54 protein-coding genes and 1 tRNA gene (1 of these 55 running past the window's edge) are annotated in these 56,216 nt (G+C 70.6%); 28 read left to right on the forward strand and 27 right to left on the reverse strand.

Annotated features, from left to right (window positions below; translation table 11 throughout):
• Positions 1-326: 326 nt before the first annotated feature.
• From ACW9TB_RS03995 to ACW9TB_RS04040, 10 genes are all read right to left on the reverse strand, one after another.
• Positions 327-1,214: a single-stranded DNA-binding protein gene (locus ACW9TB_RS03995; RefSeq protein WP_472746535.1), complete on the reverse strand. Its 888-nt coding sequence runs from the start codon at positions 1,212-1,214 to the stop codon at positions 327-329.
• A gap of 249 nt (positions 1,215-1,463) precedes the next feature.
• Complete coding sequence (locus ACW9TB_RS04000) at positions 1,464-3,104, reverse strand: GTP-binding protein (protein ID WP_472746536.1); 1,641 nt, start codon at positions 3,102-3,104, stop codon at positions 1,464-1,466.
• Positions 3,101-6,055: a GTPase gene (locus ACW9TB_RS04005; protein WP_472746537.1), complete on the reverse strand. Its 2,955-nt coding sequence runs from the start codon at positions 6,053-6,055 to the stop codon at positions 3,101-3,103. Before ACW9TB_RS04005 ends, ACW9TB_RS04000 begins: the two co-directional genes overlap by 4 nt.
• Before the next feature lie 752 nt (positions 6,056-6,807).
• Complete coding sequence (cobA, locus tag ACW9TB_RS04010) at positions 6,808-8,040, reverse strand: uroporphyrinogen-III C-methyltransferase (RefSeq protein ID WP_472746538.1); 1,233 nt, start codon at positions 8,038-8,040, stop codon at positions 6,808-6,810.
• A gap of 153 nt (positions 8,041-8,193) precedes the next feature.
• Positions 8,194-9,276 carry a nicotinate-nucleotide--dimethylbenzimidazole phosphoribosyltransferase gene (gene cobT, locus ACW9TB_RS04015; RefSeq protein ID WP_472746539.1) on the reverse strand — a complete coding sequence of 361 codons (1,083 nt, stop codon included), beginning with the start codon at positions 9,274-9,276 and terminating at the stop codon, positions 8,194-8,196.
• Positions 9,277-9,353: 77 nt separating this feature from the next.
• Complete coding sequence (locus tag ACW9TB_RS04020) at positions 9,354-10,181, reverse strand: sirohydrochlorin chelatase (RefSeq protein WP_472746540.1); 828 nt, start codon at positions 10,179-10,181, stop codon at positions 9,354-9,356.
• A gap of 341 nt (positions 10,182-10,522) precedes the next feature.
• On the reverse strand, positions 10,523-11,065 hold the full coding sequence (locus ACW9TB_RS04025) for a GNAT family N-acetyltransferase (protein ID WP_472746541.1): 543 nt from the start codon (positions 11,063-11,065) through the stop codon (positions 10,523-10,525).
• 153 nt (positions 11,066-11,218) lie between these two features.
• Complete coding sequence (locus ACW9TB_RS04030; RefSeq protein ID WP_472746542.1) at positions 11,219-11,890, reverse strand: LutC/YkgG family protein; 672 nt, start codon at positions 11,888-11,890, stop codon at positions 11,219-11,221.
• Positions 11,887-13,293 carry a lactate utilization protein B gene (locus ACW9TB_RS04035; protein WP_472746543.1) on the reverse strand — a complete coding sequence of 469 codons (1,407 nt, stop codon included), beginning with the start codon at positions 13,291-13,293 and terminating at the stop codon, positions 11,887-11,889. Before ACW9TB_RS04035 ends, ACW9TB_RS04030 begins: the two co-directional genes overlap by 4 nt.
• A 49-nt stretch (positions 13,294-13,342) precedes the next feature.
• Positions 13,343-14,122 carry a (Fe-S)-binding protein gene (locus ACW9TB_RS04040; protein WP_472746544.1) on the reverse strand — a complete coding sequence of 260 codons (780 nt, stop codon included), beginning with the start codon at positions 14,120-14,122 and terminating at the stop codon, positions 13,343-13,345.
• 70 nt (positions 14,123-14,192) lie between these two features.
• Between ACW9TB_RS04040 and ACW9TB_RS04045 the strand changes: the two genes are divergently transcribed.
• Positions 14,193-14,948, forward strand: a complete 756-nt coding sequence (locus ACW9TB_RS04045; RefSeq protein WP_472746545.1) for a FadR/GntR family transcriptional regulator — start codon at positions 14,193-14,195, stop codon at positions 14,946-14,948.
• Here the strand turns inward: ACW9TB_RS04045 and ACW9TB_RS04050 are convergent.
• A complete protein-coding gene (locus ACW9TB_RS04050; protein WP_472746546.1) occupies positions 14,877-16,370 on the reverse strand; it encodes a sulfatase family protein in 1,494 nt (497 codons plus the stop codon). The two genes, ACW9TB_RS04045 and ACW9TB_RS04050, sit on opposite strands and share 72 nt — an antisense overlap.
• A 120-nt stretch (positions 16,371-16,490) precedes the next feature.
• On the opposite strand from ACW9TB_RS04050, the gene ACW9TB_RS04055 reads away from it, so the two are divergent.
• The 3 genes from ACW9TB_RS04055 to ACW9TB_RS04065 all read left to right on the forward strand — a co-directional run bounded on the left by ACW9TB_RS04055 (position 16,491) and on the right by ACW9TB_RS04065 (position 19,098).
• Positions 16,491-17,510 carry an LLM class F420-dependent oxidoreductase gene (locus tag ACW9TB_RS04055; RefSeq protein WP_472746547.1) on the forward strand — a complete coding sequence of 340 codons (1,020 nt, stop codon included), beginning with the start codon at positions 16,491-16,493 and terminating at the stop codon, positions 17,508-17,510.
• 65 nt (positions 17,511-17,575) lie between these two features.
• Positions 17,576-18,226 (forward strand): response regulator, encoded by a 651-nt coding sequence (locus ACW9TB_RS04060; RefSeq protein WP_472746548.1) that lies wholly within the window; start codon positions 17,576-17,578, stop codon positions 18,224-18,226.
• Between the two features lie 83 nt (positions 18,227-18,309).
• Positions 18,310-19,098, forward strand: coding sequence for a DUF4328 domain-containing protein (locus ACW9TB_RS04065; RefSeq protein WP_472746549.1), 789 nt, complete (start codon positions 18,310-18,312; stop codon positions 19,096-19,098).
• Between the two features lie 166 nt (positions 19,099-19,264).
• On the opposite strand, the gene ACW9TB_RS04070 is transcribed toward ACW9TB_RS04065, so the two are convergent.
• Complete coding sequence (locus ACW9TB_RS04070) at positions 19,265-19,531, reverse strand: DUF6504 family protein (protein WP_472746550.1); 267 nt, start codon at positions 19,529-19,531, stop codon at positions 19,265-19,267.
• A 72-nt stretch (positions 19,532-19,603) separates the two neighbouring features.
• On the reverse strand, positions 19,604-20,359 hold the full coding sequence (locus tag ACW9TB_RS04075; protein WP_472746551.1) for a GntR family transcriptional regulator: 756 nt from the start codon (positions 20,357-20,359) through the stop codon (positions 19,604-19,606).
• Between the two features lie 401 nt (positions 20,360-20,760).
• On the opposite strand from ACW9TB_RS04075, the gene ACW9TB_RS04080 reads away from it, so the two are divergent.
• From ACW9TB_RS04080 to ACW9TB_RS04110, 7 genes are all read left to right on the forward strand, one after another.
• A complete protein-coding gene (locus tag ACW9TB_RS04080; RefSeq protein WP_472746552.1) occupies positions 20,761-21,930 on the forward strand; it encodes an ABC transporter substrate-binding protein in 1,170 nt (389 codons plus the stop codon).
• Positions 21,927-22,805, forward strand: a complete 879-nt coding sequence (locus tag ACW9TB_RS04085) for an ABC transporter permease (RefSeq protein ID WP_472746553.1) — start codon at positions 21,927-21,929, stop codon at positions 22,803-22,805. The genes ACW9TB_RS04080 and ACW9TB_RS04085 overlap by 4 nt, the downstream gene beginning before the upstream one ends.
• Entirely contained in the window at positions 22,793-23,647 is an 855-nt protein-coding gene (locus ACW9TB_RS04090; protein WP_472746554.1) for an ABC transporter permease, read from the forward strand. Before ACW9TB_RS04085 ends, ACW9TB_RS04090 begins: the two co-directional genes overlap by 13 nt.
• The gene (locus tag ACW9TB_RS04095) at positions 23,644-24,774 is read left to right on the forward strand and encodes an ABC transporter ATP-binding protein (protein WP_472746555.1); all 1,131 of its coding nucleotides are present in this window, start codon (positions 23,644-23,646) and stop codon (positions 24,772-24,774) included. The genes ACW9TB_RS04090 and ACW9TB_RS04095 overlap by 4 nt, the downstream gene beginning before the upstream one ends.
• Positions 24,764-25,444, forward strand: coding sequence for an HAD family hydrolase (locus ACW9TB_RS04100; protein WP_472746556.1), 681 nt, complete (start codon positions 24,764-24,766; stop codon positions 25,442-25,444). Before ACW9TB_RS04095 ends, ACW9TB_RS04100 begins: the two co-directional genes overlap by 11 nt.
• Before the next feature lie 37 nt (positions 25,445-25,481).
• Positions 25,482-27,356: a serine/threonine-protein kinase gene (locus ACW9TB_RS04105; RefSeq protein WP_472746557.1), complete on the forward strand. Its 1,875-nt coding sequence runs from the start codon at positions 25,482-25,484 to the stop codon at positions 27,354-27,356.
• A 65-nt stretch (positions 27,357-27,421) separates the two neighbouring features.
• Positions 27,422-28,384, forward strand: a complete 963-nt coding sequence (locus ACW9TB_RS04110; protein WP_472746558.1) for a quinone oxidoreductase family protein — start codon at positions 27,422-27,424, stop codon at positions 28,382-28,384.
• A gap of 10 nt (positions 28,385-28,394) precedes the next feature.
• On the opposite strand, the gene ACW9TB_RS04115 is transcribed toward ACW9TB_RS04110, so the two are convergent.
• Genes ACW9TB_RS04115 through ACW9TB_RS04125 form a run of 3 tightly spaced genes read right to left on the reverse strand, consistent with a single transcriptional unit; the run spans position 28,395 to position 31,178 of the window.
• A complete protein-coding gene (locus tag ACW9TB_RS04115) occupies positions 28,395-29,477 on the reverse strand; it encodes a PucR family transcriptional regulator (protein WP_472746559.1) in 1,083 nt (360 codons plus the stop codon).
• Positions 29,477-30,280 (reverse strand): ABC transporter permease subunit, encoded by an 804-nt coding sequence (locus ACW9TB_RS04120; RefSeq protein WP_472746560.1) that lies wholly within the window; start codon positions 30,278-30,280, stop codon positions 29,477-29,479. Before ACW9TB_RS04120 ends, ACW9TB_RS04115 begins: the two co-directional genes overlap by 1 nt.
• Positions 30,249-31,178, reverse strand: a complete 930-nt coding sequence (locus tag ACW9TB_RS04125; protein ID WP_472746561.1) for an ABC transporter ATP-binding protein — start codon at positions 31,176-31,178, stop codon at positions 30,249-30,251. The genes ACW9TB_RS04120 and ACW9TB_RS04125 overlap by 32 nt, the downstream gene beginning before the upstream one ends.
• Positions 31,179-31,307: 129 nt before the next feature.
• Between ACW9TB_RS04125 and ACW9TB_RS04130 the strand changes: the two genes are divergently transcribed.
• Both ACW9TB_RS04130 and ACW9TB_RS04135 read left to right on the forward strand, forming a co-directional pair.
• A complete protein-coding gene (locus ACW9TB_RS04130; RefSeq protein WP_472746562.1) occupies positions 31,308-32,141 on the forward strand; it encodes a patatin-like phospholipase family protein in 834 nt (277 codons plus the stop codon).
• A gap of 116 nt (positions 32,142-32,257) precedes the next feature.
• Complete coding sequence (locus ACW9TB_RS04135; protein WP_472746563.1) at positions 32,258-33,292, forward strand: 1-acyl-sn-glycerol-3-phosphate acyltransferase; 1,035 nt, start codon at positions 32,258-32,260, stop codon at positions 33,290-33,292.
• Between the two features lie 109 nt (positions 33,293-33,401).
• Here ACW9TB_RS04135 and ACW9TB_RS04140 read toward each other — a convergent pair whose 3' ends face one another.
• Positions 33,402-34,181: a GbsR/MarR family transcriptional regulator gene (locus ACW9TB_RS04140; RefSeq protein ID WP_472746564.1), complete on the reverse strand. Its 780-nt coding sequence runs from the start codon at positions 34,179-34,181 to the stop codon at positions 33,402-33,404.
• 341 nt (positions 34,182-34,522) lie between these two features.
• On the opposite strand from ACW9TB_RS04140, the gene ACW9TB_RS04145 reads away from it, so the two are divergent.
• Positions 34,523-35,752, forward strand: a complete 1,230-nt coding sequence (locus ACW9TB_RS04145; RefSeq protein WP_472746565.1) for a serine hydrolase domain-containing protein — start codon at positions 34,523-34,525, stop codon at positions 35,750-35,752.
• 61 nt (positions 35,753-35,813) lie between these two features.
• Here ACW9TB_RS04145 and ACW9TB_RS04150 read toward each other — a convergent pair whose 3' ends face one another.
• The 4 genes from ACW9TB_RS04150 to ACW9TB_RS04165 all read right to left on the reverse strand — a co-directional run bounded on the left by ACW9TB_RS04150 (position 35,814) and on the right by ACW9TB_RS04165 (position 40,169).
• Positions 35,814-36,032 carry an SHOCT domain-containing protein gene (locus ACW9TB_RS04150; protein ID WP_472746566.1) on the reverse strand — a complete coding sequence of 73 codons (219 nt, stop codon included), beginning with the start codon at positions 36,030-36,032 and terminating at the stop codon, positions 35,814-35,816.
• 245 nt (positions 36,033-36,277) lie between these two features.
• Positions 36,278-37,801, reverse strand: a complete 1,524-nt coding sequence (locus ACW9TB_RS04155; RefSeq protein WP_472746567.1) for a cobyric acid synthase — start codon at positions 37,799-37,801, stop codon at positions 36,278-36,280.
• A 612-nt stretch (positions 37,802-38,413) separates the two neighbouring features.
• Positions 38,414-39,379 (reverse strand): cobalamin biosynthesis protein, encoded by a 966-nt coding sequence (locus tag ACW9TB_RS04160; RefSeq protein ID WP_472746568.1) that lies wholly within the window; start codon positions 39,377-39,379, stop codon positions 38,414-38,416.
• The gene (locus ACW9TB_RS04165; RefSeq protein WP_472746569.1) at positions 39,363-40,169 is read right to left on the reverse strand and encodes a phosphotransferase; all 807 of its coding nucleotides are present in this window, start codon (positions 40,167-40,169) and stop codon (positions 39,363-39,365) included. Before ACW9TB_RS04165 ends, ACW9TB_RS04160 begins: the two co-directional genes overlap by 17 nt.
• 465 nt (positions 40,170-40,634) lie before the next feature.
• Here ACW9TB_RS04165 and ACW9TB_RS04170 point away from each other — a divergent pair.
• The 5 genes from ACW9TB_RS04170 to ACW9TB_RS04190 all read left to right on the forward strand — a co-directional run bounded on the left by ACW9TB_RS04170 (position 40,635) and on the right by ACW9TB_RS04190 (position 44,314).
• Positions 40,635-40,708 (forward strand) — tRNA-Arg (locus ACW9TB_RS04170).
• Positions 40,709-40,991: 283 nt separating this feature from the next.
• Complete coding sequence (locus tag ACW9TB_RS04175) at positions 40,992-41,252, forward strand: hypothetical protein (protein WP_472746570.1); 261 nt, start codon at positions 40,992-40,994, stop codon at positions 41,250-41,252.
• 237 nt (positions 41,253-41,489) lie between these two features.
• Positions 41,490-41,852 (forward strand): hypothetical protein, encoded by a 363-nt coding sequence (locus ACW9TB_RS04180; protein WP_472746571.1) that lies wholly within the window; start codon positions 41,490-41,492, stop codon positions 41,850-41,852.
• Between the two features lie 168 nt (positions 41,853-42,020).
• Positions 42,021-42,371: an Imm8 family immunity protein gene (locus ACW9TB_RS04185; RefSeq protein WP_472746572.1), complete on the forward strand. Its 351-nt coding sequence runs from the start codon at positions 42,021-42,023 to the stop codon at positions 42,369-42,371.
• A gap of 1,352 nt (positions 42,372-43,723) precedes the next feature.
• Complete coding sequence (locus ACW9TB_RS04190; RefSeq protein WP_472746573.1) at positions 43,724-44,314, forward strand: hypothetical protein; 591 nt, start codon at positions 43,724-43,726, stop codon at positions 44,312-44,314.
• Between the two features lie 306 nt (positions 44,315-44,620).
• Here the strand turns inward: ACW9TB_RS04190 and ACW9TB_RS04195 are convergent, their stop codons facing one another.
• Complete coding sequence (locus tag ACW9TB_RS04195; RefSeq protein WP_472746574.1) at positions 44,621-44,890, reverse strand: hypothetical protein; 270 nt, start codon at positions 44,888-44,890, stop codon at positions 44,621-44,623.
• 194 nt (positions 44,891-45,084) lie between these two features.
• On the opposite strand from ACW9TB_RS04195, the gene ACW9TB_RS04200 reads away from it, so the two are divergent.
• Complete coding sequence (locus tag ACW9TB_RS04200) at positions 45,085-45,543, forward strand: VOC family protein (protein WP_472746575.1); 459 nt, start codon at positions 45,085-45,087, stop codon at positions 45,541-45,543.
• A 58-nt stretch (positions 45,544-45,601) separates the two neighbouring features.
• Here ACW9TB_RS04200 and ACW9TB_RS04205 read toward each other — a convergent pair whose 3' ends face one another.
• A complete protein-coding gene (locus ACW9TB_RS04205; RefSeq protein WP_472746576.1) occupies positions 45,602-45,787 on the reverse strand; it encodes a hypothetical protein in 186 nt (61 codons plus the stop codon).
• Between the two features lie 289 nt (positions 45,788-46,076).
• Here ACW9TB_RS04205 and ACW9TB_RS04210 point away from each other — a divergent pair, with 289 nt between their 5' ends.
• The 7 genes from ACW9TB_RS04210 to ACW9TB_RS04240 all read left to right on the forward strand — a co-directional run bounded on the left by ACW9TB_RS04210 (position 46,077) and on the right by ACW9TB_RS04240 (position 50,534).
• Positions 46,077-46,214: a hypothetical protein gene (locus ACW9TB_RS04210; protein ID WP_472746577.1), complete on the forward strand. Its 138-nt coding sequence runs from the start codon at positions 46,077-46,079 to the stop codon at positions 46,212-46,214.
• Positions 46,215-46,445: 231 nt separating this feature from the next.
• Positions 46,446-46,691, forward strand: coding sequence for a hypothetical protein (locus ACW9TB_RS04215; RefSeq protein WP_472746578.1), 246 nt, complete (start codon positions 46,446-46,448; stop codon positions 46,689-46,691).
• A gap of 307 nt (positions 46,692-46,998) precedes the next feature.
• Positions 46,999-47,595: an RDD family protein gene (locus ACW9TB_RS04220; RefSeq protein WP_472746579.1), complete on the forward strand. Its 597-nt coding sequence runs from the start codon at positions 46,999-47,001 to the stop codon at positions 47,593-47,595.
• A gap of 278 nt (positions 47,596-47,873) precedes the next feature.
• Complete coding sequence (locus ACW9TB_RS04225; RefSeq protein ID WP_472746580.1) at positions 47,874-48,794, forward strand: TIGR03620 family F420-dependent LLM class oxidoreductase; 921 nt, start codon at positions 47,874-47,876, stop codon at positions 48,792-48,794.
• Positions 48,795-48,965: 171 nt separating this feature from the next.
• On the forward strand, positions 48,966-49,253 hold the full coding sequence (locus ACW9TB_RS04230; RefSeq protein ID WP_472746581.1) for a hypothetical protein: 288 nt from the start codon (positions 48,966-48,968) through the stop codon (positions 49,251-49,253).
• Positions 49,254-49,518: 265 nt separating this feature from the next.
• Entirely contained in the window at positions 49,519-50,142 is a 624-nt protein-coding gene (locus ACW9TB_RS04235; protein WP_472746582.1) for a histidine phosphatase family protein, read from the forward strand.
• Positions 50,143-50,198: 56 nt separating this feature from the next.
• The gene (locus ACW9TB_RS04240) at positions 50,199-50,534 is read left to right on the forward strand and encodes an SCO4225 family membrane protein (protein ID WP_472746583.1); all 336 of its coding nucleotides are present in this window, start codon (positions 50,199-50,201) and stop codon (positions 50,532-50,534) included.
• A gap of 57 nt (positions 50,535-50,591) precedes the next feature.
• Here the strand turns inward: ACW9TB_RS04240 and ACW9TB_RS04245 are convergent, their stop codons facing one another.
• Together ACW9TB_RS04245 and ACW9TB_RS04250 are read right to left on the reverse strand one after the other, a co-directional pair.
• The gene (locus ACW9TB_RS04245; RefSeq protein ID WP_472746584.1) at positions 50,592-52,409 is read right to left on the reverse strand and encodes an adenylyl cyclase; all 1,818 of its coding nucleotides are present in this window, start codon (positions 52,407-52,409) and stop codon (positions 50,592-50,594) included.
• 278 nt (positions 52,410-52,687) lie between these two features.
• Positions 52,688-52,933: a hypothetical protein gene (locus ACW9TB_RS04250; RefSeq protein ID WP_472746585.1), complete on the reverse strand. Its 246-nt coding sequence runs from the start codon at positions 52,931-52,933 to the stop codon at positions 52,688-52,690.
• Between the two features lie 55 nt (positions 52,934-52,988).
• On the opposite strand from ACW9TB_RS04250, the gene ACW9TB_RS04255 reads away from it, so the two are divergent.
• Complete coding sequence (locus tag ACW9TB_RS04255) at positions 52,989-53,507, forward strand: nuclear transport factor 2 family protein (protein ID WP_472746586.1); 519 nt, start codon at positions 52,989-52,991, stop codon at positions 53,505-53,507.
• 233 nt (positions 53,508-53,740) lie between these two features.
• Here ACW9TB_RS04255 and ACW9TB_RS04260 read toward each other — a convergent pair whose 3' ends face one another.
• Positions 53,741-55,999 (reverse strand): family 2 encapsulin nanocompartment cargo protein terpene cyclase, encoded by a 2,259-nt coding sequence (locus tag ACW9TB_RS04260; RefSeq protein WP_472746587.1) that lies wholly within the window; start codon positions 55,997-55,999, stop codon positions 53,741-53,743.
• Positions 56,000-56,212: 213 nt separating this feature from the next.
• On the reverse strand, positions 56,213-56,216 hold the 3' portion of the coding sequence (locus tag ACW9TB_RS04265; RefSeq protein ID WP_472746588.1) for a hypothetical protein. Its footprint extends 209 nt past the window's final position; only the last 4 of its 213 coding nucleotides appear in the window; its start codon lies beyond the right edge, outside the window — the gene reads right to left on this strand; it ends in the stop codon at positions 56,213-56,215.

Genomic DNA, 56,216 nt, shown 5'->3' on the forward strand with positions numbered 1-56,216 from the left:
TGCCCCCGTCCTCCTGTCGCGCCTTTCCCGGCTTCCCCGTCCCGCTTTCCCTGGGCTCTTCGTCTCGCCTCCTCCGGGCCCCTTGTCTCGCCTTCCTCGATCTCCGATCTCCTGTCTCGCTTTCCCCGGGTCTCTGTCTCGCCTTCCTTCGGAGACCCTCCCCCCACGCGGCTTCCTCCGGCCTGCCTTCCTTCGACGTGGCTTCCTCCGACGCGCCTTCCTGCGACGTGCCTTCTCTCCGGCTCGCGGACGCCTGCCCGCGCTCCGGCCGTGAGCCCTTGGCCCGCCGGGAGGCCCGCCGCCCGGACCTCCCGGCGGGAAGCGGCTCAGGCCGCCACGGGCTCCCTGGTCGGCCAGGGCGTCTCATCGGCCGCCCCCGGGTGGATCTTCACCACATCCGGCCCGTCGGCGGCCGTCTCCTTCCTCGCGCCCGAATTCCTCGTCCCCATCCCGTCTCGCCGCCTCGCCGTCGCGCTTCTCGCCGCCCTCACCCTCTTGACCACGGCCTCCCCCTCAGCCACTTCCTCCCCGGCGGGATCGTGATCCTCTCCGGTGGGCTCGTGATCCGCCCCATGCGACGGGACCTCGACGGCGTCCCAGGGATGGGTGGTGTCTCCGGAACCGACGGTGTCCGGACAATCGACGGTCTCCGAGCGATCGGTGGTGTTCGTGGGGGTCACACCGTCCTCGAACGCCTCACGCGGCGCGGGCGTCTCGGCGAATCCTGCCCTCAGCGGGGACAGGGTGCCGAAAGCCCCGGCCTCCACGGGGGTGCCGCCGCTCATGGCCCAGTCGGAGGTCTCGCGGTCAAGCTCGATCCGCTCCGCGCTGCCGAGGGCCGCGACCGGCCCGCTGCGCTGCGGCTTGGTGAAGCTCCCGAGCCCCCAGCGCAGGTCGTGACCGAGCGAGTTGGCCTCGACCTCGGGCATGAACCGGCGCTCCCCCTCGTGGGCGAACTCGCGGATCCGCAGCCGCCCCTGGACCACGACCGGGTGGCCCACATGGACCGACTGGGCGACGTTGTCGGCGAGCCCGCGAAAGCAGCGGACGCCGAAGTAGGTCGTCTCGCCGTTGCGCCACTGCTGGTTCTCCCGATCGAAGTAACGGCTCGTCGAGGCGACCTTGAGCGAGGTCACCCGGGAGCCGTCGGGGAAGGTGTGCTGGCGCGGCGGGGCCGCGACGTTACCGGTCAGCGTGACGTAGATGTCGTTCATCGTGCCTCCCAAAAGAGCCGGCCGAGTGCCGGCGGCGTGAAAGACACGATGGCCCGGCCCGCCCCCCGCACGGGCTACCGAATCACGTTCTGGGGAAAAGTCCGGGACACGGGAGAAGGCTGTGGACAACCCCACCAAAAGGCAAGCCGGTTCGTACGGGAAAACGGGATCGGAGCAGCGTTTCCGGACACTCCGAAGGACGCTGCCCCAGAAACAGCTGCCCGGGAACACAGGCCCCGGAGCGAAGAGTCAGCCCCGCAGGCCCCGCATGGCCGAGTAGAACTCGTTATAACGGGTCAGCTCCCGCTCCACCGGCTCGATCACCATGCTCTCGGCGACCCCGGCGACCCTGCGACGCATCTCGCGCTCCAGCGCGTCACGCTCGTTGCCCGCGCCGAGCACGACGAAGTTGCGGCTGGCCGTCGCGGTGAGCGCCCCGAGCCCCAGGACGGAAAAGATCATCAACCCGACCCACGGCAGCGAGGCGGCGTCGCCGAACACCTCCAGCCCCTCCGGCGGGTCCCCCGAGCCGAACACGCCATAGGTGAGAGCCGTACCGACCCAGGCCAGGCCCGCGACGAAGAGCAGGACCAGAAGGTACTGCCAGGCCAGAAGCAGCCGCCACCAGCCGGGAACCCTGTCCAGGCGCGGCGCGACCTCCGACAGCTCCTCGGAGAGCACCTCGGGCAGCTGCGCGGAACGGGAACGCGCGGCGTCCCTGATCCCGTTCTGCCACGCCTCGTGCATGCCCGAGGTCAGGCCGTCGGCGAGTGCCTGCACGGCGGTGTCCACCTCGGCGGGCTGCGCGCTGACCGAGCCGCCGGTCAGGCCGTGGATCTCGTCTCGCAGGTCGCCCAGGCGCAGGCTGTTCAGCGGGTCGGGACGGAGTTTTCCGGCCCAGCGGGTGTAGGGCCAGCCGACCCACTCGCCGGACCGCGCGGCGTACACGTTCTCCATCGCCTCACCGACGGCGGGGACGCCGACCGCGTCACAGAGGGCGTCGGTGAGACCGATCCTGCGGGCGTCGTCGATGGAGGAGGGCGGGGCGGAGGCGCCGTCGGCGGGCGCGACCTTCGCGAGACGGAGCGTCAACCGGCCGAGGTCGGCCTCCAGCCGCTGGGTCGCGGCCCTGCGCTGGGAGACCGTCTCGGCGAGAACGGCCTTGAGGTCGTCGACGCCCCTGCCCGTGATCGCCGAGGTGGTGACGATCACGGGGCGCTCGACCCCCTCGCGACGGAGCAGGGAGTCCAGGTCCGCGACGCACTCGGCGAGTTCTTCCTGGTCGAGCCGGTCCGCCTGGTTGAGCACGAAGATCGTCGCCGCCTCGTGCCCGGCCAGATCGGTCACGTAGCGCCGGTGCGTGGAGGCGTCGGCGTACTTCTGCGGGTCGAGCACCCACACGACGAGGTCGGCGACCTGGATCAGCCGGTCGGCCTCTGTGTCGGTCAGCGCCCGGATGGAGTCGTGGTCGGGCAGGTCGAGCAGGATCAGCCCGTGGAGCTGGCTCTCGCCCCGGTCCAGGGCGCTGGCCCGCGCGAAGCGGTGCCGCCACTGGATCTGCAGCCAGTCGAGCAGCGGGCCCGCGCCGTCCAGACCCCAGACGCAGGCGTGCGTACGGGCCGTGGTCGGGCGGCGCACCCCCGTCGGTGACAGTTCCAGGCCGGAGATCGAGTTGAACAGTGTCGACTTGCCGCTGCCCGTACCTCCCGCGAGCGCAACCACGGTGTGGTCGGAGGAGAGCTTGAGCCTGTCACCGGCGCGCAGCAGCAGCTGACCCGACTCGGCGAGGAGCTTGGGCTCGACCCTGCCCGGCCCCAGCTCCACGATCCGAGCCAGCGCGGCGAGCCGGCTGCCGAGACCCTGGCCTGACTGGGTGGTGCCAACACTCATCGGGCGACCTCAAGGTTGTACGTTGCCTGGTAAAGGCGGGTGGCGGCGGATTCGTCAGGTATGCCCGCACCGTCGAGAGCCTGGGCGTACCGCGCCATCTCGTCGTCGAAGAGCATGTCGATCCGGGCTCGGAGATCGCTCCGGGCCTTCACGCCGATGTTGCGCAGCGACTCCGCGCCGAGCAGCGCGTGCACCAGCCGCTGCGGTAGCGCCCCGGTGCCGTTCTGCGCGTCCGAGGAGCCGTAACCGAGCAGCCCGATGGTCAGGATCAGCGAGAGGGACTCGACGTCGAAGGAGATCACCCTGGCCACCGACCGCTTGGTCACCCCCTCGGTGCGTATCAGCTCGATGATGTGCTCCTGCCAGGCCGCGATGGTCCGGCCGGTCCTGCGCAGCAGCTCGTCGGACGCGCGGCCGAGGCCGGGTGCCGCCGCCAGGGCCTCCTGCGCGCCCGGACGGTTCAGCCAGCGCGAGGTGGCCTCCTCCGCGGCCCGCTGCGCCGCCGAGACGACCACCGACTCCAGCCCCGCCCGCAGCGCGGACTTCAGGGCACTGAGCCGCTCGGGCGCCTGCTGGCCCGCCTTGCCGCCGAAGCGGCCCGGCTTGCGCAGGTGGAGGGTACGCATGAGGTCGCCGGACCCGGCGAAGTCCTGCCAGCGGGCGAGCACCTCGCCCCGGAGCAGCGAGCCGTCGCCGGTGCTCTTGTCGATGTCGGCCAGCGCGCGGGCGTAGGCGCCGTCCACGTCGCCGCGAAGATCCCTCCGGAAGGCGACCTGGATCTCCAGTTGCTTGGCCAGCGCGGGGACACGGGTGCGGAAGCTGTTCAGCACCCCGTCCAGGGTCGCCCGTACGGCCTGCGCGCGGCGCCGGTCGTCGACAGACAGCTCCGTCAGCCAGAGGCGCAGCTCGCTCACCTCGTTGTCGGGGAGCATCCCGTCGGTGACCTTGCTCTCGTTGATGACGAAGCGGTCGACCTCGCCGAGACCGTACTCGGTGAGCATCCTGACGAAGTGCTTGGAGATGACCTCCCGGGACCTGGGCGGCACGCGGGAAAGCACGATGGCCAGCCGGGCCCCGCGCTCCTTGGCCAGGCGGAGCAGCCGCCAGGCCGGGGCGTCGGCGTACCGGGCGGCGGTGGTGACGAAGATCCACAGATCGGCCGCGTCGAGCATGCGGTGGGCGATCTCGTGGTGCTCCTCGACGACCGAGTCGATGTCGGGGGTGTCGAGCAGGGCCACGCCGGGCGGGAGGCGCTCGGTGGAGACGAGCACGAGACCCCCGGAGGCGGCCTCGGGATCGGGCTCGCTGAGCCGCCGGAGGCTGCCGAGCAGATCACCCTTGGCGAACCACTCGTGGTCGTCGGGGTGGCAGGCCAGGACGGGCGTACCGGTCGTCGGGCGGCGTACGCCGGTCGCGCTGACCTTGGCGTTGGCCAGGGTGTTGAGAAGTGTGGACTTGCCCGCGCCGGTGGAGCCCGCGACCACGACGAGCGCGGGCGCGGTGCTCGTGTGGACACGAGGGATCACGTAGTCGTCGAGCTGGGCCAGGATCTCGCTCTGGACCCGTCTGGCCTCCTCCGCGCCGGGGAGGTCCAGGCCGAAGCTGAGGTCGGTGACCCCGGTGCGTACGGCGGTGAGCGCGCTGCTCAGAGCCTCGGAGACGGCCTCGGGAAGCGGGGTCTCCCGCGTCCGGCCGACCGGCGCCCCCGCGTCGTCCTCGGTTTCGGCCTCGATCTCGGTCTCGGCCTCCGCGTCGGTGGTTCCGGTCTCGTCCTCGGTGTTCTCGCCCCGCGTCTCGTCGGCAGTCGCGGAGGGCTCGGTGTCGGTCGCGGTCCGGCCGCCGGTCTCAGCGATACCGGCGTCGCTCCCGGCCTCCTCGCCGGTCTCAACGGCCTGCGAGGCCGCGTCACCGGTCTCGGCGTCGTCGGTCTCGGCGGGTTCGTCCTCGACCTCGTCCTGGGACGCGAGATCGCCACGGCCGTCGCTCCGGACACCGTCGGCGCCCTCGGCGCTGGCTCGTAGAACGTCGTCGGCCCGCGAGGTGTCGGCGGTCTCGCCGTCCGCGCCGTCTTTCAGGCGCCGTCCGGCCTCGACGTGGCCGGTGCCGGACGTCGTGTCGTCACTCTCCGCGCTGTCCCCGGAGACGTCGCGCGGCTCCTCGGGGGTCGCGTCGAGGATGATGACGACCTTGTCCCGTTCCGTAGCCTCCTCGGACCGCTCCTGCTCCTCATCGGTCCTGCTCGCGCGAAGGGGCGGAGCGCCTTCGGCGCGGGACCGCTCGTCCTGGCCGCCGGGCGCGTCGTTCCCTGACCGGGAGAGAAGATCCTCATCGGCCGTACGAGAGGCACCGGCGGCGGGACCCGGAGCCCCGCTTCCGGCGCCGCCGGGCGGGGGCGTGGCGGGGCCACCTGTACGGGGACTCGGGGGGACGGGTGCACCCGGGCGGAAAATCGCGCCGGGAGCGGTGTCCGGGACGTCCCCGTCTCGGGGAGCGCTCGGAGAGACAGGGGCACCCGGCCGGAAGGCAGAGCCGGGGGCGGCGGAGGCACCGGAGGAAGGCGTGGCTGGGCCCGGGGTGCGAGGAACGCTCGGCGGGACGGGGGCACCCGGGCGGAAGAGAGCGCCGGGAGCACCGGGAGCGGTGTCCTCGCGAGAGGCGCCCGGGGAACCGGGAGCGCCCTGCCCTCGGGGAACGCCCGGAGAAGCGGTGGGAATGCCCTCTCGGGGAACGCCCGGGAAGACGGGAGCACCCGGCGAGGCCGGGACACCTCGGGGGGCGGAAGCATCGGAACCGGGAGCACCCCCACGGGAGGGGTTCGGATAGCCGGGAACGCCCTGTCCGGGGGCCGCACCGGGGCCGCCCCGAGAGCCGGGAGCACCTCCCCGGGACGCTCCGGGAGCACCGGAGGAAGGCGTGGCGGGGCCCGGGGTGCGAGGAACGCCCGGCGGCACGGGGGCACCGGGACGCGAGGCGGAAGAACCCTGACCGGGAGCAGCGACGGGACCGCCCCCACGGAAACCGGGAGCACCCTGACCAGGAGCCCCACCGGGACCACCCCCGCGAGAAGCGGGAGCACCCTGACCGGGAATCCCGCCCGGACCGCCTCCACGAGAGCCGGGAGCGCCCTGACCGGGAGCCGCGCCCGGACCGCCCCCACGAGAAGCGGGAGCACCCTGACCGCCCCCGCGAGAACCGGGCGGAGCGGCGGCGGGACCGCCTCGGGCGGGGCTCGCCGGACGACCGCCCTGGGCGCCCGGGGTGGCGGGCCTGGAGGCCGCGTCGCGGGAGGTGGTGATGGCTTCGATCTTGGCCTGGGCGGCAGCGGCGGCGGCGTGGAAGGCCGCCATCGCCTCTTTCGAGGCGGGTGGGGCGGCGGGATCGCTCGCCCCGGCCGGGGTCGCGGGACCACCTGTCCGGCCCGGCCCCGCGGGGCCCGGGGGCACAGCCGGAGTCGCGGGCCCCAGCGTCCGGCCCCGGGCCGCTCCGGGAACGGCCGTCCCCGGCGGCTGGGGCCCGGGGGGCTGGGTGCGGGCGCGGATGGAGGCCGCGTCGTCGTCGGCGCGGATGGCGCCGAAGGTCACCGTCTGCTCGCCGGGGGATTCCTTGTCATCCGACGAGGTGTCGTCAGGTGGCTCCTGGGGGGTGCCGGCAAGGCGAGGGTCACGGCCACCACCCGAATGGGGGGGCCTGTTGGAAGCCGATTTCACGGTACTCGCTCCGCTCGAACCATCTCGACCTCCTGGCCGACCTTCACGACATCGCCGACGATCACGATCGCAGGTGGCCGAATCCCGGCCGCGCTCACGCGCTCCGCCACGGTGGACAGCGTGGCGTAAAGAGCGCGTTGGGTGGGAAGAGTACCGTCCTGTACCACCATTACGGGAGTTTCCGGCGAACGCCCGTCATGGATCAGCGTTTCGGCGATCACTCCGACCCGTTCGACCGCCATCATAAGCACCAGTGTGCCGCCGGATCTGGCCAAATTGGGCCAGTCGACGGTGGATCTCTCGTCGCCCGGCGGGACGTGTACGGAGATCACGTGGAATTCCTGGCTCACGCCGCGATGTGTCACGGGCACGTTGGCGGCGGCGGGCACCGCGACCGGGCTGGTGATGCCGGGAACCACGATGACCGGGATGCCCTCGCGGGCGCAGGCGAGCATCTCCTCGCCGCCGCGGCCGAAGACGAACGGGTCGCCCCCCTTGAGCCGGACCACGAACTTGCCCTGCTTGGCGTGCTCGATCAGCAGCTCGTTGATCCTCTCCTGGGCCATGTAGCGGCCGTAGGGGATCTTCGCGGCGTCGATCAGCTCGACGTCCGGGGAGAGCTCGTCGAGCAGGGCCTGCGGGGCGAGGCGGTCGGCGACGACCACGTCGGCCTGGGCCAGCAGCTGCCGCCCGCGGACCGTGATCAGGCCGGGGTCGCCGGGCCCGCCGCCGACCAGGGCGACGCCCACCGGCTTGGTGCGGTTGCGCCTGGCGTCGACCGTGCCGTCCCTGAGGGCTCCGACGACGGCGTCCCTGATCCCGGCGGCGCGGCGGGGGTCGCCTCCGGCGGTGATCGCCACGCTGATCTCGTCCACCTTGCCGCTGGCCGGGGTCCAGGCCGCCGAGGCGTCCTTGTCGTCGGCGCGTACGCACCAGATCCGCTTGGCCTCGGCCTCCGCGGCCACCGCGGCGTTCACCGCGCGGTCGTTCGTGCAGGCCTGCACCAGCCAGGCCCCGTCGACGTCGCCGACCTGGTAACGCCTGGTCTCCCAGATCACCCGGCCGGTGGCGATGAGGTCGTCGAGGGCGTGCGTGACGCTCGTCGAGACGATGGTGACCAGGGCGCCCGCGTCGAGCAGCGCCGGCACCCGCCGCTGGGCGACGCGCCCTCCACCGACGACGAGCACTCGCCGCCCGGAGAGGCGCAAGCCAAGCAGATAGGGCGACATGGCGACAGATCTCCCGTTCACGAGGAATTGCGAAGCATGGCGTGCTAAGAGGTAAACCTACCGGCTAACGGCACCCTCTTCGCTGCCCCCGTGTTAACAGCTGTCAAGGATGCGCTGACCGCTGTCAACCCATCGGCTTAAGACTTCCCTAGATCAGGCTTCCTTGTCCGTCACACCGGCGGAATCGAAGGTCGCGACCTCGTGCATCACCCTGACGGCGGCGCAGACGAGGGGGTGGGCGAGCAGGCCGCCCGTACCCTCGCCGAGCCGGAGTTCCAGTTCGACCAGGGGCCGCAGCCCGAGGTGGTCCAGGGCGACGGCGTGGCCGGGTTCGGCCGAGCGGTGTCCCGCGACGCAGTGGTCGACGACGTCGGGGGCGAGCGCCGCCGCCACCAGCGCCGCCGCACCGGCGATGACGCCGTCCAGGATGACCGGTACGCGGAGAGCCGCCCCGGCGAGGACGAACCCGGCGATCGCCGCGTGCTCCAGGCCGCCGACCGCGGCCAGCGTCTCCAGGGCGGACCTCCCGGAGGCGCCGCCGCGCTCGCGCTCCAGGCCGTTCACCCGCAGGGCCTCGCGGACCACCTCGACCTTGCGCGCCAGGGTCTCGTCGTCGACACCGGTGCCCCTGCCGGTCACCTCGGCCGCGTCGTACCCGGTGAACGCGCAGATCAGCGCGGCCGAGGCGGTGGTGTTGGCGATGCCCATGTCGCCGGTGACCAGGCAGCGGGCGCCCCCGTCGACGAGGTCGCGGGCCACGGCCATCCCGGCCTCCAGGGCCGCCATCGCCTGCTCGGGGGTCATCGCCGGTCCCCGGGACAGGTCGGCCGTGCCGTACGCGACCTTGCTGATCGTCAGGCCGGGCGCGGGGTCGAGGTCGGCGGCCACGCCGACGTCGACGACCGTCACCGAGACACCGGCCTGGGCGGCGAAGGCGTTGGCCACCGCGCCGCCCGCGAGGAAGTTGCCGACCATCTGCAGGGTGACCTCCCGTGGCCACGGGGTCACGCCCCTGGCGTGGACGCCGTGGTCGGCGGCGAAGATCGCCAGGGCTGCGGGGACCGGGAGCGGCGGCGGGCTGACCCCGGCGGCCCCCGCCAGCCGTACCGCCACGTCCTCCAGGGCGCCCAGCGCGCCGCGGGGCTTGGTCAGGCGGTCCTGATGGGCTCGGGCCTCGGCGACGGCCGCCGGGTCGGCGGGTCGGATCGCCGCGATGGTCTCCTCAAGGATGGTCATGTGATCAGTCTCCCTTGGATACGGCTTTTCGGGAAAAACCGGGGAAAACCGGGAAAAGCACCGGGAGGCGCGGGAGATCACCAGGCGATGCCGCTGAGCGCCTCCTCGTAGCGCTCGATGACCACGTCGGCCAGGCCCTCGCAGTCGCCGATGACGTCGGCGCAGCGGACGTCCAGGTTCGAGTGGCCCGCGGCGTAGGCCATGGCCTGCGCCCAGACGCGGTCGAGCAGGCTACCGGCGAACAGCAGGTAGGGGACGACGATCACCCGCTTGGCGCCGAGGCGGCGGCAGCGCTCGATGCCGCCGGGGACGCCGGGCGGGGTGAGGGAGACGAAGGCCGTCTCCACGGTCATGTACTCGTGGGCGTGGGTCTCCCAGAAGAGACGGGAGACCCGGTGCACGTCGGCGTTCGTCTCGGGACTGGTGGAGCCGTCGCCGACCAGCACCACGGCGGTCTCGCCGATCTCGATGTGCTCGGGCTCGTCGTCGAACGCCCCGGCGGCGGCCGGGACCAGCCGGAGGCTGGCGACCTCGGCGGCCGCGTCGGCCAGCCGCTCGGCGAGCAGCGCGAGGATGCGGGGGTCGGAGCCCAGGGGGCGGCCGTAGTCGCAGGTCAGCATGGGGTGCCTCTCCTGCTCGCGGGCCATCGCGGAGGGGATGTCCGCGCCGAGCCACACGTCGCCGGTGAGGCTCATCGGCTGGGCCACCATCCGATGGTGCCCGCGCGCGACGAGCGAGGCGACGGAGTCGCTGAGGCGCGGTCTGGCCCGGGCGATGTAGCCGCCGGAGACGTCCGCCGCCGTCTGATCCAGGCGGCAGCGGAGCCGATGGACGAACCTACCGAATTCAGCAGATCCATTGTCGTCGTGCGAGCCCTGCCCGATGAGCAGCAGCGGCGGTTTCATGGAAACAGGACTCCAATGACCTTGACCTGGGGTTACGCAGTGGCGATTCGCGACAATATCCGATAACGCCACTCCATGGACAGGTAACGGATCGGTAAATTACGTCTTTTCTCGCGCGGGTGTGACGGGCCGCGAAGATCGGACCGTCGGTGGCGGGCGACGCCCCTCACCGGCCGGGTCATCTGGATCACACGCCCTGGCACGGTAACCGGACTCGCGGGGGACGTCCAGCATGGCCACGCCCGTGTCTCGCGCCCCGCTTCCCCGCCCCGCCCGGCTCACCCCTTCCGACCAGGTACGTCTTCCACCGTGTCGCCCGCGACGCGAAAATTCCGCGTGGATCAGGACAGGTCACTTCTGAGCAGTCCGAACACCACGATGTCGCGCGGGCCGTCCTCCCCCAGCTCGGCGGCGCGCAGCACGCCCTCCCTGACGAAACCGGCCTTCTCCGCGACCCGGAGGGAGGCCGTGTTGCCCAGGTCGGCGCGGAGCTCGATCCTGCGCATCGCGGTGGTCGCGAACACCCAGCGCGCCACACCGTGCACGGCCTCGGTGGCGTAGCCCCGGTCCCGGTGCAGCGGGTGCACCCCGTACCCGACCTCGGTGGTCCCGGCTCCCCACAGGGTCTTGAAGAGGCTGATCGCGCCCACGACCAGCCCTTCGGCCTCCATGGCCAGGTGTACGCCCTGTCCTGAGCGGCGCAGCTCGTGCGCGCCGTGGGAGAGCCACTGGGAGACGCCCGACGGGTGTCCGGGCGCGCCGGGCGGCAGGAACCTGTCGCGCGCCTTGATGATCGAGCGGACGCGGGCGGCGTCACCGGGGTGGAAGGGCCGGATCACGAGCCGGCCGGTCAGGATCGGCGGATCGGGTGCGAACGCGGTCACGCGCCCTCCTTGCCGGGGGATGTGTGGCCCCAACCTCACCTCAGCGGGACCCGCCCGCGCAAGATCCCCACCGGGCCGGGTCCGCCGCGGTAAAGGCACGCCCGTAGGAAGCACGAGAGACACGAGACCAGCTGGACCGGACCAGGACGCGGGTCAGCGGACGATGACGACCTCCAGCGTGCGCGGGCCGTGCACGCCCTCCACCCGGTTCAGCTCGATGTCGCTGGTCGCGGAGGGGCCGCTGATCCAGGTCAGCGGCCTGGAGGGGTCGAGCCTGCCGACGGCCTCGGGAACACCGGCCACGATCTGCCCGGCCCGTACGACGCACAGGTGGTAGTCCGGGACCAGGGTCAGCGCCCGCCGCCCCTGGCCGGGTCCGGCGTCCAGCACGATGGTGCCGGTCTCCGCGATCGCGACCGCGCATCCGGTGACGACCCCGTCCGCCCCGTCCAGCTCCACCGCGCTCAGCGGGGGGTCGTCGGTGACCGGGTCGGCCGGGGCCCATTCCGGCGGCAGGCCGTCGGGGACGACCAGCCTGACGGCGCCCTGGCGGGCCAGCGCCGCCGCGATCGTCGCGGCCGCCTCGGCCTCGTCCACCACGTGCACGACGGCCCGGTAGTCGGCCACGCGCTCGGCGAACAGCTCCACCACGCCTTCCCCGGCAGCCGGGTCCACCGGGTCCGGTGACGTGCGGTAGGTACGGGTGATCTCGACGTCGGGGGCTCCGGCCACGGCGGAGCGGATCCTCGACAGGATCCGCTCCCTGCTGCCCGTACCGGTGGGGACGTCCGCGCCGGGCGCGGGGGTGGCTGCTCCGGCGGTCATCGGGCGCCTCCGTCGGTACGGTTCCACCAGTCGCGGAAGGACTCGGCGGGGATGTCGGGGATGTCACGGGTGTCGGTCCAGGCCGACAGCGGCCCCGGCAGTCGCCCGGGGACGAACCTGCGCAGGCGCCCGCCGAGCCGCTGGGCGCGTGCCAGCCGCGCGGGGCGGTTGAACACCCACCCGGCGGCGCGCATGCCCAGGCGCTCGACGCGGGCGTGGCGGACCTTGCCGCGCAGGTGGACCAGGACCTCGGGGATGTCGATCGCGACCGGGCAGGCGTCGAAGCAGGCACCGCAGAGCGTCGAGGCGTACGGCAGCGACGCGTCCAGCTTCGAGGCGGTCCCGCGCAACTGCGGGGTGAGGATGGCGCCGATCGGTCCCGGATAGACAGAGCCGTACGCGTGGCCCCCGGCGCGCTCGTAGACCGGGCAGACGTTGAGGCAGGCGGAGCAGCGGATGCAGCGCAGCGCCTGGCGGCCCACCTCGTCGGCGAGCACGTCCGTGCGGCCGTTGTCGAGCAGCACCAGGTGGAACTCCTGACCCTCGACGGCGCCCGTCCAGGTGGACGTGTAGGGGTTCATCCGCTCGCCGGTGGAGCTCCTGGGCAGCAGCTGGAGGAAGACCTCCAGGTCCCGCCAGCTCGGCAGCAGTTTCTCGATGCCGACCACGCTGATCAGCGTCTCGGGCAGGGTGAGGCACATCCGCCCGTTGCCCTCGGACTCCAGCACGACCAGCGTTCCGGTCTCGGCGATCATGAAGTTGGCGCCGGAGATCGCGACCTTGGTCGACAGGAAGCGCTCGCGCAGGTGGAGCCTGGCGGCCTCGGCGAGCGCGCGGGGCTCGTCGGTCAGGTCCTCGGGCGCCGCGCGGCCCCAGTCGGCCATCTTGTCCTGGAAGATCTCGCGGATCTCCGAGCGGTTGCGGTGGATCGCCGGGACCAGGATGTGCGAGGGCCAGTCGTCGCCGAGCTGGACGATCAGCTCGGCCAGGTCGGTCTCGTACGCGGTGACGCCCTCCTCCAGGAGGGCCTCGTTGAGGCCGATCTCCTGGGTGGCCATCGACTTGACCTTGACCACGCTGGTCTCGCCGGTGGCCTTGACCAGGTCGGCGACGATCCTGTTGGCCTCCTCGGCGTCGGCCGCCCAGTGGACGTGGCCGCCCGCCGCGGTGACGGCCTCCTCCATGCGGAGGAGGTAGCGCTCCAGGTTGCGCAGGGTGTGGTCCTTGATCTCCTTGCCCGCCCGGCGGAGCTCGGCCCAGTCGGGCAGCTCGCCGACCACGGAGGCCCGCTTGCCGCGGATCGTGTGGGTGGCCTTGCGGAGGTTGTATCTGAGCTGCGAGTCCCGCACGGCGACCGCGGCGTTCGCGGGGAAGGCGGGCATGCCCAGGAACGTGCCGCTCACCGCCGGGCCCTCTTCTCATCAGCGGCCGGGACACTCATGAACGTGCCGCTCATCGGGTGGCCTCCGTGGCGGCGAGGATCTCGGCGAGGTGCATGACCCGCACACCCGTGCGCTGACGCCTCAGGGTGCCGCCGATGTGCATCAGGCAGGAGTTGTCGGCGGCGCACAGCACCTCGGCGCCGGTGGTCGCGACGTTGTGCACCTTGTCGGCGCACATGGCCGCGGAGATCGCCGGGTTCTTCACCGCGAAGGTGCCGCCGAAGCCGCAGCACTCGTCGGCCCCGGGGAGCGGGACCAGCTCCAGCCCCCTGACCTGCTCCAGCAGCCGGGTGGGCCGGTCGCCCACCCGGAGGATGCGCATCGAGTGGCAGGTCGGGTGGTAGGTCACCCGGTGCGGGAAGTAGGCGCCCACGTCGGTGACGCCGAGGACGTCGACGAGGAACTCGGAGAGGTCGTGGACCTTGGGCGTCAACTCGGCCACCTCGGCGGCGAAGGAACCGGGCGCGCCTTTCCCGGCGGCCCCCAGGACGGAAGATCCGGTCAGGGCGGGGGTGCGGGCGAGCCGCGGATACTGCTCGCGGACCATCGCGGCGCACGATCCCGACGGTGCGACGACCGCGTCGTACCCGGCGAAGACGTCCACGAAGTGCCGCGCGAGCCGCCCGCCCTCCTCGGGGTATCCCGTGTTGACGTGCATCTGGCCGCAGCAGGTCTGCGCCCGGGGGAACTCGACGTCGCATCCGAGACGGCGCAGCAGGGTGACGACCGCCCGCCCGGTGCCGGGGAACAGTGTGTCGTTCACGCAGGTGATGAAGAGGGCGACGCGCACGGCACTCCTTCCTTTCAATGGTCCGACCACAGTATGGTCTGACCACATTCCTTCACAAGAGGAGGTCCTCTTGAGCGGTTGGCAACCGGTCCGGCGCACCCGGGCGTTCGAGGAGGTGATCGCCCAGATCGAGCGGCGCATCGCGGGTGACGGGCTCAGGGTCGGGGACCGCCTGCCCGGCGAGCGGCAGCTCGCCGAGCAGCTACGGGTGAGCCGGTCGTCGGTACGCGAGGCGATGCGGGTGCTGGAGACACTGGGAGTGGTGTCCTCGCAGGTCGGACGAGGTCCGGACGCGGGAGCCTTCCTCATCTCCAGACCGGCGGAGGCCCTGAGCGACCTGCTCAGGCTCCACCTCGGGCTGTCGAACCTGTCGCTGGAGGAGGTCGTCGACGCCCGGCTGATGATCGAGAAGTGGTCGGCCTCGCACGCCGCCGTCCACGGAGCCGACCTGTCCGCCCTCACCGCCGCGCTGGAGCGCATGGACGCCACGACGACGGCCGAGGGGTTCGTCGAGCACGACACGGCCTTCCACGTGGCCATCGCCGAGGCCTCGGGCAACAGGCTGACCACCGCGATGATGCTCTCCCTGCGCGACTCGCTCCGCCGCTACGCGGTCGAGGCGGTCGAGCGCCTGGGCGACACGGCCGGGCTCATGGCCGACCACCGCCGGATCCACCGGGCCATCGCCGCCGGGGACGCGGCGGGGGCCTCGGCCGCCGTCGAGGACCACCTGCGACGGGCCTATCCCGGCATCTCACGTCCCCCACGGGCTGAGGACGACGAGGGGTCTGAAGGGCAGCAGGGGCGGTCTGACCGAGTCGGCTGAGCGGCAGGTGGCGCCCGAGCAGGAGACCAGGGCGTCGAGTTGCCGGTTGAACTCGGCGATCACCGGGAGCGGGGTCTCGGCGGCGAGGTTGCGGAGCTGGTAGGGGTCGCTGGCGAGGTCGTAGAGCTGGTACTCGCCGGTCGAGTAGCGGACGAAGGTGCTCCGGGCGGTCCGCATCCCCTGGTAGGCCGGGACCGGGGTCTGGCGGGCCGAGCCGGGACTGGTCGGGCGGTAGAACTCCAGCAACACGTTCTGGCGCCACGAGGGCGGCGTCTCGCCCCGCAGGAGCGGCAGCAGGGAACGCCCCTCGGCGAAGTCGGGAAGCGTGGCCCCGGCGAGCTCGGCGAACGTCGGGGCCAGGTCCACGCTCGCGGCCACGTCGCCGACGACGCGCCCCGCCTGCACGCCGGGCCCCCTGACCAGCAGCGGAACCTTGATCGACTCGTCGTAGGGCGTGGTCTTGCCGTGGGCGAGCCGGTGCTGGCCCAGGTGGAACCCGTTATCGGAGGAGAAAAAGATATACGTTTCATCCAGCTTGCCGGAGGCCCTGAGCGACTCGACGAGGGCGCCCACCATGTCGTCCACGCCGAGCATCGCCCGGAGCCGGTCGCGGTAGTGCCGGTCGATCCTGCGAATCCTCGCGGCGTCGAGCGGCGGGAGCGACCTGACCCAGAGGGGTTCGGCGCTGACGTCCGTCTGGTTGAAGGACGGGGTGCGCGGGGCCACCGCCCCGGCGAAGGCGGCCTCGTGCCGGGGGGCGTAGTTGGCCGGGTTGTGCGGGGCGACCGGGGCGAGATAGAGGAAGAACGGATCTTGGCTGGGCTGGGAGACGAACGCCCCGGCCTTCGCGCTGAGGACGTCGGTCAGATAGTCCTGGGGCGCGAAGCCGTAGTTTCGCAGCAGGCCGTTCTCGTTGAGGGTGTAGCCGTACTCCTCGTACAGCCTGCGCACCGGCACGTCCCACTCGTCCCAGCCCGGGGGCACGTGGGTGGCGGAGGCGGCGCCGCCGGGATAGTGGTTGAGGTATTTGCCCATCAGTCCGGTGCGGTATCCGGCCGACTTCATCCATGTCGCGATATTGGAGCGTTCCAAGCCGGATGTGTAGTACTTGGTGAAACCTCCCTCGGGGGCGGTGTTGGTCAGCACGCCGTGGCTGTGCACGTACTGGCACCGCATGATCGACGCGCGCGAGGGGCAGCACCAGGAGTTGGGCACGAAGAACCTGTCGAAGCCGGTTCCACCCCGGGCGAGGAGGTTCCAGATGTTGGGAAATTTCTGCAGATCACCCGCGTCCAGGTCGTCGACGAGGATCAGCACGACGTTGGGCCGTCCCGCCGCGTGCGCCACGGCCGGGATCGTTCCCATGGCGGCGAGGGCGAGGAGCGACAACAGGGAGAGGAGCTTGCGAGCGGCGTTGAGCACAAGTGCACGCTTCCCGGGAGACCGAATTTCGACACCTCACACTCGACCGACCAATGTAGAACGTGTTCTAATTGCGGGGCCTGTCCGGCGTTACGTCGCTTACGTCGCGAGGAGACCCCCGTGAGCACCGACCTGAAGCTCGGCCTGAACCTCGGTTACTGGCAGCGGAACGCCGACGACGCCACCGGGCTCGTCCAGGCCGCGGAACGGCTGGGGTACGAGTCCGTCTGGACCGCGGAAGCCTACGGTAGCGACGCCTTCACCCCTCTGGCCTGGTACGGCGCGCGGACGACCCGCATCAAACTGGGCACCTCCGTGGCGCAGATCTCCGCCAGGACCCCGACGGCGACCGCGATGACCGCGATGACCCTGGATCATCTCACCGGCGGGCGGCTGCTGCTCGGAATCGGCGCGTCGGGGCCCCAGGTCGTCGAGGGCTGGTACGGACGGCCGTTCCCCAGACCGCTCGCCCGCACCCGCGAGTACGTCGAGATCATGCGTAAGGTGTGGCACCGCGAGGAGCCGGTGACCAGCGACGGCGAGCACTACCCCCTCCCCTACCCCGGGGGCGCGAACCTCGGCAAGCCGCTGAAGCTGATCACCCGCCCGCTGCGCGCCGAGATCCCCCTCTACCTCGGCGCGGAGGGCCCGAAGAACGTCGCGCTCGCCGCCGAAATCGCCGACGGCTGGCTGCCGCTGTTCGTGTTCCCCGAGAAGATCGAGCGGATGTACGGCCCCTCGCTCGCCGGTGCCCGTCCCGGCTTCGACATCGCCGCGATGGTCATGACCGTGATCACCGACGACGTCAGGGCGGCGCTGGACGGGGTGAAGATGATGCTGACCCTCTACATCGGCGGCATGGGGGCCAAGGGCCGCAACTTCCACGCCGACATCATCGGCAGGATGGGCTACGCCGAGGCCGCCGAGGAGATCCAGGCCCTCTACCTGGCCGGACGCAGGGACGAGGCGTTCAACGCGATCCCCAACGAGCTGGCCGACGGCATCTCCCTGGTCGGCCCGGCGGGCCGGGTCCGCGAGCGCCTGGAGCTGTGGCGGAGGAGCCCGGTGAGCAACCTCCTGGTCATGGGCCCCCGCGACGAGACCTCCCTGAGGACCGTCAGGGACCTGGTCCTGGGCTGACGGGAGCCGGGGCATCGGCCGGATGCCCGATCCGGGTCCGCTCCCGGGCTGGCACAATCCATCAGGTGACGATTCGGGTGCTCATCGCCGACGACCAGGAACTCGTACGGACCGGGTTCCAGATGATTCTGGACGCCCAGCAGGACATGGAGGTCCTGGCTACGGCCGCCAACGGGGCCGAGGCCGTCGAGCTGGCGCGGCGGCTGCGGCCGGACGTGTGCCTGCTCGACATCCGGATGCCCAAGCTGGACGGCCTGGAGGCCACCCGCATCCTCGCGGGGCCGGGGGTGCCCGACCCGATGAGGGTGGTCATCGTCACCACCTTCGACCTCGACGAGTACGTCTACGGGGCGCTGCGCGCCGGGGCGACCGGGTTCCTGCTCAAGGACAGCGGGCCGACGCTGCTCATCGAGGCGATCCGGGCCGCCGCGGCCGGGGACGCGCTGGTGTCGCCGTCGGTGACCGTACGCCTGCTCGAACACCTGTCCCACCCCAGGACCGGTGCCGTCCGGCCGCCCAGCGAGCCCCTCACCGAGCGCGAGCTGGACGTCGTGCGGCTGGTGGCCAGGGGGCGGACCAACCAGGAGGTCGCCGCCGAGCTGTTCGTCTCGCTGTCGACCGTGAAGACCCACCTGGGCAGCATCCAGGCGAAGCTGGGCGCCAGGAACCGGGTGGAGATCGCCGCGTGGGCGTGGGAGTCCGGAATCGTCGGCTGAGCGGGACATCCGGGCTGATTAGCGGGAGAGCTGACGGGATAGAAAAAGGGCAGGTCCTCGGCGCATGGCGGGGGGAGATATACATGCGCTCTATCCCATCTCTACAGAAGTCGGCTTCGGCCGTCCACGGCACTCTCACCGCGCTGGTGATCGCGATCGCCGCCCTGGCGGTCTTCGAACAGGTCCGTGGCCGGCGCCTCGTCCTGGAGATATCCAAGCTCGACGGCGACCCCCACGCCCCCGGCGCCGACGCGGTCTTCGGCGCGGTCACCGTCTTCGCCATCCTGATCATGTTCTTCGCGGCGACCGGGATCGCCGCCGTCGCCGCGTACCTGAACTGGCTGATCCGGGCCAGGCAGGGGGCCGACCGGCCCTCGGTGGCGCCGGTCCTGGTGAGCTGGTTCGTGCCGGTGGTCAACCTGGTCGCGCCCGCCGTGCTGGCCGACCGGCTGTGGCGGGCCTCCCGGCCGCCACTCGACCGCCGTCTGCGCTGGACGGCGCTGCTCACCGCCTGGTGGCTGAGCTGGCTGGTCGCGGCCGCCCTGGTGCTGGCGCGGCTGTGGCCGGGGACCTCCCAGGGGGGCACGAACCTGACCGGTTTCGGGCTGACCGAGCTGGTCGCCGTCGCGGTCGCCTCCCTGCTGTGCGCGATGACCGTACGGCAGATCACCGGGATCCAGGCCGCGGGTGCCAGGCACCGGCGGCGGGCCAGGGCGGAGCGCCACCTCCCGGCGTCCCCGGCGGAGCCGGTCCCGCACCTGCTCGCGGAGAACCTCGCGGAGAGCTCCCCCTCGCCCGCCTCCCGCGAGGCGTCCCCGCCGGAGGTCTCCGGGCAGGACCGACCCCAGGAGGTCCATCCCGCCGGGCAGTGAGCGAGGCCCGCCCCGCCCGGCGAGAGGCACAGCGGGGCGGGGTGCCTGCCTTCCGCCTCCGTCGGGGTTCGTCGAAGGCGTCCACGCGGAGCGCCGGTCTCGCGTTCTCGGCGGTGGAAAGCCCTCGGGGACGCCGGTCCCATGTCCTGACCGGCGTGGCGGGGTGTCAGTCCCATGCCCTGATCAGCAGCCAGCCCTCGCCCGCGGTGTCGAACCTGAGCTCGTAGGTGCCGGTCTGGCCGCCCGAGGCGGCCTCGACCCGCCAGAACCGGCGCTCGCCGGGATCGCTGTCGGAGATCTTCCACCACTCACGCGCGACCACCCAGTGGTCGAGGACCCGGCGGACGGTGTGCAGGCGGTCGCGCCAGACGAACTGGATGGGCTGCCCGTCGCGGATCCACACCTCGATGGGATCACCGTAAAGTCTGCTCAAGACGCTTCTTCTCCCGCGGCTTTCTGATGAACACCCGGGGGAAGGCGGGCCTGGCGTATCGAACATACGTTCTCACGGCGCCGGGCGCAAGTCACCCATCTGCCGTACGAGCGGGTTGGCGTCCACCGAGTTGCGGATGCTGAAGGTCACGCTGCCCGCGCGGTAGCGGTCGTCGGACCACTCGACGGGCCGTCCCTCGTGGGTGGTGGTGACCCGGCGCTGGCGCAGCAGCGGGCTTCCCCTGCGCACGGCCAGCAGCCTGGAGTCCTGGACGCCCGCGGCCACCGCGTCGATGAGGTGCTCGCCGTAGGCGAAGACGAGGCCGACGCTGTCGTACAGCGCCTGGGTGACCGACTCGCAGCCGGGTTCGATGCGCTCGACGGCCGGGGCGATCCACCCGGCGTAGACCGTGCGCTCCAGCATCACCGGCTCGCCCTCCAGGGAGCGCAGCCGCAGCACGGAGAGCACCGGGTCACCTGGCTGGAGCGCCAGCCGTACGGCCTCGGTGGCGCCCGCGCCCCTGCGGCGCTGCTGCAGCACCTGCCCGCTCACCCGGTAGCCCATCGCCCGCGCCCACTGGGCGAAGCTGTGCAGCTCGGCGAAGCTCTGGCTGCGCTCACGGCCGAGCACGATGCGCCTGGCGCCCTGCCGGGACCCGACCAGGCCCTCGGTGGCGAGTACGGCGACCGCCTGGCGGATCGTGCCGCGCGAGGCCGCGAAGCGGGTGGCCAGTTCGGCCTCCGAGGGCAGCTGGGCGCCCACGGGATACTCGCCTCGCATGATCGCGTCGCGCAGCTCCTCCGCGATGCCCATGTACCGGGCCGTCACCCCCGCGCCCCTTCCGGCGCGCCCGCGAGGACCCGCGCCTTTCCCGGACGGCTTATAAAGACTCGCGTCCCCTCCGGTGCGCCCGCGAACCTCGGGGCTCTTTTCCACGCATCCGCGAACACCCGGTGACCGCGCAATCTCGCCTCGCCTCTCAAGCAGCTCTCCCGTGTCCGGGCCCGGCGCGCGTCGGCGGGATCCCTCGCTGCGCGCACCTGGCGTCCGGTTCAGGCCCCACCCTAGACAAGGGTCATTGACTCCCACAGCCCGGGTTCGCGCATTTCACCGCCGTACTCCACCCGTTCACCAAACAGCAACTGATTCACGACATATGAGGTCTAGCTTGTTTGTACAAGTTCGTTTACTTTCGTGAAATATTGCGCGACACCCCCTTGGGAGACACAGTGATCGCATCCCGAGTTCGCTTCGCAGGTCTGGCCGCCTTCCTCCTGGTGGGCGCCACGGCGTGCGGAGCCGCCCCCACCACGGCGGCCCCCTCGGCGGGCGCCTCCGACGGAGCCTCGGCGGCCGGAGTGGACGCCAGGACCGCCACCTCCGCGGCCGACTTCGGCGGGCTGGACAAGCTCGTCGAGGCCGCCAAGAAGGAGGGCAAGCTCCACGTCATCGCCCTCCCGCCCGACTGGGCCAACTACGGCAAGATCATCGAGGCCTTCAAGACGAAGTACGGCATCGAGATCGAGAGCGAGACCCCCGACGCCGCCAGCGCCGACGAGATCAACGCGGTGAAGACCCGCAAGGGCCAGGACCGCGCCCCCGACGTGCTCGACATCGGCCAGTCCTTCGCGATCAGCGGTGCCGCCGAGGGCCTGTTCGCGCCGTACAAGGTCGAGACCTGGGACAAGATCCCCGAGAACCAGAAGGAGGCGAGTGGCCTCTGGTTCAACGACTACGGCGGCTACGTCTCCATCGGCTGCGACGCCAAGAAGATCACCAAGTGCCCGGAGACCTTCGCCGACCTGCTCAAGCCCGAGTACAAGGGCAAGGTCGCCATGAACGGCAACCCGACCAAGTCGGGCTCGGCGTTCGCGGGCGTGTACGCGGCGGCCCTCGCCAACGGCGGCTCCTTCGACGACATCCAGCCCGGCCTGGACTTCTTCAAGAAGCTGAAGGAGGCCGGAAACTTCAACCCCGTGGAGACCACCCCGGCCACCATCGAGAAGGGCGAGACCCAGATCAGCATCGACTGGGACTACAACAACGCCGCCTACGCCCCCAAGATGGCCGAGAAGGGCCTCGACTGGAAGACCGTCATCCCCAGCGACGGCAAGTACTTCCAGCTCTACGCCCAGGCCATCAACAAGGACGCCCCGCACCCGGCCGCCGCGCGCCTGTGGGAGGAGTTCCTCTACAGCCCCGAGGGCCAGAACCTCTACCTCGGCGGTTTCGCCCGCCCGGTGCTGCTGCCCGCCATGAAGGCCGACGGCACGGTCGACGCCGCCGCCGAGGCCAACCTCCCGCCGGTCGAGGGTGAGCCCACCTTCCCGACGGAGGAGCAGGTCAACAAGGCCAAGGAGGTCCTGGCCGGAGGCTGGGGCGCCGCGGTCTCGGGATGACCGTCCCCGCTGTCACGGCCGCCGCCCCGGGCGGCGGCCGTCCTCGCTCCAAGAACTGGCTGGGAGCCCTGCCCCTGCTGGTCGTGACGGCGGTGGCCTTCGGGATCCCGGCGCTCACGCTGCTGGTCGGCGCGTTCACCGTCAAGGACCCGGCGACCAAGGTGTCCTCGTTCAGCACCGCCAACCTGTCCAGGAGCCTCCAGGGGCCCTACCTGAACGCCCTGCTCAGCAGCGTCCAGCTGTCGGCCGTGGTGGCGGTCGTCGCCGCGGTCGCCGGGACGTTCCTGGCCCAGGCCGTGGTGACCTCCCGGTTCACGGCGCTGCGCGAGGCCGTGCTGACCTTCTCCGGCGTGCTGTCCAACTTCGGCGGCGTGCCGCTGGCCTTCATCTGGATCGCCACCCTGGGCAACTCGGGGGTGATCACCACCGCGCTGGGCCTCGGCCCGGGGGTGCTGTACAACTTCTGGGGCCTGGCCCTGGTCTACATGTACTTCTCGGTGCCGCTGATGGTGCTCGTCGTGACCCCGGCCCTGGACGGCCTGCGCCCGCAGTGGCGGGAGGCGGCGCAGAACAACGGCGCCACCACCTGGCAGTTCTGGCGCTACGTCGGCATCCCGGTGCTGACCCCGGCCCTGCTCGGCGGCGTCGTCCTGCTGTTCGGCGGCGCGTTCGCCGCCTACGCCACCGCCTACGCCATGGTCGGCAGCACGGTCCCGCTGGTCACCCTGCAGATCGCCGAGGCCCTCACCGGCGACGTCCTCATCGGGTACGAGAACGTCGCGCTCGCCCTGAGCCTCGACATGATCGTCGTCGCGCTGCTGGTGATGGCGGTCTACCTGCCGCTGCAGAAGAGGAGCTCCCGATGGTTGCGGTAGCCACGCTGCCCGACGTCACCCCGGGCCCCGCCGCCACCGCCCGCCCCGGGCAGCGGAGGGCCTGGCGGGGGGTCGTGCTGGTCGTCGCGGCGCTCTACTTCGTCGTGCCGATGGCCGTGTCCTTCTGGTTCACCGTCTACTCGGAGGGCCAGGGCTTCTCGCTCGCCGCCTACGGGCGGATCCTGTCGGCGCCCGGCTTCGTCCCCAGCCTGCTGCTCTCCCTGGCGCTGGCCGCCGCGACCATCGTCGCGGTACTGCTGCTCACCCTTCCGGCGATGCTGGCCGTACGGCTCGGCGCGCCCCGGCTGCGGCCGGTGCTGGAGCTGCTCTCCACGCTCCCGCTGGTCGTGCCGCCGATCACCTACGTGGTCGGCATCAGCACGGCGCTGCGCGACGGCGTCGACGCGCTGGCCGCCACCCCGTTCTGGGCGACGCTCATCGCCATCCAGGACGAGAGGTTCCCGTTCGTCCTCGTGCTCGCGTACGTGATGCTGACGCTGCCGTTCGCCTACCGGTCGCTGGACGCCGGGCTGCGCGCGATCGACGTGCGGACGCTGGTGGAGGCGGCCCGCAACCTGGGCGCCTCGTGGCCGTACGTGCTGTTCCGCGTGATCATTCCCAACATCCGGTCCTCCATCGCCAGCGCCTCGTTCCTCACCCTCGCGCTGGTGCTCGGCGAGTACACCGTCGCCGCGCTGCTCGGCTACCAGACGTTCCCGGTCTGGATCGTCACCATCTCAGGGAACGACGGGCAGCTCTCCGTCGCCCTGTCGATCATCAGCCTGCTCCTCATCTGGCTGCTGCTGCTCACCCTCTCGGGTGCGGGAAGGAAACGTCGATGACCGTCGAGTTCCGGGGGCTGCGCCGCGCGTTCGGCCGTACGGTGGCCCTGGACGGCCTGGACCTCACCGTCGAACAGGGCGAGCTGATGGCCCTGCTCGGCCCGTCCGGCTGCGGGAAGACCACGGCACTGCGCTGCGTCGCCGGTTTCGAGCACCCCGACGCCGGGGCGGTGCTCGTGGACGGCAAGGACATCACCCGGGTCCCCGCCAACCGGCGCGACGCGGGCATGGTCTTCCAGTCCTACAGCCTGTTCCCCAACCTCAACGCGAGGGACAACGTGGCCTTCGGGCTGCGGGTGCGCAAGGTGCCGACCGCCAAACGGCACGCGCGGGCCGACGAGCTGCTGGAGCTGGTCGGCCTGCCGACGCACGCCCAGCGCTACCCGCACGAGCTGTCCGGCGGCCAGCAGCAGCGCGTCGCCCTCGCCAGGGCGCTGGCGCTGGAGCCGCGCGTGCTGCTGCTCGACGAACCTCTGTCCGCGCTGGACGCCAAGGTCCGCGTCTCGCTGCGCGAGGAGATCCGGCGGCTCCAGCTCGAACTGGGCATCACCACCATCTTCGTCACCCACGACCAGGAGGAGGCCCTGTCGGTCGCCGACAAGGTCGCGGTGCTGCGCGCCGGGCGGCTGGAGCAGTGCGGCCCTCCGGCCGAGGTCTACGACCGGCCCGCGACCCCGTTCGTGGCGGAGTTCGTCGGCGCGATGAACCACGTCCCCGGCCGCCTGTCCGGCCAGGAGGTCACCGTCATGGGCGAGCTCATGCCGGTGGACGGCCCCCTGCCGTCCTCGCCCGACGTCGACGTGCTGGTACGCCCCGAGGCCGTGCTGGTCACGCCCTCCCCCGACGGGAACGCCACGATCGTGGCCTCCTCCTTCCGCGGCTCCACCGCGCGGCTGCGGGTGCGGGTGGGCGAGCTGGAGGTCCTCAGCGACGTGCCGGGACACGACGCGGTACGCCTGGCGCCGGGCACGCGGGTGAACGTCGCCCTCGTGCAGCGGCCCGTGCTCGTCGCCGCGCGCACCGCCCCCGCTCCCGTTCTCCCGGACCCCGCGAACCCGGTGGACTCCACCGCGCCCTCCGCGTCCTCCGCGCCCTCCGAGTCGGAGGACGTCGCGGGTGTCGGGTGAGCTCGGGGCCGTCCTGTTCGACATGGACGGCACGCTCGTGGACACCGAGGGAATGTGGTGGCACGCGTGCGTGGCGGTCGCCGCCGAGCTGGGCCTGGAACTGACGGAGGCCGACAACGACCACGTCCTCGGCCGCCTGGTCGAGGACGCGGCCGCCTACCTCGTACGACGCCTGCCCCCCGGCCCGCCCGGCGCGGCGGAGGCCGGAGCGGCAGAGGTCGGGGCGCGGCTCACCGAGGCGTTCGCCGGGCGGATCTCCGGCGGGGTGACACCGCTGCCCGGCGCGATCCGGCTGCTGGACGAGCTGGGGGCGGAGGGTGTGCTCACGGCACTGGTCAGCGCCTCGCCGAGGCTCATCGTGGACATGGTGCTGCACAGCGTCGGGGCGGAGCGGTTCGCCCTGGTCGTGGCCGCCGAGGACACCGCGCGCGGCAAGCCGCTGCCGGACCCGTACCTGCGGGCGGCCTCCGCGCTGGGCCTCGACCCCGCCGACTGCGTGGCCGTGGAGGACAGCCCGACCGGGCTCGCCGCGGCCCGCGCGGCGGGGTGCCGGGTGGTGTCGGTCTCCGGCGTCCCGGTGGCGGAGGACGTGCTGACCGTGGACAGTCTGGAAAAAGTGGACGTGCCGCTGTTGCGACTGCTGGCGAGCGGCAAGAGATCGATAGGCTGAGCCACCCATGTGACGGCGTATGCGGTTAGGCACAAAGGTGAGCGACCTCAGTCCCGACGAACCTCAGCAGATAGGCCGATACCGCGTGCTCAGCCGGCTGGGCCGGGGCGGGATGGGCACGGTCTACCTTGGCGAGTCCCCTGACGGGCAGCAGGTCGCCATCAAGGTCATCAATCCGGAGTACAGCCAGCACGAACGGTTCCGGATGCGTTTCCGCAGGGAGGCCGACGCGGCGCAGCGGGTCCGCAGGTTCTGCACGGCCGCGGTCATCGAGGCGGCGCTCGACGACGACCAGCTCTACGTCGTCACCGAGTACGTCACCGGCCCCAACCTTGAGGAGGCCGTCGACTCCGGCGGGCCGCTCCGCGGCTCCAGCCTCGACGCGCTGGCCGTCGGGGTGGCGACCGCGCTGACCGCCATCCACGGCGCCGGAGTGGTGCACCGCGACCTCAAGCCGTCCAACGTGCTGCTCTCCCCCGTCGGCCCCCGCGTGATCGACTTCGGGATCGCCCGCGCGCTGGACACCCTCGGCGGGATGACCGGGACCGGCGAGATCCTCGGTACCCCCCGCTACATGGCGCCCGAGGTGCTGCGCGGCGAGCCGGTCTCGGCCGCCTGCGACGTGTTCTCGTGGGGCTGCCTGATGGCCTTCGCCGCGAGCGGGCGGGCGCCGTTCGGCGGCGAGGCGCTGCCCGCGGTGCTGTACCAGGTGCTCAACACCGAGCCCTCACTGGAGGGCATGGAGCCCGCGCTGCGCGAGCTGGTCACGTACGCCCTGACCAAGGACCCCCGGAACCGGCCCACCTCGCAGCAGCTCCTCGACCACCTGGTGGGCCGCTCCGCCGCGCCCGAGCAGGCCGCCCACTCGGTCCAGGCCTCCTGGCGCGACCCCGGGGAGACACCGGACGGCGCTCCCCGGACCGGGGTCGCCGGTACGCCCCCCGATCCCGGCTGGAGCAACCCGGGACAGAACGCCAGTCTTGGCGGGAGCCATCCGGATTCCGATCCCGGCCGGAGCCATCCGGCCCGAGGCGATCACCCGGTCTCCGGCGCCTCGTGGCCGGGTCCCGGCGCCTCACACGACGGTCCCGGCAACACGCTTCCCGGACCGCCCGAGGACGACGCCGGGTCTTTCCCGCGCGGCCGGACGGCCGAGCGGCGGAAGCTGGTCGTCGGGGTGGCCGTGGTGGCCCTGCTGGTGGTGGCCGGAGGGGCCGGGCTGCGCCTCGCGCTCGCCCCCGGCGGCCCGCCGGAGAACCTCGCCCTGCTCTACCAGGACGACTTCACCCAGAGCGGCACCGGCTGGAGCGGCGGCACCTACAGCCCGATGACCGGCACGTACGGCTACGCCCCCGAGGGCTACTACGCCGTCGACGTCAGCGGTTACTTCCCCGTCAGGCGGGAGCAGGCCCCGATCCCCTTCGTGTCGGCTCCCCCGGCCACCCCCGACCCCACGGCCAGCCCCATGCCGGTCACACCGGCCCGGATCCTGCTCGGCACCGACATCACGATCCGCTCCGGCACCACCGGCATGGGCGAGTACGGGCTGTTCTGCCGGGGCGAGGACGACACCAGGGCGACGCGGTACGAGTTCCTGCTCGACACCGCGGGCAACGCCCGCATCCGCAAGACCGTCAAGAGCGCCGGGGGCGAGCTCACCGAGCCCGTCAAGGTCGACCTGCCCAGGGGCGAGGTCATCCGGCTCGCGGCGGAGTGCGCCGGTGTCGAGGGGGGCGTGCAGCTCACCATGTGGGTCAACGACGAGCGGACCCAGTCGTTCCTCGACACCAACCCGCTGCCCAACGGGCTGGTCGGCGTGATCGCCCGGGTGGGCAAGAACGGCAACGCCGTCCTCAGGACCGCGTTCGACAACTTCACCCTGCACGGCCCCGCCTCCACCAAACAGCCCTGACGGCGAGTGATCCGCCCGCTGCCGGGGACGATCAGGGCACCGACCGACCAGAGGAGTTCAGCACGATGCGCGCCATAGTCGTCTCCGCCACCGGCGGGCCCGAGGTTCTCACCTACACCGACGATCACCCGGACCCCGAGATGAACCCCGGCGAGGTCCTGGTCGACATCGCCGCCTCCGGGGTGAACTTCATCGACGTCTACCACCGGATGGGCCGATACCCGCTCTCCCTGCCCTTCGTCCCCGGTGAGGAGGGCGCGGGCACCGTCGCCGCGGTCGGCGAGGACGTCCGCGACGTCGCCGTCGGCGACACCGTGGCGTGGTCGAGCGTGCCGGGCAGCTACGCCTCCAGGAACGCGGTGCCCGCGTCCAAGCTGCTCGCCGTACCCGAGGGGGTCACGGCCGAGGTCGCGGCGGCCGTCACCCTCCAGGGGCTGACCGCCCACTACCTGACGCACTCCACGTACGAGGTGAAGGAGGGTGACGACGTCCTGGTGCACGCCGCCGCCGGGGGCATGGGCCTGCTGCTCACCCAGATCGCCAAGCTGCGCGGCGCCCGGGTGTTCGGCACGGTCTCCACCGAGGAGAAGGAGGTCCTGGCCCGTCAGGCGGGCGCCGACGAGGTGTTCCGCTACCGGGGCTTCGCCGACGCGGTCCGCGACCTGACCGGCTCCGGCGTGCACGTCGTCTACGACGGCGTGGGCGCGGCCACCTTCGACGAGAGCGTCGCCTCGCTGCGGCCACGCGGCATGATGGCGCTGTACGGCCAGGCCAGCGGCCCGGTCCCGCCGATCGACCCGCAGATCCTCGCCAGGAACGGCTCCCTTTTCCTGACCCGCCCGACCCTGGGCTCCTACATCGCCACCCGCGACGAGCTCACCTGGCGTGCCTCCGACCTCTACGGCTGGGTGGCCTCCGGGCAGCTGCGGGTGCACATCTCCGAGCGCTACCCGCTCGCCGAGGCCGCCCGCGCCCACGAGGACCTCGAAGCCCGCCGTACGACCGGCAAGGTGCTTCTGATCCCGTAGGCCGGTCCGCTCAGCGCAGGGGGTGGGCGGGCCAGTCCAGGAGGCGGGCGCCCAGGACCGCCGTCTCCAGGGTGAAACGCTGGGTGGAGTCGTCCGGCGAGAACCCGGTGAGGCGGCGGATCCGCTCCAGCCGGTAGGTCACCGCCCGGGTGCTGACGCCGAGCCTGCGCGCGGCGGCGGTCTGGTTGCCCTGGGAGGCGAAGACCGCCTCCAGCGTGGCGAGCAGCGGCTCCGGACCGCCCCGCGCCTCGAGCAGCGGGCTGAGCACGCTCGTCACCAGGTCCTCGATGGCCGCGCGGTCCCGCAGCAGCACCGGGAAGACCAGCAGGTCGGCGGCCTTGAGTACGGGGGCGCGCAGCCCCAGCCGGTCGCCGAGCTCGATGGCGCCGGCGCCCTCCCGGTAGGAGGTGACCACCCCACCGGGACCCCGGTGCGCCCGGCCGAGCCCGACCCGCCAGCCGGGCGCGAACGCCTGGCGCACGTGGTGGGTGAACTCGCCGCTCGCGACGGTGAGGCTGCCCGGCGCGACGCACACGAGCGTCCCGTCGCGGACCGCGACCAGCACGTTGTGCGAGCCGAACCGGGCGACCAGCGCGTCCTCGATCCGCCGGGCCGTCCCCTCGGCCTCGCCCGCGAGCCCGTCGTCCCCCGGAGCACCGGCCGTGACGGTTCCCGCGACCCCGGAACCGGCACCGGCTCTTGCGGCGGGGCGGGCGACGGCGACCACGTACGTCTCCGCCAGGCGGAGCCCGAAGTGCTCGGCCCGCTCGGCGAGCCTGTCGGCACGCCCCTGGAGCAGGTCGTCGACGAACTCCCTGCGCGCCGTCTCCTCCTGGCGCAGCGCCGACCGCTGGGCGTTCTCGTACCCCTCCATCAGGGCGGAGACCGTACGCCGCAGGGCGGGGAGCGGGACGGGGTTCACCGACTCGGCCATGGCCAGGGCGGCCTCGACCAGGGCCCGCACGGACGCGCCCCGCTCGGCGGCCAGCGCACCGGCGGCGCGGCAGTCGTCGAGCTCGGCCCGGCCGGGCAGCCTGCCGGTGGCGGCCGCCTCCCGTAACGTCCGGAGATGGCCGCCGAGCAGCTCGTCCATCAGACTCCCACGTCACGCCTGTCGAAGGCCGGCATCGCGATCAGGAGCAGTGCGACGGTCGCCCCGGCCAGCACGAGATAGTCCCACGCCGGGAGGCCCAGCTGGATCGGCCGCCCGTCGAGGTAGTAGTGGAACGGCGAGATCCAGCGCAGCCAGGACACCCCGTCCACGTTCTTGCCCATGGTCTCGACCACGTACCCGGCCACGGCGACCACCCCGACCACCGCCAGGGCGACCCCCCTGCGTCCCGTCGCGGCGCCGACCGTCAGGCAGAGCGTGCCGAAGAAGAGGGCGAGCAGGAGGACGCCGACGTGACCGGCGAGGATCCTGCCCGCGGGGACACCCATGCCGACGGCCGCCGACAGGCCCAGCACGACGAGGAAGGTGACCGCCGCCACGCCGAGCAGCGCGAGGGCCAGGGCGGCGAAGCGCTCCAGGACCAGCCGCCTGCGGTCGATCGGGAGGGTGAGGACCAGTTCCAGCGTGCCCGAGTCCTCGGGCTGGGCGATCGCCCGGTTGCCGATCACCGCGGCGCACATGACGAACAGCAGCGGCCCGAACAGCTGGTAGACCAGTGTCTGCAGGTAGCCGGAGCCGCTGGTGAAGCCGCCCTCCAGGCCGCCCATGAGGTCGCGCATGGCTCCGGGGAACTTGGCCAGCCCCACGTCCCCGTAGAAGTCGGGGTCGCTCGCGATGTTCGGGTAGAACGACAGGTACAGCGCGAAGAACGCGCTGATCCCGACGGTCCAGCCGAGCAGCGGCCGCCGGTAGTCACGCAGGCTTTTCGACAGCAGCGCGGGCATCGCGCGCCTCCCCTTCCGCGTTCTGGCTGTAGTAGGTCAGGAAGATCTCTTCCAGGTCGGGCTCGGCGCTGACCATGTGCACCACGGTGAACCTCGCCGCCGCCTTGACCAGCGCGTCCGGGCGGCCGTCGATGGTGCAGCGCAGCCCGGCCCCCTCCACCCGCAGCTCCCGTACGCCGGGCAGGTTCTCGAACGCCTCACGGGGCACCGGGGCGTCGAAGTGGAACTCCACCCGGCGCACCGCCTTCTCCCTGAGCGCGGAGATGTCCTCGACCGCGACCAGCCTGCCGCCGCGCACGATGCCGACCCGGTCGGAGACGTCCTCGACCTCGGCCAGCACGTGGGAGGACATCAGCACCGTACGGCCCGAGGCGCGGACCTCGCGGACCATCGCGAGGAACTCCTGCTGCACCAGCGGGTCCAGGCCGCTGGTCGGCTCGTCGAGGATCAGGAACTCCGGCTCGTGCATGAAAGCCTGGATGAGCCCGACCTTCTGCCTGTTGCCCTTGGAGAGCTTGCCCATGGGCACCGACAGGTCGGCCTCCAGCCGTTCGGCCAGCCCCTCGATCCGTCCCTTGGGCACGCCGTCGCGCACCGCGCCGAGGAAGGCGAGGAACTCCCCGGCCCTCTCCCTGCCCTCCAGGGCCAGCTCGCCGGGCAGGTAGCCGATCCGGCTTCGCACCCCCGCCTCGCGGGGATCTTTGCCAAGGACCGTCATCCGGCCCCTGGTGGGGCGGATGACGTCCAGGAGCAGCCTGATCGTCGTCGTCTTTCCCGCGCCGTTCGGGCCGAGATACCCGAACACCTCTCCGGGCCGGATCTCCAGGTCGAGATCCTCAAGCCCCCGGCGCCCGCCGTAGAACTTGGTGAGCCCCTCGGTTTCCACCACCGCTGTCATGCGTCAGATCGTGCCCTCTCGCCACCTCCGGGGTCATTGCCGGACCCGGACAGCTGGCCGCCCCTTCGTTGCGCGGATCCGGAACCCGCCCGGCCGTGCCGCGCTCGACAGCGGGGCTAGGGTGAGCCCATGAGCCTGGACACTGCCTTCGTACTGGGTGGCGGGGGCCTTCTCGGCGCCCACGAGGTGGGCATGCTGCGGGCGCTCGACGAGGCGGGCATCAAGCCCGACGTGATCGTCGGCACGTCCGTGGGCGCGCTGAACGGCGTCGTGCTCGCCGCCGCCCCCGGTGACGCGGTCGCGCGCCTGACCACGCTGTGGAGCTCGGACATCGTCCGTACGGCGTTCGCGGGGTCCTGGGTGACGCGGCTGTCCACCCTCGCCAGAAGTGGTACCCACCTGCACTCCTCCGAGCCGCTGCGCGCCCTGCTGGCCAGGACGCTCCCGGTCTCCCGCATCGAGGACCTCTCCGTGCCGTTCCAGTGCGTGGCCGCCTCCGTCGAGCGCGCCGCCGCGCACTGGTTCACCGAGGGCCCGCTGGTCGACGCGGTCCTCGCCTCCTGCGCCGTCCCCGGGCTGCTGCCGCCCGTCCGCGTCGGCGACGGCCACTATCTCGACGGCGGGCTGGTGCACAGCATCCCGGTCGGCCGGGCCGTCGCGCTCGGCGCCCGCCGGGTCTACGTGCTGCACGTGGGCAGGATCGAACGCCCCCTGGTGGTGCCCCGGCGCCCGTGGGAGGTCGGCATGACCGCCTTCGAGATCGCCCGGCGGCACCGCTTCACCGAGGAGATGGCCACCCTGCCGGACGACATCGAGGTTCACGTCATGCCCTCCGGGGGCGAGGTCCGTCCGGGAATGGACCTCTCCCAGCTGCGCTACCGGGATATATCGCATATATCTGAATACATTGATCGCGCCTACCGGGCCTCGTCCGACTACCTGGCCCAGCACTCGCCTTCCTGAGTCACGCCACCGGCCTGCGTCGTACGTCCGTGTTGGGGTACTTCACAGGGATACGTTCACACCAACACCCACACGCGCATCACACCTCCGCACCTCCACAAAGGCAGGAGCCGCTCGTGCTGCCTCCTCGCATCATCCGCCGCCTGGTCCTGGCCCCGCTCGTCATCGTGCTCACCGTCGTCGCGGTGCTCACGCTCCCGATCTGGCTGCTGGTGGTGACCGCGGCCTCGCTGCGCCTGCCGCCCCCGCAGCGGCGCGGCACCCGGCTGGTCTGGTTCGCGATGGCGTGGCTGACGCTGGAGTCGATGGCGCTGTGCGCCTGCCTGTGGCTGTGGGTGGCGAACGGCCTGGGCGGCCGTCTCAACCGCGACGAGTACCAGGAGCGGCACTACGAGCTGATCCAGTGGCTCCTGTCCAAGATCTACGAGGCCGCGGTGCGGATCTTCCGTCTGAGCGTCGAGATCGACGAGCCGTTGCCGACCTCCGACGAGATCTCCCGCCGTCTCACCCGTCCCGTCATCGTCCTGTCCCGCCACGCGGGCCCCGGCGACTCGTTCCTGCTCGTCTACCACCTCCTCTCCCGGTACGGCAGGCGCCCGAGGATCGTGATGAAGGCGGCCCTGCAGTTCGACCCCTCGCTCGACGTGGTGATCAACCGCCTCCCCAACGCCTTCGTCCCCCACAAGGTCGCCGAGAGCGGCATCCTCGCCGAGATCCGCCGCCTGTCCTCCGACATGGACGCCGACGACGCGCTGGTGATCTTCCCGGAGGGCGGCAACTTCACCCCGAAGCGCCGCTGGCGGGCCATCCTGCGGCTGGAGCAGAAGGGCCTGGCCAAGGAGGCCGCGCGAGCCCGCAGGCTGGAGCACCTGATGGCCCCCCGCCCCAACGGGGCCATCGCCGCCATCGAGGCCTGCCCCGAGGCGGACGTGGTCTTCGTCGCGCACACCGGCCTCGACGACCTGGTCACCCTCGGGGACATCTGGCACCGCCTCCCGCTCAGCGCCGAGATCAAGGCCAAGTGGTGGCGGGTCCAGGCCGCCGACGTGCCACGCGACCGCGAGGACCAGATCCGCTGGCTCTTCGACCAGTGGGAGGAGATCGACACCTGGATCGCCGCGAACCAACCGGCTCCCGCCTCGGCCGCCTGACCACGGACGCCACGTGATCGCCGCGAACCAACCGGCCCCCACCCCCGCCGCCTGACCACAGACGCCACGTGATCGCCGCGAACCGATCACGCCCCCTGGGACAGGCCGGTCAGCCGCCTGTCTTCTCGGTCCCGTACGCGAGTTCGTCCCGGGTGGTCGACTTGTCCGGGGGCTGTGCGCTCCGGGCGGCCATGTTCCGCCGCCACTGCTCCATGACCTGGCGGAAGGCCCCGCTCACGAGGAGAAGGAGTTCGGCGGAGGACTCGAAGCGGGCGCCCGCCGGGGTCGCGGCCCCGAGAATCTCGGCTCCACGCTGCGACGCGGTCGCCAGGGCGTCGTTCATCCGCAGGGACGCGAGGATGGACCGGATCCAGATCTCGTCGTCGATGACATAGCGTTCGCGCCGCGCGCCGGGAGCCCGTTCCCGCCCGAGCATCCCCTGCTGTTCGAGGAAGGCGATGGCGTGTGAGATGGACGCCGGGCTGACGCGAAGCCGCTGGACGAGCTCGGCGGCGGTGAGGGCGCCGGAGTCGGTGATGTACAGGCAGGCCAGCACCCTGGCCTCCATCCGGGGCAGCCCCTGCTGAACGAGAAGAGCGGTGAAGGACTCCGTGAAGTCCAGCACCGCCTGGGGGTCACGCCCATGGCCGCCGTCGGGAACCGGCGGGACCGGAGGCTGGGCCTGCCTCTGCCTGCGCGCACGATGCCGGGTGGCCTCGTGCGCGCGGTCCGCCCCGTAGTCGTCGGGTCCGCCGTTGCGGGTGACCTCCCGCATGACGGTCGAGGCGGGCCGCCCCAGCCGCCGTCCGATCTCCGCGTATCCGAGCCCCTCGGCCAGCCCCTCGGCGATGTGCCGACGGTCCTCGTTGGTGAGCCTGCCTCCGGGCATCGGTGCTCGTCCCCTACCTGTCGACACGCGCGGAGCCCTGCGCTCGCACACCCGCTGCACAGTATGCATTTACTCGCGTCTCATTGCAACGCAAATCCGATCACCCATTGCATTCAGCCTCACATTCATTGCAAAGACAGCTCTATTATGCAGTCTTAGCAGGCAATACAGACCTCCTCCTTCTGTTGACTGATTTATAAACGCAATGTTAGTGTCACAGGCGTTCAGAGATTCCCGAACGGTGGTGGATGCCAAAGGGGGTCTCTCCCGCGCGTCGCTGTGGAAGCCATGAGCGACGGCGGGCCTCACAAGACCGAACACTTTCCGCAAGGAGATTCATGATGAGTACCGGCAATGGCGGTTTCTCCGAAGCTGGGCTGCGTAAGTTGCGCGAGGTGCTGACGCGGCATGTCGATTCCGGGAGGATTCCCGGGCTTGTCGCCCTGGTCGGCCGGGGCGAGGAGACACACGTCGAGGCGATCGGCACGATGCGCCACGGCGGTGGCGCGCCGATGCGCCGCGACACGATCTTCCGGATGGCCTCGACGTCCAAGCCGGTCGCGGTCGCGGCGGCGATGGTCCTGCTGGACGAGTGCAGGCTGCGGCTGGACGACCCGGCCGAGCTGTGGCTGCCCGAACTCGCCGACCGGCGGGTGCTGAAGCGGATCGACGGCCCGCTGGACGACACCGTGCCGGCACGGCGGCCGATCACCGTACGGGACCTGGTGACCTCCACCTTCGGGCTCGGCATGGACATGACGTCACTGGGCACTCCGATCATGAACGCGATCTTCGAGCAGGGGCTCACGCCCGACCTGCCGGAGCCGATGCCCGAGCCGGACGAGTGGATGCGCCGCCTCGGCGCGCTTCCGCTGATGCACCAGCCCGGAGAGCGCTGGCAGTACCACATCAGCAACGACCTCCTCGGCGTGCTCGTCGCCAGGGTCACCGGCCAGACGTTCGAGACGTTCCTGCGCGAACGCCTCTTCGACCCCCTGGGCATGAAGGACACCGGTTTCCACGTGCCCGCCGACAAGATCGACCGGCTGCCGCTCCTCTACGCCCCCGACCCGCTGACCGGAGAGTTCCACGTCTGGGACGAGGCCGAGGGGGGACGATGGAGCCGGCCTCCGGCGTTCCAGGGCGGCGGGGGCGGGCTGGTCTCCACCGCCGACGACTACCACGCCTACTTCCGGATGCTGCTGAACGGCGGGACGCACGGGAGTGAGCGGATCCTGTCCCGGGCCGCCGTCGAGCTGATGACCACCAACCGCCTCACGCCCGAGCAGCAGGCCGCCCGGCACGCCATGGCCGTCGACAACGTCCATGTGTCACACGGCCAGGGGCAGCACGGCGGCTGGGGCTTCGGCATGGCGGTGCGCACCTACCGCGGCGACTACGCGCCCCTCGGCCAGTTCGGCTGGGACGGCGGAAGCGGCACCTCGACCTACGCCGACCCGGACAACCGGCTCACCGGAATCCTGCTCACCCAGGTCGGCATGTCGGTCCCGGACCCGGCGCGGCTCATCCACGACTTCTGGACCACGCTCTACCAGGCGATCGACGACTGACACCGAGCCCGCGCCCGGTCCTGGCCCCGCCAGGGCCGGGAGCCACGGACGGCCCGCGGGGCTACCAGTCCTGGGAGAGGCCGGACATACGACGGAGATACTCGTCCTCGTCGATCTCACCGGCCGCGTAGCGGCGCTTGAGGATCTCGCGGGGATTGTCCGCGACGGACGCGCGAGCCTCGGCAGCCCGTGCCGCGGACGCGCGGACCAGCATGGTCACGCCGAGAACCACCACCGCGATCACGGCGATGACGAAGAGCAACACCAGGATGCGGGACATCGTCGGCCTCCCATGCCTCCCCCATCGGATCCGTCGGGGGAACACCGAGTTTACCCGGCGGGGGAACCCTCCCTTTTTCATTGACCGGGTGATTCATCCGCCTTGAACCCGCAAAGGAACACCGGCTCAACCGGTACCGACGTCAACCGGTGAGGAAACCAGCCAACTCAACCAACAGAAGAAGCCACCGGCTCAACCGGCTGAGAGGACACCAGCCGGTTCGACCAACGGCAGAAGTCAGCGGCTCACCCCACGGAGGGAACACCGCCCGAGAAATCCGGAGCCTCGCGCGAAGTCCCGCCGGGTGGCAGCGACGGCAGCCCCCCGGGAGCCCCGCCCTCCAGCAGCCGGAGCAGGGCGCCGGTGTCGACGTTCCGCTCGATCAGGTCGCCGAGCGCGTCCAGCCTCTCCTCCCTCAGGGCGGCGAACGACACGTCCGGCGCCGGGGTGAAGTCACGGCCGGAGACGGCGGCCACGTCGGCGAGGAAGGCCCGGCGGAAACCGTCGTTCTCCAGGGCGCCGTGCCAGGTGGTACCCCACACCGAGCCGTCACGGCAGCCGTCCAGGAAGGGCTCGCCGCCGTCGGCCGTCACCACGCCGTGGTGGATCTCGTACGCGGAGACCCGGCAGCCGTACGCGGCGCCGACCGGGCGGCCCAGCGTCTTGTCCTCGGCGAACTCCACCGACGCGGGCAGCAGCCCCAGCCCCTCGACCAGGCCCGCCCCCGACTCGACGTCGTCGCGGATGGTCCTGGCGAGCATCTGGTAACCGCCGCAGATGCCCAGCACCGCCCGTCCCGGCAGGGCGGCGGCCAGGCCGGTGGCGCGGAGCCACGCCAGGTCGGAGACCGTGGCCCGGGAGCCGGGCAGCACCACCAGGTCGGCGTCGTCCAGCTCGCCGGGGGAGGTCACGAAGCGGACCGCCACCCCGGGCTCGGAGGCCAGCGCGTCCACGTCCGTGAAGTTGGAGATCCTCGGCAGCCGTACCACCGCCACCCGCAGGGTCTGCCTGCCGTACGGGGCGCGTGACCCGATCGCGGGCCGGTTGTCCAGGGCCAGGGAGTCCTCGACGTCCAGCCAGAGGCCGTCCAGCCAGGGCAGCACCCCGTACACCTCGCGGCCGGTCAACTCCCTGATCATGTCCAGCCCCGGTTCGAGGATCTCGGGTGCCCCCCGGAACTTGTTGATCACGAACCCGGCGATCAGCGCCTGGTCGGCGGGCTCCAGCAGCGCCACCGTCCCGTACAGCGCGGCGAAGACCCCGCCCCTGTCGATGTCGCCGACCACGATGACCGGCAGGTTCGCGGCACGGGCCAGGCCCATGTTGGCGATGTCGCCCCGGCGCAGGTTGATCTCCGCCGGGCTGCCCGCCCCCTCGCAGACCACCACGTCGTACGCGCCCCGCAACCGCTCCAGCGCGTCCACCGCGACCTGGCGGAGCCGCTCCTTGACGTCCCAGTACTCCATCGCGTCGACCTCGGCCATCGGCCTGCCCATCACCACGACCTGGCTGCGCCGGTCACTGCCCGGCTTGAGCAGGATCGGGTTCATGTCCGCGCTGGGCTCCAGCCCGCACGCGGCGGCCTGCATCGCCTGGGCCCGGCCGATCTCGGCGCCGTCCGCGGTGACGAAGGAGTTGAGCGACATGTTCTGTGCCTTGTACGGCGCGACCTTCACCCCCTGCCTGGCCAGCCAGCGGCAGATCCCGGCGGTGACGACGCTCTTGCCCGCGTCCGAGGTCGTCCCCGCGACCAGCAGCGCCCCCTTCACACCGTCACCCCGCCCCGGCTCGCTCCGGCCCGGTTCACTTCGGTCCGGTTCACTTCGGTCCGACTCGCTCCGGCCGAGTTCACCTCGGCCCGGTTCACCCTGGCCGGGCTCACTCCGGCCCGGGGAAGGGCGAACCCGGCACAACACGCAACATCAGGACAGACCTGAACCACAGCCGGTTCTCCGGGGGAATCAACCATCATGCCGACCAGCATGCCGCACCGCCCACCCGGCCTCCCGGAGTGTCCCCGGCCGCCGACAGGCCGGACGCGCCCCCACCGTCCGCTGTCTCCGCACTCACAAGTGCTCGCCATGGGCGCGTTCGTGTCATCGCCTCAAAGTGCCGGACGGATCACCCATACGCGCACGACCCCGGCTCCAGGGACACGTCCCGACCCGTTCGACAAGCAGAACCGACCCCGCCACATAGCCGGACGATCACCGTCCATAGAGTGCCGGACGGATCGCCCATACGCACACGACCCCGGCTCCAGGGACACGTCCCGACCCGTTCGACGAGCAGAACCGACCCCGACACATGGCTGGGCGATCACCGTCCGTGCCGCTGCGGTGGGAGGCCCCGTACGTCCGAGAGCACCGAGCGGTACGCCCCTACCGGCGCCGCAGGACGGCCAGGACCGCCAGGGCGGCGGCCCCGAGACCCACCGCCCGTGCCAGCCGTACGGACCGGCGGATGTCCGCGACCGAGGGCTGGGGGCCGTCGCCCATCTCCGGCCGGTGCTCCACCCGGGTGCCGTACACGTTGACCCCGCCCAGGGTGAGGTCCAGCGCCCCCGCGAAGGCGGCCTCGCAGCGGCCCGCGTTGGGGCTGGGGTGGCGGTGACCGTCCCTGCGCAGCACCGCCGCCGCCCGCCGCGTCGAACCTCCCACCAGGGGGGCGCCGAGCGCGGCGAGCAGCCCGGTGATCCGGGCGGGCACGAAGTTGGCGACGTCGTCGAGGCGGGCCGCGGCCCACCCGAAGCGCTCGTAGCGCGCGTTCCGGTGGCCCACCATCGCGTCCAGCGTGTTGACGGCCCGGTACGCGAGCAGGCCGGGCACCCCGGCCACCGCCCCCCAGAACAGTGGCGCCACCACCGCGTCCGAGGTGTTCTCCGCGATCGACTCGACGGTGGCCCTGGCGAGCCCGGACTCCCCGAGCCCGGACGGGTCGCGCCCGCACAGGTGCGACAGCCTCCCCCGCGCCCCCACGAGATCGCCGTCCTCCAGGAACCCGGCCATGGCCACGCCCTCGCGGCCCAGCGTCGTACCGCCGACGACCGCCCACGTCGCCACCGCGCTCAGCGCGCCCCGTACCACCGGATTGCGCGACCGGGTCGCGAGGTGGCCGAGCAGCGCCACCGGCACGACGCACAGGGCCACGTGGAGAACGCCCCGGGCCCGGTCGTCGCCGTACACCCGCCTCTCCACCCCGGCGGCGGCGGTGCCGAACAGCGCGACCGGGTGCCCGCGCCGGGGATCGGCGAGCACGGCGTCGATCGCGACCCCGGCGAGCATCCCCACCCCCTCGGCCACCCCCGGCCTCCTCCTGGTCTTCGACCGCCTAAACGAGATGCTCATGGAGCTCATCCTGGTGGGTCTCCAGCCACACGCGTGCCCGCCGGATGCGCTCCCCCGCCCCACCGGCCCACATCCGGGCCCACCCCCCGCCCTCGCCCTGCGCCTCGGCCTTGACCCGCATCGCGTGGTACGAGCGGTCGAAGCGGAGCCGGGCGAGATCCAGCAGGCGACGGCGGTCACGGGGTGCCAGGCCGTACGCGTCGCAGAACAGCCGGAGCCGGGGACCGACGTCGAGGCGGCGCTGGAGCGGCTCCAGATCGAGGGGATCGGCGATCGGCGCCCAGTGCCGCAGCGTGGTCACCACGTCGAACAGCCGGGTCGTCGGCCGGGCCATGTCGAAGTCGATCAGCGCGGCGGGGAGCCCGTCACGGAAGATCACGTTGTCGAGGTTGACGTCGCAGTGCCCGATCAGCCGAGGTGCCGCGTCGTCGTTGGACCCGGCCTCCCAGACGGCCCCCCTCGGCGGGACGAACCCCTCGGCCGCGTCGTGGAACCCACGCAGCAGCCGCGCCAGCGCGGCCAGGGACTCCCCGGTGAGCGCGTACGAGGGTAGCGGCCTGGCCGCGGACTCCCCCTCGACGTAGCTCAGGATCTCCCTGCCCCGCTCGTCCACCCCCAGCGCCCGGGGAGCGCCCTCGAACCCGGAGCGCTCCAGGTGACACAGGAGCGCGTGCACCGACCCCGTGGAAGCCCTGCTGGGCCGCCGGACGGTGTCCCCGACCCGTACCACCCCATCGGTGACATCACCGCCCAGAAGGGGAATCTCCTCTTGGACCGTGGCGACGAACATGGCATACGAGCCTAGACCGCCCCGCTCACCCAGGAGAACGATTCAGACAGACCGCTCCCCGCGGAAGGCCAGTTTGGAAGGTTCGTCGGGAAGGCCCGCTCGGAAGGGCCCCCCGGAAGCCTCGCTCGGAAGATTCGTCGAGAAGGCCCGCATGGAGGGTTCGTTTGGAAGGTTCATTTGGGAAGGTCCGCCCGTAAGCCCTCCCCGGCTCACCAGACGGCTCCACCCCTCCGAACCCCCGGCACCCGCCCCCGCCGCGCCCGGCGGAAGAACGACCAGGTCAACCGAACGGAGGAATCCCCCACCTCCACAGCCCCGCCATCCCGAAGGCCCACCCCCCACCCGGACCGGAGCGGGTGAGCGTTCACACCCCCCTGAGGACGGGAGATCCACAGAGTGATCCTCACGACACCGGCCCAAAACCGATACGTGGGCACTCCCCGGATCATGCACAATTGAGCGGGAGCACCCTTAGCTCAGCTGGATAGAGCATCGGACTTCTAATCCGACGGTCGCAGGTTCGAATCCTGCAGGGTGCGCAACCAAGACCAGGTCATCCACGCGCTGACCTGGTCTTTTGCTTGTCCGGGGTCCGCCCCCCTCATGCAGCCACAGGCGGCCGAAAGCAGCCGTATGCCACCGCTCGCGGAACATACGCGGAATGCCCGAGGCCCCGTTTTCCCAGGTGAGCCCGAGGACCCCGGAGCCCCGAGGGGCGATCCCGGGGCCGGAACGACGAAGGCCCCCAAAGTGTCCCGGGGTCCTTCATGGAGGCGGTATGGGTAGGTGCCCTGTCGCCTGGCGCGCAGTTAGGGTCACCATGTGGATGAAGCCATGGTGAGTGCGGAAAGGTGGCGTGGACGGGTCCGGGCACGAGGTTCCATCGAGCAGGATCGTGAAGCGCTGGCCCGGCTGATCGAGTACGACCACGATCCGTTCGAGACCGAGTTGTATGAAAGCTCTTCTGATCCGCAGAGCCGGTTGGTCGACAGAGCCGAGAGGTCGTATGCCGGTCAGTACGACCGTCGCCTACGCCGGCTGCGAGAGCGTGCCAGACACGCCGAGGTTGATGTTGATGAATAGGCGTTACGGGATATGTGCGGGATGATCTTCGACGGTTGAGGTACAGAAAGGTGCTGCCGCCCTGGTGAGAGGCCCTGTCTCCGCTGGGAACATGGCCCTCTTGAAAACCGCTACGCCCTGGGAGGGTGCTCGGTTCCGGGATGATCGCCAGTACGTGAGCGCGAGACCGTATGTGGCTGGGATGGACGGAGGGGCGAAGGCTTGCGCAGATGCGCTGGCCCCGGAAATCCTGCGGTCATGCTCACTGTGCGACAGCTTCTCGACCACCTCGAAGGTCTCCCCGACGACACTCCCGTGGTGATCGACGTTCGCCCCGGCGATGAGTACATACGGGTCGAAGACATCGACATCACCACGGAGGAGGACGCAGCAGGAGACCGCACATCCACGGGCGTCAAGCTCGCGACACGCAGAGTTCAGCGAGACGCACTCCGGCAAGAGCTTGGCGAACTACGCTCGGCGCTCTGCTACACCCTCGGGAAATTTCACAGAGAGCCAAGCGGTCCGCAAGGATTGACGATCATCTCCGTACTCACCGACAAGGAGATCTTCAGCGAGATCCGACGACTCCGCACGATCGCCGAACCTGTCGAGCAGTAAAGCTCAGGGCCATGACCACCGTGCCAGTGATCTCGGCGACAGAGAATTCGCCGTGACTACTCGTGACCAGCCTGAATTCCAGTTCGGTGCCCCTACGCGCCATGGTTCATGTACTCCCCAACCTGGCAGCCCGATCATGGCCGCCCCCTGTTGCGCGATCATTGAGTGATGAGAGCACGAGTGGATGCCTTCCGATGGCCGGACCTCGAATTCGGGCGGAGCATCGAGGACCCTGCCCATGCCTGCGAGCTGCTGGAGATGTACGTCGGCGCGCAGGGAGAGCCGGGCGAGGAACGGTTCCAGCTCACCGTCTGCACCCCATCGGCCCTCGCCGATCAGCTGCGACGTCACCCTTTTCTCATCGGCCGCCACCGGCTCTTCGTGCCCGAGCTGCGTCCCGACGAGGTGACCAGGTGGCTGAGCGACCGGATTGCGGTGCTGGAGGCTCCGACGTGGGGCGAACTCGCCGAGAAGATCGGCCGGATCGGAGAGTGGGAGTTTGAGGACTACGACGGTTGAAGCCCCCGAGTGGGTTGCAGTTCACCGCCGCACTATGCCGTTCCAGGCGGACCGTCCGGACGTATTGGTCCAGGTGGAACCGATCGGGACGGCCGAGATCCGAGCTGCTAACGCGGTTGGGGTTTACGGCACCTGTCTGATCGCGCGGCACATCAAGCAAGATCCGGAAAATATGCGGAACACGGATACCGCACACGAGAACATCAGATGCCTTAACCGCAGGTCAGCCTGTCGTCCGGCGTACGAACAACGCTCCACTTCTAATCCGACGGTCGCAGGTTCGAATCCTGCGGGGTGCGCAACCAAGACCAGGCCATCCACGAGCTGACCTGGTCTTTCGCTTGCCAGGGGCATACACCCATCAGGCAGCCGCAGGTGACCGAAAGCAGCCGTCCGCCACGGTCGCAGACCGTACGCCGAATGCCCCGGGTCCTGTTCGCCCAGTTGAGACCAGGAGTCCCGGAGGTTCACGCAACGATGCCGAGTCCCTCGACGCAGGTCACGGGTAGCCTGCGATGCCGAGTCGTGGCACCATGCGGATCATGACAACCCGAAAGGCCGATGCCGCGTAGACGGCCGAGAGTCCTCCGCGCATACCTACGGATGAACCGCCGGAAATACCGCCCCGCTCCCCAGATTCCCGGTGTATCCAGCCGAACCCGCGCGGCCATCGCACATATCGAGTTCCAGCACAGCTGGCTGGGACCCGGATCCGTTGCCGCAGCCCTCACCGAATACCGGTGGTTCCTCCGCCAGCCAGGCCGCTACCTCTACCTGCCCGAACCGGCCTGCCCCTGCTGCGACCCCACAGAAGCCCGAGACATCCTGGAATACGCCCTGAGACGCCTCAGACGCTCGGCCAAGGCGGAGCTCTCACAACTCGTGGCGAGAATGGACGAGGAGTTCTACCGCCGAACACTCCCCGACCCCCAGCCACACCGACAACCCGGCGCCTTCGGCGGATGGTGGTACCACCGCATTTACGAACGATGACCGGCCTCCGCTCGCGAAACTCAACAAAACGATCGACCACCCAGCGAGCGGCCGTCACCGGATCACCCGTGGGACAGCAGGCATAGCGTCGAAGACGAGCCCGCCCCGCCTCCTATCAGGCCCCCGGCGAAACATCTGGCCGTCGGTCCACATGACCAACCCGCACCAGACCGGCACCAACGTCGGCCCGTACCCGTCGTGAGCATCCGAGGCAACATTCAACGCGTAGCCCGCACCTGGTTCTCCGCTCGATGTGGGCCCGCTGAGCATGGTGGATATGGAGAGAAACCATGCAGACGGCGTTAAATTACCTGTCCAGGTGTAGCTTGGCCGCTCGTAGCCGCAGAAGACTTCACGCCGTGTCGACTGCATCCAGCGAGAAGAAGCCACCGAGTCGGCCAGTGCTCAAAGTGGTGTCACTCGCGTGGCTCGTGCTGGTGGCGCTGGAGTACTTCTGGATTCCGATGTTCAGGGTGTCCGAGCTGTTCGCCTGGCTTGCGATCACAGCGGTCTGGTTGTGGGTGATCACCCGGTCGACCGCGGCGGTGATGACCTATCTGTCCCTCAGGGACTACGGCCGCTGTGTCGCCACGCTGTTGCTTGCCCTCGGTGCCGGAGCGGTGATCAGAACCGCTGACTGGGAAGCCCTGTATGCGGAGGGCCTGGTCTGGGCGCACCGGGACGCGTTCGCCGAACTCGCCGCCGATCACGAACACCACCGGACGCTCACCGTGCCCGACTGGATGGGGTATCTGTCGATAGACGGCCAGATACGGCCACAACGCGACGTTCTCTATCTGCCGGTGTTCGAGGATTGGCGGGCGGAGAGCGGCAGGGGCATCGCCTATATACCGGGTTCCGATGGCCGAGGCGCGACAGTCCAAACGGCAAGCGGTGACCTCGGCAACGCCATATACGATCTTGGAGACGGTTGGTGGTGGGTGGAGTAGGCGTCGGATTGATCTTCTGGTCCATAGGTTGGGTGATCCGCCGAGTTCCAAGACACCGTCGCCGCGCCAGTGCTCTGACGCGTTGCCGTACGGCTCACCATGCGGGTGCGGGGGCGGGCTTCCCAAGCGGATCACCACGAGGAGTATGGGCGGCTCACGCGAGCACCGGAAGTCCATTTCCAGGAGCCATCTTGGGAGGCATCGAGCCGTACGATCCCAGACTGAGCTGGACTGATATGAATGGGCGTTCCTTGCACGATCTGCGCGGTGAACTGCTCTGAACGCCTTTGATGATCGTTCGGGAATCTACGGATTAGAAGGCGGGGCCGCACGCTCGATCCAGGAGCGCAGCCGCTGGAGGACCTCGCGCAGGTAGGTGTCATCGGCGAGGCCGGGAGGTGCCCATGCTTCCGTCCTGAGTTCGCTCTCGGTGTCGAGTTCGGCCCAGAACTCCTCGAACGAGTCCCTGATGCTCAGCTCGCGCGGATCGGCGGCTTCGAACAGGCCGCGCAGGTCTTCGGCCAGCTTGGGCAAGGAGATTTCACCCGAGTCGTGCAGGTCAAGCAGAGCGGCCATTTGACTAATGAGCGCGCGTTGATAGTCCTCCACAGCGTCACCTTACGGTCGCAGGCTCGAATCCTGTGGGGTGTGCCAGTAATCAAGGCTTGACCTGTGTGTCCTGGCCTTACTGATCGCTGCGTTCAGTGAGTCCCGGGGCAGGTTCGTGAGGAGCCCGGGATGTACGATCAGCGGTTATCAAGGAAGAGCCCGTGGTCCACGTCGGCCTGGTCGTCATTTACACCGATCGGCTCGATGCCTGCCGCGCTTTCTACGCAGGTCTCGGTCTCACCTTCGCTGAGGAGCGGCACGGCGCCGGGCCCAGCCACTACGCCGCCGCTCTCGGCGACCTCGTGTTCGAGCTCTACCCCGCCAGCAGCCGCCGCCCCGCCACCGGAAGTCTGCGTCTCGGCTTCACCGTGCCGGTCGGCTCCGCCGCCCAGGCTCTCGCGCCCGGTCGGCACATCCTCACCGACCCCGATGGACGCACCGTCGAGCTGAACGTCACCCAGGAGCGTGCCCGCGCAGGCCGTGGAGACGACTTCGTGTCAGCGGCGTTGCCGTGTGCAGAGGCGGACGAACAAACCCATCGTGGCGAGGAGCAGGAGGACGAGCGCGATGTCCAGGAAGTTCACCATGCGCGCCCCTCTGCCCCGCTGTGGCGCGAATAGCCCTGCCTGGTCCGATCCGGTTCAGGCGCGTGTCTCCTTCACGCGTCACCGTGCGCCCTCAGGTCACGATCGTTCCGCCGAAGGTGCGCCGCGCCTCGGACGACGCCGCGCCGTCGCAGCAAACCACTGCCCTCGTATCGCCGAAGACGGTCAGTGGAGCGAATCCGAGATCACGAGATGAGTCCGTGAACTTCCTGACCTCGGCGAATCGGTCTTTCGCGTTCTTGAACGCCGTGAAGGTCACGCCTCTGCCGTCGGAGATGTCACACAGGCCATGCTCGGCCCCACGACTTTCGGACGGTACGTACTCAGCCGGAGGTAGGTGGCCGGTCGGGCGTTTGAGGGGGGAATGGGCGCGAAAGGTAAGCGGTTCTGCACGAGCTGGTGTTACATCGGTCGTCTTCTTTCTCCGCTAAGTCGCTCACCAGTCAATTGCAAGTCGAACCACTGATCATGGGCGTCTGAATACCTACTTCTTCGGAGGTCACATGACCGCGACAGCCCGATTCGGGAATCGCCTCGTTCTGGCAGCCTTGGCAGGACTCGTTCTGCTCGGGGCCGGATTCGCCAGCACGAATGCCGACGACGGCGACGTGCTCGCCGGGTCCGGGTTACCCGTCAGGATCACGCTCACCAACACCGCGGAGACACCCGACGCGGCAAGGTCGTAGAACGGCGACGCCCCGCCGCCCCGGAGGGCAGCGGGGCTGTTCGCCCGTGACTGCTTCTGGCCGCACGGTTCGTGTGGCGCTTCCGGACACTGGCGAGCGTTTCGGTATCGACACGTCCCATGTCGGGGCCTTCCCGCAGACCCGGCACAGCGTCTTCTCCATGCGCCGCCACTGGCACGCAGGGCCATCGCCTCGGGCGAACGGCGGCTTCGCTGCCAGGGGTTGACCGCCGTGTCGCACATGGTCCGTCGTACCGGTGAGATCGACGACGTGACGCTGGAGATCCTCCGGCCGCTTCTGCGCGACCCGGACCCTGTGGTTCGCGAGCACGCGGACAGCATCGTCGCCGACGTGTGGATCTTCGTCCCGCATCCCCGTCTACCGGCCTGGTTGAGCAGGCGGCAGAGGCTGCAGAGCGTCAAATGGTGGTTCGTGATGAGGTGGACCGGCATCGGCCTGTACTTCCGCCGACCCTGAACGGAGACCGCCTGCTGTCGATCTCGGGAGAAGCGCTTCTCGAAATCCGGAGGCAGGTGCGGATCGGCCTTCCCTCTCCGATGTGCCCCCCTTCTCCGAGCCCTCTCCGGTGTGTTCCGCACCGCCGTACGTCCTATGTGTTCCGCGCCGCCGGACGGTTCGTTCTCGCTCGGGCGGTGAACGTGTCGCGTGGGTGTCGTTCCCGGTCGTGGCCGCGCCGCGCATTCGCCATACCGGCCAAGGCTCCGCCCATGACCTCCCGTCACTCCGGTCTCGCATGTCAGAACCGTCCGGCACACTTACTGGCATGACAGCCGCCCCCCATGTTTCGGTAGCACCGACTCTTGCCGCGAGGCGTCATCGTTTCGCGGCCTCCCTTATCGACAGCCTGATCTGCCTCGTAGTGGTCTCACCGGTTTACGCGCTGGTCGACGAGGTCGAGGTGTCCGAGGAATCGGTCATCGTCGGTTATCTCAACCCCTACGCGGGGAATCCCAACTGGCCGGTCGAAGTCGCGATCACCCTCTTCTTCACCGCGTACTTCTGGATACAGCACGCGCTGTGGGGCCAGACGCCCGGTAAGCGGCTCTGCCGCCTGAAGGTGGTGTCCAGCGCGACCGGGGAGCCACCGAGCCTCCGTCATGCGGGAATCCGCGCTCTCGCCCACCCCGCCATGATGTCGGTGCCGTATATCGGGTTGCTGCTCAACCTGGTCGACATGTTGTGGATATTCGGCGATTCGAAACGCCGATGCCTTCATGACGTGATTGCCAGAACCGTCGTGATCGACCTTGGCGGCCCCAACAGGAATCGCCGGGGAGGGTCAGGCTTCCTGTTCGGCCTGGGCATCATCGTCGCCCTCTTCGCCGCCTTCGTGCTCGTCTCCCTGCTGGTGGCCCTGTAGCGACCGGTTCCGGGGACGGCACGGGCCGCCCGGTCCACGGTACGACGTTGGGATCCCCCTCTCACGCCGTGGAAAGGCAGTGGAAAGACAACAGGTTCGGTCTGGAATCGGACAAGCCGGCGTGCTGAGGGAGTTCTCCCACTCCCGTGGTCAGGAAGGCTCTGATCGTGACCGGCACCGGGGGGCGGGTGCTCGACGGCCGTGGAGGCCGGGGCACGGGCTCCACGGCCGGCACGGGCGTGTGACCGTCTCAGCCAGGTTCTCCGGAAAGGCCCGCCATGCGGAAGCGACGTACCCCGGTGGTCGACCTGCCCGTTCTCAGGGGGCGCCTGGGCGCGGTGGGGGTGTGGCTCTCGTTCCTGGGCGGGGAGTCCGCCGCCACGAGCCGCAGGGTCGCGGCGGTCATCGAGGACCTCGGTTACGGAGCCCTCTGGATCGCCGAGGTGCCCGGCGGCAAGGAGTCCCTGGTCAACTCCGCGATCCTGCTCTCCGGCACCCAGCGGCTCGTCGTCGCCACCGGTATCGCCAACATCTACGGGCGGGACGCGGCCGCCGCGGTCGCCGGGGCGAACGCCCTGGCCGAGATGTCGTCGGGTCGCTTCGTCCTCGGCCTCGGCGTGAGCCACGCCCCGCTGGTCGCCATGCGCGGACATGACTACGGGCGGCCCACGGAGACCATGAGCGCGTACCTGGACGCCATGGACCATGCGCCCTACGACGCGCCCCTGCCCGAGCCGCCGGCCCGGGTGCTCGCCGCGTTGCGGACGAAGATGCTGCGACTGGCCGCCGAGCGCTCTCAGGGCGCGCACACCTACTTCGTCACCCCCGAGCACACCGCGATGGCCCGGGAGGTCATCGGCCCAGATCCGTTGCTCGTTCCCGAGCAGGCGGTGGTCCTGGAGACCGACGCCGACCGGGCCCGGACGATCGCCCGGGACTACATGGGGTTCTATTTGACGCTGCCGAACTACCTGAATCACCTGCGTACGCTCGGCTGGAGCGACGCCGATCTCGCCGATGGCGGCAGTGACGCCCTCGTCGACGCGATCGTCTGCTGGGGTGACCCGGAAACGATCTCCGAGCGGGTCCGCGCCCACCACGAGGCCGGAGCCGACCACGTGTGTGTCCAGCCTCTGGCCGACGACGTGGAGGGGTGTCTGGACAGCCTCCGGTCGCTCGCCCCGGTTCTCATCCGCTGACGGGCGATCATCCGCTGACGAGCGACGGGCGGGCCGGTCCGGGGGCGCCGCGGAGTTCATGGGCGACGGCGTGAGGCTCATCCGTCGTCGGGCTTCCGCACGCGCGGTCACGTCCGGGGAAACGGCCGGGATGTCAGGATGTACGGTGCTGTGGAGGAGGGCGGACGCCAGATGGCAGACGAGCGGATCACCACAATCGGCAGATGCTACGTATGCAAGCGCACCTTCGGTTTCATCCCCGCGAGCGTCACGACGGTCACGATCGACCCCGAGACCGGTCTTCCCCCCGGCATGACGGTGCTGGCCACCTTCCGTGAGCCGACGCCGGAGGCGACGGCCAGATCGGGTGAGGAACCCATCTGCCCCGACTGCGTGGACAGGGCGAAGCGGTTCCTGGAGTCCTCGCGGCAGCCCCCTCCTCCGTTCGAGACGTGGCGGAGCGACCCCGATCACGACTGACCCCCCGGCCCCGAACGGGTGAGCGCCCGGACTCGAAGCACCCGGACCCGAAGCGCCCGGATTCGAAGCATCCGGCCCCGAAGTGCCCGGTCCTGCTCCGACGAGACACGGCGAGACACGGAGCCGTCCCGCGAAAAGCGCCCGCCCGCCTCGGCGTCCGGCCGAATGACGATCCCGGCCATCGGAGTCACAGAAGGCGATATAAGGGGACCTAAGGCGCGTCCGGCGCCCGTACGAACGTGACCGCTGACAGGAGAATCCGGAGATGGCCGGAACGGCGACCCGCTATCTGTACCTCACCCGGCACGGCGAGGCCTCACCGGTCGAGGGCGAGCTGACGGAGAACGGCCGCCGGCAGGCCGTGCTGCTCGGCAGGCGGCTCCGGGGCGTTCCTCTCTCGGCGATCCACCACGGCCCGCTGCCCCGGGCCGTCCAGACCGCGCGGCTGATCGGCGAGCAGTTGGACGGCGTTCCCCTGCGCGTCTCGGAGGTCGCCGGAGACTACGTCCCCCACACCCCGGAAAGGGAGGAACTGCCGCCCGAGTCGGCCGACCACTTCCTCCGTTTCCTCGGCCTGTTCCCGGCCGGGGAGCGCGAGCGCGGCGAGGCGCTGGCCCGCGAGGCCCTGGACCGGCTGACGGGTCCGGTGGAGGGCGGCGAGGACCGCCACGAGCTGGTCGTCACCCACAACTTCCTGGTCGGCTGGCTCGTACGGGCCGCGCAGGACGCCCCGCGGTGGCGGTGGCTGGGGCTCAACCACTGCAACGCGGCGCTGACGGTCATCCGGTACGCGCCCGGCCGTCCCGCCGACCTCCTCTTCTTCAACGACATGAGCCACCTGCCCGCCGAACTGCGCTGGACCGGTTTCCCCGCCGAGCCTCGCGTGTGAGACGCGTTCCTGGGCGTACCGGGACTTCGGCGGCGGCTCCGGGGCAGAGGTGGAGTATGAGATCAGTTCGCGGCGCGTTCCGCCCTGTGTCCCGGTACCGGCGGGGCACCCTCGCCCTCGTCGTCAGCGGCATCTACGTTCTGCTCGTCATCGCCGGGCTCGTCGTCGTCGCGGTCGGCATGCAGCGGCCGGAGGAGCAGGGCCTGTCGGCGGTCATGTTGATCCTGGTGACCCTGCCGCTCTCGTGGCTGGTGATGATGATTCCCACGGAGGCCCTCCCCGACGGCACGCACCTGCTGCTGCTCGTTGTCGCCGGGCTGGTCCAGGCCGCACTCCTGTGGTTCCTGCTGCGCGGGCCGCGTGAGGACGCGTCCCCCGCGAAGGGGAGATGACGTGCGCCGGCCGGGAAAGCTCCGGGCCGGCGCGTCACCTTCGCGGATCAGTTCAGGTCAGGGGTAGCTGACGACGTTGCTCGTCCCGTACGAACCGACGACGGGGGTGCCCACGTCGTTGATCGTCCGTTCGATGCCGCCGCTGCCGTCGAGGAAGACCGTGACCATGTTGTGGAACCTGGCCCCCGGCGTCCTCGGGACCTCGATGCCGCGGTCCGCGCGGATGTCCACTCCCTGGTTGAAGTAGGAGTAGACGCCCATGCCCCACGCCTCGTGGTTCCGCACCCCGCGGTCGACCTTGTACGACGCCCAGCCCTTGCCGGTCGGGCTGTTCCAGGCGGCCTGGCTCGGCGGGTCGTAGGGGATCTCGCTCTGGTAGAAGATCGTCCGGCCCCTCTCGCCGTTCCAGATCGTCTGGTACTTCTGGTAGTGCTCGACGAACAGGCCGTACGCCGTCACGTCGTCGCCGTTGACCACGACGCCCGTGTCGGCCGTGTTCTGCGTCCAGCCGATCCCGTTGCCGTGGTCACCGCGCCACGCCCAGATGTTGTCGATGAGCGTGTCGTCGCTGTTGACCACGAGGCTCGTCTTCGCCTTGCCCACCCAGGGGCCGCCGATGCGGAAGAAGACGTCCTGCAGCGAGATCGGGTTCCTGGAGTGGTCCCGGTGGCTGTGGCGGTCGCCGACCTCGACGAGCGTCTCGGACTCGCGCCGTCCGGCGTCGACGAGCACGCCCGCGATCCGGACGCCGTCGACGTCCTCGATCCGCAGTGCCGCGTCACCGGTGCCGGGGGCCAGGCTCGGCATGCCCAGGCCGAGCACGACCGTGTTCCTGTGCTTGACGCGCAGCGCCCGGTCGAGGTGGTAGACGCCCGGGGTGAGCAGGAGGTGCTTGCCGCGCGACAGCTGGTCGTTGATCCTGGACGCGCTGTCGGTCGGCTTCGCGATGAAGAAGTCGCGGATCGGCAGCGACGACCCCTGCTGCCGCTGACCGTCGGACCAGGTCGTGCCCGAGGTGTCGCGGCGCAGGGCCGGGACGAAGACCCGGTAGGCGCCCGCGTCGTCGACGTACAGGAAGGGCTTCTCCCGCGTCACGGGGCTGGTGGGCAGCGTCGTGTAGGGCGGGTTCGGGAAGCCCTGCGGGGGAGCGCCCACCACGCCGGAGAACACCTGGTTCCAGACACCGTTGGTCCAGGCGTCGCCGAGCACGCTGTCGCGCGTCAGCCACTGCTGCTGCGAGCCGTTGATCGTGACCCCGTCGACCTTCGAGTCGGCGATGTACCCGCCGCTGGAGAACCCGGCGTTGCCCGGCTCCAGCCAGAGGGTGCCGCGGATGTGGACCCGTCGCATCGGGGACGCCTGCGACACCGCCCACTGGTTGGACCAGTCGGTCGGCGTCACGGACAGGTTCTCGGCGGAGCGCCAGAAGTTGGTGAGCGAGGAGATGCCCGCCTCGGAGTCCGGGTCGGCCTGGCCGATGACCCGTACCGCGCCGTTGATGTCGACGTCGTCGGGTGACTCGCCGAGCCCGGCGACGGTGGTGTAGTAGCCGAGCTTCGCGTTGACGTCGTAGCGGCCGGGCTTGAACAGTACGGCGTACCGGTTCGTGCCCATCTCGTTCTCTTCCTGCTGCGCGAAGAGCTCGTCGAACTTGGCCTGGATCTGGGCGGCGGGTGTCGACGGGTCGTACACGAAGACGTTGGGCCCGAAGTCCGGCGCCCCGCCCGGATGCGCGGCGGCCGGGTTCGCCACGGACACCAGGCTCGTGGCGGTGAGCGCCGCCACCGAGGTGGCCAGCGCGAGGAGACGGGTTAAGGAGATGCCTCTACGTGCGCGCGGGGTCGCACGCACATCCTGGTCACGAGCTGTTCTCATCGACCTGCCTATCGAGAACGGGCGGCGTGACGCCACCGGGATGTCGAGAGAGCGCTCTCTCGGCGCCGCCGGACTTACGTCAAGCCTTAAACGAAGGGGTTGACGTATTTCTATACGGTTAATCACGCTCGCGCTACGGCAGCGCGGCACCTTTGTCGGCCCGTTCCGAACTCCGGCCGGCACGGGGTCCACGTCCGCGGAACGGGCAGCGGACTGCCTGGCCGTGAGACCCCTCCGCCTTCTTGAGCCCCCGATCCGCCAGCCGTCTCGGCACGCGCTCACCCACGGGTGATGGACAGGCGCATGCTCCGGTAGTCGAACGTGATGGCGTACGGCTTGAAGAACTCGTGGCTGAAGTTGGCGATCAGGGTGATGCCGCCCGCCTGCTCGGTGATCCGCACCGTGGTGTCGAGGGCGACGCCGATGCCGCCGGTGTCGGCTCTACCGGCCAGACGCGGCGGGCGAGGACGGCCAGCCCACGAGCGCGTTTCCAGCGCCGTCCCCGGGTCCCCGAGGCCAGGCATCGAGAGGTCCGATTACCGCCAGCGCGGGATTGACCGTGTCGGCGACACTGAAATCATGATCACGAAAGGTTCGACGGAGAAGCAGGCCGGTGGATCGCGCGCGGACGGGCGATCTCAGGATGACGCCTGGGCGGTGATGGAGAGGTTTTACGCGGCCGAGGCCGCGTATGTGGCCGCGGGCGGGTTCGGCAGGGCCGACTATGACGAGGTCGCCGCCTACCTGGACCCCGAAGTCGTACTGCACCAGGCTCCCGGATTGCCGTTCACCGGAACGGGGACATGGCGGGGCCGGGACGGCATGGAGCGGTTCCTGGCCGCGTTCAGCGAGGTGTGGGAGTCGATGGAGTTCTTGGAACAGGAGCACTGGGGCGCCGGTGACACCGTCGTCGTGCGGAACCGGGTGCGCTTCCGTGCCCGTGCCACCGGCCGGGAGGTCGACACCCTGATCATGCAACTGATCAGGGTCAGGAACGGGCGCATGCTCGAATGCCGCCCGTTCTACTGGGACCCCTCCGCCATCGCCGACGCCTGCGCCTACCGGCCACACGGTGACGGTGTCGGCTCTGCTGCCTGAGCCGTGCCGCGGGAGACGACAGGCCCGGCCCCCGGGTCCCGTCTCCCGAATCGGCTCCGGGGCGTGTCCCCCGGCCGGACTCTCCGGGACGGGATATCGCGGACGGCGCTCGGCCGCTGTGAGGCCGGAGGTCAGCGGCGTGGTCCGGCCCGCCACCGCCTCGACGGTGATCCGGACCGGCCCGGCGCCCGCGACCGCCGCCGTCGGCGGGATCTCACGGCCGCCGGGCGGCATCAGGAGGAGGCGCCGCGGACGGCCCGCGCGGCGGACCCGGGTCCGCCGATGTGGGCGGCGAGGGTCCCCAGCCCGGTGGGACGGCCGACCGGGCGGGCCCTCGCGGGCGGGTGGTGCAGCTCGGACTCGTCGTAGCGGCGGGTCCTCATGTGCCACAGCAGCACACCGGCCATCCAGTCCTGCAGCTCCACCACGTATCCGTTGAGCGTCTCCCTGGCCTCCCCACCGAGGTCGAAGTCGTCGAGGAGAGCGGGAAGCTCGGTGGCGACGATGTGCTCGAACTGTCGCATCCTGGATGTCAGCAGGTCGTTGACGATGTCGGCGGCCCGCCGCGGATCGCAGTTCAGGAAGTCCTGGACCACCAGGACGCAGTTGTGCAGCTCGCCCTCGAACTGGATCTCCTTCTGGTACGAGCAGAGGTCGTTGACCAGGCAGGCGTAGTCGGCGGCCGAGTCGTCCAGCCCGCGCATCGTCCGGGTGCCGTAGATCTCGGGCGGCACCGCCTGGCCGTGGGTCAGCCTCGACAGGCTCATCGTGAGGTCGGAGCCGAAGGTCTTGCGGCGCATCTCGACGTAGTCGACCGGATCGGGGACCCGGTTCTGGATGTGGTTGGCCAGCTCCCACAGCCAGCTCTCCAGCATGTCCTCGACGGCCCGGCGGAACCCGGCCCGCGCGGCCTCCGCCATGGGGGCCGCCGTACGGGACCACAGGTCGGCCAGGCCCCGCTCGATCGGGTTGACCGGCGGCGGGGTGGCGGAGAGGTCGAGCGGCATGAACGCCGACAGCCGCTCGTTGAACGCCTTCGCCCCGGCCATGTCGCGGCGGGAACCGAACACGACGGGGAAGTAGTCGTCGGCGTAGGTGCCCCAGGTGAGCCAGAACGTCGAGACGTCCAGCTCGGGACCGGAGGCGTCCGGGTTGATCGCCCCGGCGCAGATGGCGAAGTCGTAGGCGTCGAGCTTGTGCTCGGTCCAGACGGCCAGCCCGGGAAAGCCCGGCAGCTGCTCGAACATCCCCATCTCGCGCGCCCACCTCACCGCGTTGCGGCGGGAGCCGTCGAGGTTGGGATTCATCCGGGCCGTGTACGGCATGTAGATCTCGGGCAGCGGCAGCGGCCCCACCTTCTCGAAGGGGACGCGGGTGTGGCTTCCGACGCCCCCCGGGCCGGTGACGCCGGGCGCCAGCCTGACGCGCGCCGCCGAGACGCCCAGGCCGGTGGGCCCGCCGAGCAGGGCCGGGGCCGCGGGGGCCACGGGGTCCGCCGGGGAGGCTCCGTTCATGTAGCGGCTGGAGCGCATGTGCCACTCGTGGCCGCCCGACTGCCAGTCCTGGAGCCCCTTGACGTACGCGAGGACGTCGAGGCGGGACCTCAGGTCCAGGCCGTGCTCCTCGAAGAGCGGGGGCAGCTCGGTGAGGGCGGTGTTCTCGAACTGGTGCAGCCGGGAGGTGATCAGGTCGTTGACGGCGTCGGCGGCCCGCTGGGTGTCGTAGCCCAGGAAGCGCTCGAAGACCAGGACGCCGTTGCTGAGCTCGCCCTCGTCGCCGACCTCCCGCTCGTAGGAGAAGAGGTCGTTGCGCAGGTGCACCCCGTCGGAGAAGGTGTCTCTCAGCACGCGCATCGGCCTGCTCGCGGCGACGACGGCCGGAACCTCGGCGCCCGCGGCGTGCTCGACCAGGTTCGCCGACCAGGGGGCGCCGCCGACCTTGCGCCGCATCTCGATGTACTCGATCGGGTTGGCGACGCGGCCCGCGTTGATGTTGGCCAGCTCCCACAGGGACTCGTCGAGGAGGTTCTTCGTGCTCTCGGCGAACCGGGCCCGCCAGTCGGCGGACATCGCCGGGATCGTCCGGGCCCACAGGTCGGCCAGGCCGCGCTCCACCGGGTTCTCCGGCTCGGGGGGAGGCCCCGTGGGACGCACCGGCATGAAGGCCGCGAGCCGGTCGAGGTACTCCTTGGCCCCGGACAGGTCGCCGCTGCGCTTGAAGGTCTCCAGGAAGTGGTCGTCGAAGAAGAACACCCACACGTACCAGTCGGTGATGAGGTCGAGCTCGGGGGCGGGGGCGTCGGGGTGGGTGTAGGCGCACAGCAGGCCGTAGTCCATGGCGTCGAGCTTGTGCTCGTCCCAGATGCCGAGGCCGGGGTCGAGGATGCCCATGTCGTACGCCCAGGCCCTGGTGTGCTCTCGCGCGGTCTCCACGTGGGGGTTCAGCCTGGCCGGGTACGGCAGATAGAAGTCAGGGAGCTCGAAGGGTTGCATGTTCTGTCCTTCCATATCTGACTTCGACGCTTTCGAGAACGCCCTGGGCATCGGACGCCGGGACCGCGACGGAGTAGCGGGGGGATGGATCGGCGAGGCGCCCGCCCTTCGACGACCTCGCCAGCCAGAACGTTACGCAATGGCCACGGAGAGTGAAAGCGATTACCGCGAATACTCCGTACCCCGCTCCGGGCCGGAGCGGGGGAAGGCCGGTCAG

The organism is Streptosporangium sp. H13245, from assembly GCF_055690525.1.

Excerpts from the sequence above, each read along its gene's own strand:
- ACW9TB_RS03995 (WP_472746535.1), bottom strand. The coding sequence starts at position 1,214 with ATGAACGACATCTACGTCACGCTGACCGGTAACGTCGCGGCCCCGCCG.
- ACW9TB_RS04000 (WP_472746536.1), bottom strand. The coding sequence starts at position 3,104 with ATGAGTGTTGGCACCACCCAGTCAGGCCAGGGTCTCGGCAGCCGGCTC.
- cobA (WP_472746538.1), bottom strand. The coding sequence starts at position 8,040 with ATGTCGCCCTATCTGCTTGGCTTGCGCCTCTCCGGGCGGCGAGTGCTC.
- cobT (WP_472746539.1), bottom strand. The coding sequence starts at position 9,276 with ATGACCATCCTTGAGGAGACCATCGCGGCGATCCGACCCGCCGACCCG.
- ACW9TB_RS04020 (WP_472746540.1), bottom strand. The coding sequence starts at position 10,181 with ATGAAACCGCCGCTGCTGCTCATCGGGCAGGGCTCGCACGACGACAAT.
- ACW9TB_RS04030 (WP_472746542.1), bottom strand. The coding sequence starts at position 11,890 with ATGACCGCCGGAGCAGCCACCCCCGCGCCCGGCGCGGACGTCCCCACC.
- ACW9TB_RS04065 (WP_472746549.1), top strand. The coding sequence starts at position 18,310 with ATGCGCTCTATCCCATCTCTACAGAAGTCGGCTTCGGCCGTCCACGGC.
- ACW9TB_RS04085 (WP_472746553.1), top strand. The coding sequence starts at position 21,927 with ATGACCGTCCCCGCTGTCACGGCCGCCGCCCCGGGCGGCGGCCGTCCT.
- ACW9TB_RS04090 (WP_472746554.1), top strand. The coding sequence starts at position 22,793 with ATGGTTGCGGTAGCCACGCTGCCCGACGTCACCCCGGGCCCCGCCGCC.
- ACW9TB_RS04095 (WP_472746555.1), top strand. The coding sequence starts at position 23,644 with ATGACCGTCGAGTTCCGGGGGCTGCGCCGCGCGTTCGGCCGTACGGTG.
- ACW9TB_RS04110 (WP_472746558.1), top strand. The coding sequence starts at position 27,422 with ATGCGCGCCATAGTCGTCTCCGCCACCGGCGGGCCCGAGGTTCTCACC.
- ACW9TB_RS04115 (WP_472746559.1), bottom strand. The coding sequence starts at position 29,477 with ATGGACGAGCTGCTCGGCGGCCATCTCCGGACGTTACGGGAGGCGGCC.
- ACW9TB_RS04120 (WP_472746560.1), bottom strand. The coding sequence starts at position 30,280 with ATGCCCGCGCTGCTGTCGAAAAGCCTGCGTGACTACCGGCGGCCGCTG.
- ACW9TB_RS04125 (WP_472746561.1), bottom strand. The coding sequence starts at position 31,178 with ATGACAGCGGTGGTGGAAACCGAGGGGCTCACCAAGTTCTACGGCGGG.
- ACW9TB_RS04130 (WP_472746562.1), top strand. The coding sequence starts at position 31,308 with ATGAGCCTGGACACTGCCTTCGTACTGGGTGGCGGGGGCCTTCTCGGC.
- ACW9TB_RS04140 (WP_472746564.1), bottom strand. The coding sequence starts at position 34,181 with ATGCCCGGAGGCAGGCTCACCAACGAGGACCGTCGGCACATCGCCGAG.
- ACW9TB_RS04145 (WP_472746565.1), top strand. The coding sequence starts at position 34,523 with ATGAGTACCGGCAATGGCGGTTTCTCCGAAGCTGGGCTGCGTAAGTTG.
- ACW9TB_RS04150 (WP_472746566.1), bottom strand. The coding sequence starts at position 36,032 with ATGTCCCGCATCCTGGTGTTGCTCTTCGTCATCGCCGTGATCGCGGTG.
- ACW9TB_RS04160 (WP_472746568.1), bottom strand. The coding sequence starts at position 39,379 with ATGAGCATCTCGTTTAGGCGGTCGAAGACCAGGAGGAGGCCGGGGGTG.
- ACW9TB_RS04165 (WP_472746569.1), bottom strand. The coding sequence starts at position 40,169 with ATGTTCGTCGCCACGGTCCAAGAGGAGATTCCCCTTCTGGGCGGTGAT.
- ACW9TB_RS04180 (WP_472746571.1), top strand. The coding sequence starts at position 41,490 with ATGCTCACTGTGCGACAGCTTCTCGACCACCTCGAAGGTCTCCCCGAC.
- ACW9TB_RS04185 (WP_472746572.1), top strand. The coding sequence starts at position 42,021 with ATGAGAGCACGAGTGGATGCCTTCCGATGGCCGGACCTCGAATTCGGG.
- ACW9TB_RS04195 (WP_472746574.1), bottom strand. The coding sequence starts at position 44,890 with ATGGCCGCTCTGCTTGACCTGCACGACTCGGGTGAAATCTCCTTGCCC.
- ACW9TB_RS04220 (WP_472746579.1), top strand. The coding sequence starts at position 46,999 with ATGACAGCCGCCCCCCATGTTTCGGTAGCACCGACTCTTGCCGCGAGG.
- ACW9TB_RS04225 (WP_472746580.1), top strand. The coding sequence starts at position 47,874 with ATGCGGAAGCGACGTACCCCGGTGGTCGACCTGCCCGTTCTCAGGGGG.
- ACW9TB_RS04230 (WP_472746581.1), top strand. The coding sequence starts at position 48,966 with ATGGCAGACGAGCGGATCACCACAATCGGCAGATGCTACGTATGCAAG.
- ACW9TB_RS04235 (WP_472746582.1), top strand. The coding sequence starts at position 49,519 with ATGGCCGGAACGGCGACCCGCTATCTGTACCTCACCCGGCACGGCGAG.
- ACW9TB_RS04240 (WP_472746583.1), top strand. The coding sequence starts at position 50,199 with ATGAGATCAGTTCGCGGCGCGTTCCGCCCTGTGTCCCGGTACCGGCGG.
- ACW9TB_RS04245 (WP_472746584.1), bottom strand. The coding sequence starts at position 52,409 with ATGAGAACAGCTCGTGACCAGGATGTGCGTGCGACCCCGCGCGCACGT.
- ACW9TB_RS04250 (WP_472746585.1), bottom strand. The coding sequence starts at position 52,933 with ATGCCTGGCCTCGGGGACCCGGGGACGGCGCTGGAAACGCGCTCGTGG.
- ACW9TB_RS04255 (WP_472746586.1), top strand. The coding sequence starts at position 52,989 with ATGATCACGAAAGGTTCGACGGAGAAGCAGGCCGGTGGATCGCGCGCG.
- ACW9TB_RS04260 (WP_472746587.1), bottom strand. The coding sequence starts at position 55,999 with ATGCAACCCTTCGAGCTCCCTGACTTCTATCTGCCGTACCCGGCCAGG.